Below are 57,671 nucleotides of genomic sequence, written 5' to 3'. Positions count from 1 at the left end.
ATAGGGCTTTGGCTGATTTTTCGGTGTTGCATTGCCCTGCAAGCCTGCTGTTCCGGCAACTTTTTTTGTAGAATCGGCAGGTGCAGGTGAATCTTGTGCAAAACTTACCTCTGCTGCAAGTAAGAAACATAAAAGGTAATAAATACGTCTTTTCATAAATATCTATAGGCTCAGATTATTTGTTAATATAATAAAAACCTCCGGTATTGATTATGCAGATTTAAAATCGGAGAGTAGCGTGAACGAAGTTTAGCCCTGTAAGACTTCAGGACCTCTCCAGATTGCAAGACGATTTTCTTTAGTAATTGGGAACAAGTTCAAAATGGATCTTTTATGAATTTATTTAAGATCTGAATGACGTAAAATCATAAGTTCACCCCTGTCATGTCGCCGCTTTCTGCCACATTTATATCCGATGAACTTTTAATCCAGTCTGAACTTTGGGTAGCAATAGCCGAATTTTGCAACTCCGCTAAAGTAGGTGGGTTTTCGTTTACCTGAGTGTTAACAACGACTGGTTTCACAAAACGGGTGGACTTTATTTTAAGTGGTGATAATTCAGGAGCGGCAGCCGCAGGAGCATTTTTCTCCTTCCTTTGTTCAAGCGGAGGCAGAGACACATCAATAATTTCATCATTAGTATGGTAGGGAACAGGTTGAGCTGCATCAGTAAGGACCCGCTTTTCTATTAAGGGATATAAAAACAGCATCAATATAGGTAAAGATGAAAGCAAAAGTGCCCGTCCTAACCGCCTGTTATAATTTAACCGCAGTTCATAAGCCCCATACGATTTATTTCTGTTGGCAAATACCAAATCGAGCCATTCGGTTTGATAGATCATTGATTTAGTGTTAAACATATAGCTGATTTTTTATTTATTGATGAGGTGTTTAAACATTTTCCATAAAAATTATTTCAGTTAAAGAAAATATTATGACCATTCATTATTTTTTTTTAAACATTAATTGGTGGTATGCTATAAATTGCAAATCTTTGAACCTCAATTCCATAGTTTATAAATTATTTAAAAACACGAGTACAAATCATGCCGAGTCTTAGATTTCAAGCACTAAATGCCGTATTAACCAGGAATATACCGGAAGTAAAGCTTCCACCCAGGCTTTCAGAAATATATGCCTGCAATGTTTTTGATAAGAAAAAAATGAAGGAGTTTCTTTCCGAAGAAGCTATGGAGAGTGTAAACGATTCTATAGTTCATGGAGCTTCTATTGAAAGGGATATTGCCGAACAGGTAGCTGCTGCTATGAAATCATGGGCAATTGGTTTGGGTGCTACTCATTACACACACTGGTTTCAGCCCTTAACAGGTTCAACTGCAGAAAAACATGATTCATTTTTTGAGCCAAATGGCGATGGCAATGCTATGGAGAAATTTTCCGGCGATGCACTAGCACAGCAAGAGCCTGATGCTTCAAGCTTTCCTAACGGTGGAATCCGAAGCACCTTTGAAGCTCGTGGTTACACCGCTTGGGACCCATCTTCCCCTGCCTTTATTATTGGCAGCACTCTTTGTATTCCAACTGTTTTTATCGCCTATACTGGCGAAGCCCTCGACTATAAAGCGCCTTTATTAAAAGCATTATTAGCTTTAGATAAAGCTGCAGTAGGTGTAGCTCAATATTTTGACAAAGCAGTCGAAAAAGTAAATGCCTCTTTAGGTATTGAACAGGAGTATTTCCTTGTAGACCTTTCTTTATTCAATGCCCGCCCCGATTTATATTTAACCGGCAGAACTTTATTCGGGCATATGTCTGCTAAGAACCAGCAGCTGGAAGACCATTATTTCGGTTCCATCCCCGGGCGTGTTCTGGCCTTTATGCAGGAACTGGAAGTTGAGTCGATCAAATTGGGGATACCTTTAAAAACGCGACATAACGAAGTTGCCCCATCACAATTTGAGTGTGCTCCCCTCTATGAAGAGATTAACTTAGCTATTGACCACAATCAATTGTTAATGGATATCATGGATAAAGTGGCCCGTCGTCATAACTTTAAAGTGTTATTACACGAGAAACCTTTCGCCGGAATAAATGGCTCAGGAAAGCATAATAACTGGTCGTTAATTACGAATACAGGTAAGAACTTGCTTTCTCCGGGTAAAACGCCAAAAAACAACCTGATGTTCCTTACTTTCTTCGTGAATACCATCAGGGCAGTATATGAGCATTCAGATTTATTAAGAGCATCTATCGCATCGGTTAATAACGACCATCGCTTAGGCGCCAATGAAGCTCCTCCGGCAATTATCTCAATTTTCCTTGGAAGCCAGTTAAGTAATGTACTGGATGAAATAGAATCTTCCCGGGTTACTTCGAAAATGAAGCAGGAGAATGCTTTATGGACCAATATCCCTAAAGTACCTCAGATTTTATTAGATAATACAGATCGTAACCGTACCTCACCTTTTGCCTTTACTGGTAATAAATTTGAATTACGTGCCGTTGGTTCATCTGCCAACTCTGCCGATCCAATGACTGTTTTAAATACTATTGTCGCCGATCAGTTAAACAAGTTCAAATTTGAAGTCGATAAACTTCTGAAAAAGGGCGAGAAAAAGGATGTGGCCCTGATGACGGTAATTAAGCGCTATATCAAAGAATCCAAAGCAATTCGTTTTGAAGGAAATGGTTACAGCGAAGAATGGGCAAAAGAAGCTGAAGGAAGAGGGTTATCCAATATTAAAACTACTCCCAGAGCACTTGATGCACTATTATCTGATAAAACTCAAAAACTTTTCGAAGAAATGGCCGTGTACAGCAAGCGCGAAGCGCATGCCCGTCACGACATTCTTTTAGAAAATTATTACAAAAAACTTCAGATCGAAGCCCGCGTAATGGGCGAAATGGTTAATAACGTAATCATTCCTGCAGCTATTTCGTATCAAACAGACTTAATTGAAAATGTTAAAGGCTTAAAAGAGATCGGCTTAGGCAAAGAAACTTATGCAGCACAGCTGGAATTTATTACCAAAATTTCAGAACACGTCAACAGCATAAATACTGATGTAAGATCGATGGTTGAAGAGCGTAAAAAAGCTAATATTATTGAAGATAACAGGGAAAAAGCGATTGCCTATGATGAAAAGGTTAAATCACATTTTGAGCAGATCCGCTACCATGTGGATAAACTTGAACAGGTTGTCGCTGATAATAAATGGCCTCTGCCAAAATTTAGAGAGCTATTGTTTATTAAGTAAAATGGAGTCGAGATTTAGACATTAGGCTTGGAAAAGTTCCGCATTATGCGGAACTTTTGTCGTTTAAGGGGCTCTCTTAAAATAAATGAGTAACAACACACCTCATTAAACCTGGTGAATTATTAATGATTTCTACATCCTTTCGCAAGAGGGGAATCTCGATTTACTGATTTGTTATTTTTTTGCTCTTTTATCTAATAATCCATTAATCTTACTGCAAAATTTCACGCCAGCCTAAAGCACTATAATTCCCCTCTCGAGAGGGGTTAGGGATGTGTTTGTATCTTTCGCAAATCCTCCCTTACTTTATGTCTAACATCTAAAATCTTACATCTCCTCTGATATCTCACATCTAACTCTTACTTTTGCCCTTAATGTCAGATCTTAAATACAATCAGCGCGGTGTATCGGCCGGAAAAGAGGATGTTCATAACGCTATAAAGAATATTGATAAAGGCTTATTTCCAAAAGCATTTTGTAAAATAATTCCGGATATTTTGGGAGGCGATCCTCAATGGTGCAATATTATGCATGCTGACGGGGCCGGCACAAAATCATCACTGGCATATATCTACTGGAAAGAAACAGGGGATAAATCGGTTTGGAAAGGTATTGCACAGGATGCAATTATCATGAATCTGGATGACCTTTTATGTGTTGGTGCTACGGATAATATTTTACTTTCATCCACCATCGGACGAAATAAAAACCTGATTCCCGGCGAAGTTATTGCCGAAATCATCAATGGCACAGAAGAAATACTTTCGGAGCTACGCGAACTTGGAATTGGCATTTACTCCACAGGCGGTGAAACCGCCGACGTGGGTGATTTGGTAAGAACAATAATTGTTGATTCTACAGTTACCTGCCGGATGAAACGCGATGAAGTGATTTCTAACGACAGGATAAAGGCGGGCGATGTTATTGTGGGCTTAAGCTCTTACGGACAAACATCCTATGAGCAAGAGTATAACGGAGGCATGGGTTCTAACGGGCTTACATCTGCCCGTCACGATGTGTTTCATAAATATATAGCGGAAAAATATCCTGAAAGTTATGATCCGGCAGTACCTTATGAACTGGTATTTGCAGGAAATAAGAAATTAACTGATCTGATTGACGTGGGCGGTGATGAAAATGTTACAGCAGGTAAATTGGTTCTCTCTCCAACCCGAACGTATGCCCCTATAATTAAAAGCATTCTCGATAAGTATCGCTCTCAGATTAACGGGATGGTACATTGCAGTGGAGGCGCTCAAACCAAAGTTCTGCACTTTATAGAAAATTTACATATTATAAAAGACAACCTGTTCCCTATCCCTCCTCTTTTCAAGCTAATCCAGGAACAATCCGGGACGAGCTGGGAAGAAATGTACAAAGTATTTAACATGGGCCATCGAATGGAAATATATGTTTCTGAAGAAATCGCCCGGGACATTATCAATTTGTCGGAAAGTTTTAATATCGATGCGCAGATAGTTGGAAGAGTTGAAAAAGCGGAGACGAAACAGGTCACTGTGAAATCGGAATTTGGAACTTTTATCTATCATTAAATAAGCCAGATAACAAATTGGAATGCTATAGGGAGTTTTATTATCTAAAATGTACGATACAATAGAATTTATACCCGAAAAAGCTACACAATTTGTAGATTTGGCCCGGTCAAAATAAATATAATTAGAATTCTCATGAATTACGACTTAATCGTTATTGGAAGCGGTCCTGGAGGGTATGTTGCAGCAATCAGAGCTTCTCAGCTTGGATTGAAGACAGCCATCGTAGAACGCGAATCTCTTGGTGGTATCTGCCTTAACTGGGGATGTATTCCTACAAAAGCTTTGTTAAAAAGTGCTCAGGTATTTGAATATATCAATCATGCAGCCGACTATGGAATTAAAGTTCAGGGCGGAGAAGCTGATTTTGGTGCTGTAATCAAACGCAGCAGAGGTGTTGCAGACGGGATGAGTAAAGGCATCCAGTTTTTGATGAAGAAAAACAAAATCGATGTAATCATGGGTACTGCCAAAATTAAAAAAGGCGGTAAAATTGATATCAAAGCAGCCGATGGGTCATCTAAGGAATATAGCGCTAAACACACTATTCTTGCAACAGGAGCCCGTTCAAGAGAATTACCAAATCTGAAACAGGATGGTAAAAAAATAATAGGTTACCGCCAGGCAATGAATTTGCCAGAACAGCCTAAAAGTCTGATCGTTGTTGGTTCTGGAGCTATAGGTATTGAGTTTGCGTACTTTTATAGTGCCCTTGGCACTAAAGTTACAGTAGTAGAATTCATGGATCGTATTGTTCCGGTTGAAGATGAAGAAATTTCAAAACAGCTTGAACGCAGCCTGAAAAAAGCCGGGATAACAATTCTAACCAGCGCGAACGTTGAATCTGTAGACACTTCAGGAAACGGATGTAAAGCAAAGGTTAAAACTGCAACAGGCGTTGAAACACTGGAAGCTGAAATTGTTCTTTCTGCTGTGGGTATCACCCCAAACACTGAAAATTTAGGACTGGAAGAAGTTGGTGTAAAAACCGATCGCGGTCGTGTGCTTGTTGACGGATTTTATAAAACCAATATTGAAGGCGTTTATGCTATCGGTGATATTGTAGGCGGTCAGGCCCTGGCTCACGTTGCATCTGCTGAAGGAATTATTTGTGTAGAAAAAATCGCCGGACATCATCCCGAGCCTTTAAATTATAATAATATTCCGGGATGTACCTACTGCTCTCCGGAAATAGCTTCTGTTGGTTACACTGAAAAAGCTGCTAAAGAAGCGGGCTACGAAGTAAAAGTGGGTAAGTTCCCATTCTCAGCTTCAGGAAAAGCAAGCGCAGCCGGAACTAAAGACGGATTTGTAAAAGTTATTTTCGACGCCAAATACGGCGAGTTTCTTGGAGCTCACCTAATCGGGGCAAATGTGACAGAAATGATCGCCGAAATCGTTGTTGCACGGAAACTTGAAACAACCGGTATGGATATCGTAAAAACAGTACACCCTCACCCAACCATGAGCGAAGCTATTATGGAAGCTGCCGCTGATGCATACGGAGAAGTGATACATTTGTAAAACAAGCAAAATGCTGAAAGGCATTGCTACCAATATACTATAACCTGCCAAACGGCAGGTTTTTTTTATTAATCCCTTGGTTTTACGTTTAATTCGTAAATCAAAAATTGTAAATCCCTATGGCTTGGTTCTTCCTCATTCTTGGTGGTTTGTTTGAAATTGGTTTTACTACCTGCTTAAAATTATCAAATAATTTCAGCCGGCCCGGCTGGAGCATAGGCTTCTTTATTTGTATAAGCCTTAGCTTTATTTTACTCAATAAAGCCATTCAAACCTTGCCCATGGGAACTGCATATGCAGTATGGACAGGCATTGGAGCAGCTGGATCTGTATTGGTCGGCATATTTTTATTTAAAGAGTCGTCTGACTTCTGGAGATTATTTTTTTTATTTCTACTGATAGCTTCTATTTTAGGATTAAAAGTAGTTACTAAAAGTTAATTTGACCTTGAAGGAATAATTACAAAGATGCTTCCAGATTTTACCCTTATCCTCATAATATGAATCTCTACTCGATAGAAACCGGACTCTTTAAGTTAGACGGGGGTGCGATGTTTGGCGTGGTTCCTAAAACCATTTGGAGTAAAACTAATCCTGCCGACGAAAAGAACCTTTGCACATTTGCTATGCGTTCTCTGCTTATTGAAGACGGAAACAGGCTCATATTAGTAGATACGGGTATAGGAAATAAACAAAGCGAAAAGTTCTTAAGTTATTACTCTTTGCATGGAGATGACTCGCTGGAAAAGTCTCTGGCAACATGCGGATTTTCCAAAGATGATATAACTGATGTGTTCCTTACACACCTGCATCTGGACCACGTCGGCGGAGCGATTGAAAGAAATGGAGAAAACTTAGTTCCTGCATTTAAAAACGCTACTTACTGGAGCAATGAGAAACACTGGAACTGGGCCCTTTATCCAAACGAAAGAGAAAAAGCTTCCTTTTTAAAAGAGAACATCTTACCAATTCAGGAAAGCGGACAGCTTAAATTTATAGATCCCGAACACCCGGAATTTAGCAATGACATTAAAGTCCGCTTTACTTTTGGACATACAGATGCCATGATGCTGCCGGAAATACATTATAAAGGCAAAACTATACTCTATACTGCAGATTTAATTCCTACAAGCGGCCATATACCAATCCCGTATGTAGCTGGCTATGATGTATTTCCTTTGAAATCTATGGAAGAAAAAAAGGAAATTTTAAACGAGGCCTTTGAAAGGGAGTACATTCTTTTCATGGAGCACGACGCAGTAAATGAGTGCTGCACACTAATTAACACTGAAAGAGGAATACGATTGGGCGAAACGTTCAGTCTAAAAAATATTTAAAGAAATACCTATTCATATTTATAAACGTTATTGAGTATCAGAAGTGCGGCTTAAATATTTCTTATGACGAAAGAAAATACCGCTCATTTTTTTTTATCCATATTCATATTTTTCATTTTCCCCTCATAAAAATCACCCTAAAATATCAACTGGAACGATTTTTGTTAACAAAAGCTTTGAATTTATAATAAATTTTATTACAACTTTTCTCCTTTTTTAGCGTTAAATCCTTATAAAAGTTTTTAACTTTGCAAACGCTTTAACAAAGGGGTATCGTACTTTAAATGAGACAACTCAAAATAACACAATCCATTACCAATCGTGAGTCACAATCTCTCGACAAATATTTACACGAAATTGGTAAAGTAGACTTAATCACTGCTGAAGAAGAAGTAATTCTTGCTCAAAAAATTCGCGAAGGTGATCAGGCCGCTTTAGAACGCTTAACCAAGACAAATTTACGTTTCGTAGTTTCTGTTGCAAAACAGTATCAAAACCAGGGTCTTACCTTAGGTGACCTTATTAATGAAGGAAATCTTGGCTTAATTAAGGCCGCAAAACGTTTTGATGAAACTAAAGGTTTCAAATTCATTTCATATGCTGTATGGTGGATTCGCCAGTCAATTTTACAGGCCATTGCAGAGCAATCCCGTATTGTTCGTTTACCTTTAAACCAGGTAGGTTCACTAAGTAAAATAAGTAAGGCCTTTTCAAGGCTCGAACAAGAATACGAACGCGAGCCTTCTCCGGAAGAACTGGCAGATACTTTAGAAACCACCGTTGACAAAATATCTGATACATTAAGTAACTCGGGTCGCCATGTTTCTATGGATGCACCATTTGTTCAAGGTGAAGAAAATACATTGTTGGATGTATTGGAGAACGGAGAACAAAGCACAGATAGTAACTTAATTGACGAATCATTATCTGAAGAAATCAAACGTTCATTACAAACCTTAACCGAACGCGAGCGTGAAATTATCGTTCTTTTCTTTGGCCTAGGCAGTAATCATCCTTTATCTCTTGAAGAAATCGGAGAGAAATTCAATCTTACCCGCGAACGCGTAAGACAAATTAAGGATAAAGCTTTACAGCGCCTGCGTCATACCTCAAGAAGTAAAATTTTAAAATCTTATCTGGGATAAATTTTGACTAAATACTAAAGAAAGGCTTACAGAAATGTAGGCCTTTTTTTTTTGGAATAAAATCTGGATTGCAAAGGAAATTAATACTGCGGCCTGTTTAAAACGGCCTCCTTAATAATAGCATCTCTGAAATCAAAATCAGAAGACAGGTCCACTTCCTCCTGACTTGCTACAAACTTGTGTCTATGAGGCGCATGTATTTCGCGGTTTTTTACCACCTCTTCGGCGGGTTCCTCCGGATTAAATAGTTCAACGACGCTTGGTATTGTTGCTTTGGCTTCTTTCCTAACCGGCTCACGGTAGGGAGTTTCAATCATACGCTCATATTTGGGCTCATGATATTTTTCGGGCGGAACCTCTTTATCAAGAATAGATTTAGTGGGAACATAAATATCCTCTCCCTTCCACTCCTGATAGGTTTCTTCTTCAACATCTGAATACGGCTGAGAAGGATTACGTTTTCTGGCTTCTTCCTGACCTTTTTGGTAATTCTCATAGATTTTATAAGCCATATATGCCAGACCCGCAAGAAAAGGTAAAAGGTTTTCCATACAAGCAAAGTACAATAAATTAAGATTTTAACATAAAAAATATACTATAAACTGCATAAAATCTATAAATTGCTAATCCATTTTTTGTGAGGTGTTTTAGGCTTTTGCCTTTTTAAAAAAGATGCAATTAAACCGGCTGGAAATAAAGGGCTTTAAAAGCTTTGGTGATAAAATTACGATTAACTTCAACGAAGGCGTTACTGCGATCGTCGGGCCAAATGGCTGCGGAAAATCGAACGTGGTAGATGCCATCCGCTGGGTTTTGGGTGAACAAAGCACACGTATGCTCCGATCAGAAAAGATGGAGAATATCATCTTCAACGGGACAAAATCACGTAAACCCTCACAGCTTGCAGAAGTATCTTTGACCTTCGATAACACAAAAAACATCCTTCCCACCGATTATTCTCAGGTAACAATCACCCGTAAACTATACCGGAGTGGCGAGAGTGAATACCGCCTGAATGATGTGCAATGCCGATTAAAAGATATAACCGACCTGTTTCTTGATACCGGAATAGGCGCCGACTCCTACTCTATCATTGAGCTGAAAATGATTGATGAAATTATCGCCAATAAAGAAGGGTCGCGACGTGCACTGTTTGAGGAAGCATCAGGGATATCTAAATACAAGCTGCGCAAAAAACAAACATTAAATAAGCTTAAGGAAACAGAAGCGGATTTGAGCCGGGTTGAAGATCTCCTATTCGAAATAGAAAAAAACCTCAAAACATTAGAAAACCAGGCAAAAAAAGCCGAAAGGTATTATAAATTAAAGGAGCAGTACAAAGCCATGAGTATTACGCTGGCCTCTTTTAAAATTGTCGGCTACAGAGAATCGCTGGAAAAACTTGATGAGCAGCAATTAAACAATTCTGTTGATATAACAGAAATAACCACACAAATAGACAAACTCGAGGCAGCTCTGCAACAGCAAAAGAGTGAAGCTCTGACTAAAGAAAAAAATCTTTCTGCGCAGCAAAAGGCAACGAATGAATTCACCTCTAAAATCAGGGCTTACGAAAGTGAGAAAAAGATAAAGAACGAGCAGTTACGTTATTTACAGGAAAAAGAAAAACGGGTAAGCGAAGAACTTGAAAAAGACAAGAATCAACTCAATCATGTGTTATACAACGTTAAAAGGCTCCATGAAGAGCATATGCTTGAGACTGAACATCTCAATTCTATAAAAAGCAACCTCAGCGATAAAAAAGAAGAACTTGATGAATTAAGGGTTCAGCAGCAATCGTCTAAAGCAGGATTAGATGCCCTGGTAAAAGACAATAGCAACCTTCAAAATCAAGTATACAACTCTGAGAAAGAACTTACTGTATTAAACATTCAGAAAGATGCGCTTAAACAGGAGATCAGCAGAAATTCAAGTGACGCTGAATCGAAAGAGGCAGAACTAAATGAGTTTAACAAAGCCATCTTTGAAGTTGAGCAAAAATTAGCCATTAAGAGTAAAGAATCAGCTGATCTGGTCGAGCATGAAGAAGCACTTCAACTACAAATCAGCAATACTGAAGAGCAGATCCATCTGCATAAGGACAAATTATCCGGCGAAAGCCGAAGACTGGATTCCAAACAAAACGAATACAATTTAATCAAATCGTTAGTTGATAATCTGGAAGGATTTCCTGAGTCGATACGATTCTTGAAAAAAAACACCGGCTGGGCAAAACAGGCGCCACTTTTTTCCGACGTACTTTTTTGTAAAGAAGATTACCGGATTGCTATTGAGAATTATCTGGAGCCGGTAATGAATCACTACGTGGTAGAAACTCAGGCTGAGGCGATACAGGCAATCAGACTATTGAGCGATTCGGCAAAAGGAAGGGCAAATTTCTTCATACTCGAGGCCCTGGAGAAAAATCCGGAACCAGAAGAGCTTGTTATTGCGAGCAGCAATTTTATTTCCGCTTTAAGTATCATCGATGTGGATGATAAATATGGACGTTTGTGCAGACATCTCCTAAAAAATGTTTACCTCTCAACCGGCGATGAGGAAGAACTGGGGAACGCGCTCCCGGAAAATAGCCTGGTAATTCTCAGCAGCAGCGGAAAATTCACAAAGAACCGGATAAGTATGACCGGCGGATCGGTAGGATTGTTTGAAGGAAAACGCATCGGCAGAGCTAAAAATCTTGAAAACTTAGCGAAAGAGATCCGCTCGCTGGAAAATTCGATAAGTACACTAAAAACCTTTATTGAGCAGGAAGGACATAAAGTTGCAGACCTGAAAACATCCTTAAAAAAACAGGAAATCCTCATATTACAGCAAGAAATAAACCGCTTAAACAACGATCTCATCTCATTAAGCACCAGGCAGGAGCAGTATGCTGCTTTCATTCAAAACAGCCAGAATCGCCAGAAAGATATTGAACAGAAGATAAAATCTATTGAAGAGGATTTTCAGAAAGCAGAGCCCAGGCTTATTGAATTGAAAACACAAAAATATGAGGCCGGCAATTTGCTTATTGAGAAGCAACAGGCATTTCAGGAACTTTCTGATTTGGTTACAGAAAAATCGACATCCTTCAACCAGGAAAACATTCGATTTCATCAGCAGCAGAACAAAGTATCGGGTATTGAAAAAGATTTAGAATACCGTGATAGTCAGCAAAGAACACTTGAGAATAAAATAGAATTGAATTCTGCCGAACTAAATAAAACCCGGGCAGACATCACTGATACCTTACAACATGTAGATCATTCGGATGAGGACCTGATCAGTATGTATGTTCAAAAAGAAGAGTTTGAAAAAGGAGTTTCTGAATCGGAACAGAAGTACTATGAAGCAAAGGGGCTTATCGCTGAAATCGAGAATTCAATCTCAACCCTAAGGAAAACCAAAGAGCAGGCAGATGTAATTTTCAATGAGATCAAGGATAAAAAAACAAGCCTGAAGCTCGAGCTGAATGCTTTAAAAGAACGCCTTTCGATTGAATTTTCAATTGACATCAACGATCTGCTTGATGCTGGTGAAACTGATGATTCAGTACAAAATCAGGAAAAAGAAAGTGAATCTGTTTTGAAAGAAAAAACCGAACGATTAAAACAGCAACTTGACGACTTTGGCGGCATCAACCCTATGGCAATGGAGGCTTATCGTGAAATGAATGAACGGTTTACATTTATTCAAACCCAAAAGAAAGATTTGCTTACTGCTAAATCTTCATTACTCGAAACCATAAAAGAAATAGACGAAACGGCTAAGGATAAATTTATGGCCGCATTTACTCACGTCAGAGAGGATTTTATCCGGGTATTCCGGTCACTTTTTAATGAAGAAGATAATTGCGATTTAATTTTAAATAATCCTGAAAATCCCCTTGAATCAGACATTGATATTATTGCCCGGCCAAAAGGAAAAAGACCTCTATCCATTAACCAGTTGTCGGGTGGTGAGAAAACACTTACAGCCACCGCCCTGCTCTTCTCACTATATCTGCTTAAACCCGCACCTTTTTGTATTTTTGATGAAGTAGATGCCCCTCTTGATGACACGAATATTGATAAGTTCAACAATATCATCCGGAAATTCTCAAATCAGTCACAGTTCATTATAGTTTCGCATAACAAGAGAACTATAGCCAGCACCGACATTATTTACGGAGTTACAATGGTAGAACAGGGAATTTCAAGAGTTGTGGCTGTAGATTTGAGAGAAGTTGCTTAAATATCCCAACTTATCGAACAAAACTTATCACAATCCGCCACGCGAAAAATATTTATAATACCAGGGGTCTTTAAGATTACTTACAATAACCCCTTTACTGGTAGAAACATGTACAAATCGATTATTTTGAAGATAAATGCCAACATGATTGAATTTCTGCCCGTTAAAATTAAAAAACACAAGGTCACCTTCTTTTAATTCATCCTCGTACTTTCTTTTTATACTTTCAGCCATTTGTGATGCAGTTCGGGGTAGCTGACGATTATAAATCTCTTTTTGAAGTAAAACGGTAAAGCCTGAACAATCTGCTCCTTTTTTATCCATCCTGCCGGGAACATTTGGAACTCCCATCCAATCGTCTATGAAACGGTAAAGCTTTTCATTTCTGATATCTTTTTCATCAACATTCATCAAAGCGGCATAGCGCTCCTGAACATTCCCCTTAAAATCTTTGTTTCTGGCAGTTGAAGCATCGGTAAGAATTTTTGAGCTTTTACAAGATGTAAAAACAAGAGCTCCAATAAATAGGATGGATAAAAAATTTAATTTTCTCTTGTATAAAATCATCATAGGACCCAATATCTTAAAAATTGATTCGGACAGGCTAATGAAGTTCTTAACAGAGGTTGATAACATCCACAACGTGATGTATAAACGTAAGAATATCAAAAATTTATTATGCCTTTAAAACCCGCTGAATCTCATCAAGCTTCATCAATGCTTCGACCGGAGTGAGGGTATTAACATCCAGATTATTAAGTAAATCGCGAATTTTAACTAAAACAGGATCATCAATTGAGAACATCTGTAATTGATAAGCTTGCTGCTGAACCTTTTTTATACTGTCTTTAATGTGCTCTCCGCCTGTGCGCTCCTGTTCTAAGCGCCTTAAAATTTCGTTAGCACGATTAATTAATTTGGGTGGCATACCTGCCATTTTTGCCACGTGAATACCAAAACTATGCTCGCTGCCACCTGGAACCAGCTTGCGGAGAAAAATAACTTTATTTCCAACTTCCTTTATCGATATATTGAAGTTTTTTATCCGGTTAAATGTGTTGGAAAGTTCATTTAGCTCATGGTAATGCGTTGCAAAAAGGGTTTTTGATTTCGCGACAGGGTTAGTATGCAGAAATTCTGCAATGGCCCAGGCAATTGAAATTCCGTCGTATGTTGAAGTACCCCGGCCAATTTCGTCGAGCAGAATTAAACTTTTATCAGAAAGATTATTCAGAATACTAGCTGTCTCATTCATCTCAACCATAAAAGTTGATTCCCCCGATGATAAATTATCTGAAGCACCCACTCGTGTAAATATTTTATCCACCACCCCAATTTTAGCTTCCTTGGCGGGAACAAAAGATCCCATTTGAGCCATTAGTACTATTAAGCCGGTTTGCCGCAGTAAAGCCGATTTACCGGCCATATTGGGCCCGGTTATAATGATAATCTGCTGGGTTTCGCTGTCGAGAAATACATCATTTGTTATATAAGTCTCACCTACCGGAAGCCGCTTCTCTATTACAGGATGGCGCCCCCCTTTAATATCCAATACATTGCTGGTATCAATCTGCGGTTTAACATAATAGTTCTTAATTGCCAGGGTTGCAAAACACAGTAACACATCTAACTGAGCGATCAGCTGCGCATTTAGCTGTATGGGCTTAATATACTCGGAAAGAGCCAGCACAAGCTCATTATAGAGCCTGTTCTCAATCACGTGAATCTTTTCCTCAGCGCCTAAAATCTGTTCTTCATATTCCTTTAATTCAGGCGTTATATATCTTTCTGCATTTACCAGAGTTTGTTTCCTGATCCATTCTGAAGGCACTTTATCTTTATGGGAATTGGTAACTTCCAGGTAATAACCAAAGACATTATTAAAAGCAACTTTTAGTGAGGGAATTCCGGTTACTTCCGCTTCCCGTTTTTGAATTTCTACCAAATATCCCTTTCCACCAAAAGCTATTTTACGTAATCTGTCAAGCTCCTCATCTATACCTTCTCCTATCACCCCTCCTTTTATAACTAAGACTGGAGGTTCCGGATTCAATTCACGATCAATTTTTTCCCGTATCAATGCACATGGATTCAATTGTTCCGCTATAGTTTTTAAAGCAAGATTATCGGTTTGTTCACAAAGCTCTTTAATTGATTCTGTTGCAAACAAGGCACGTTTTAACTGACACACCTCGCGTGGATTGGCTTTAAGCAAGCCAATTTTGGAGATAAGACGCTCCAGGTCGCCGATCTGTTTAATTTCATGCAGTAAAGATTCGCGGATCTCTTCATCCCGGATAAGAAAATCTACTACATTTAACCTGGCCTCAATGGGTTTCTTTTCCTTTAAAGGCATTACGATCCACCGTCTCAGCATTCTTGCTCCCATCGGCGAGCAGGTCTGGTCTAAAACATCGACTAAAGTCACTGCATTTTCGTTGGCAGAGCCAATAAGTTCGAGATTGCGGATAGTAAAACGATCGAGCCACATATATCGTTCTTCTTCAATCCTGGAGATAGATGAAATATGCTGAAGATTACGATGCTCAGTTTCATTCAGATAATGAAGTGCAACCCCGGCAGCTATAATAGCAACCGGCAATCGCTCAATACCAAATCCTTTTAGAGATTTAACATCAAAGTGCTTTAAAAGCGATTCATTCGCATAATCGCCGGTGTATGGCCATTCATCTAAAGTATATGTGTAAAAACGATCGCCAAAAGTTTCCACAAAATCCCGCTTTCGGTTTTTTGGAAAGATGACTTCAGTTGGCTTGAAGGTTTGAAGCAATTTATCAATATAATCACTATTACCCTGGGCTACTAAAAACTCCCCTGTAGAAATATCTAAAAAGGCTATACCCAGTGTACTTTTTTCAAAATATATGGAAGCAAGGTAATTATTAGACTTTTGCTGCAGGATATTATCGCTATACGAAACTCCAGGAGTTACCAGTTCGGTAACTCCCCTCTTCACTATAGTCTTTGTTGTCTTAGGGTCCTCCAGCTGATCGCAGATTGCAACCCGCTGTCCTGCACGTACCAGCTTTGGCAAATACGTTTCCAGAGAATGGTGAGGAAATCCGGCAAGTTCTATATGAGAAGCAGAACCATTTGCCCTCTTAGTCAGAACAATTCCAAGAATGGACGAAGCTTTGATTGCGTCTTCTCCAAAGGTTTCATAAAAATCACCCACTCTGAACAGCAATAAGGCACCAGGATATTTAATCTTAATGCTGTTATACTGCTGCATTAAGGGAGTTTCTTTAACTTCGGTCTTAGCCAAGGGAATTAAATTATTAACCAGCTAAATTATGTTATTAAGAAGGATATTACAGGATTGTGGAAAAATCAACTTTTGTGAATTAATCCATTCCAAATTATTCTAAAATAACAAAAGGAAAGTTTCCTTTCCTTTTGATTATTTTATGTTTTATGGACGTTGATCTTCAAGGTTTTCAGGGTAGATGTAGGGCCTTCAATCATAAGATGTTAAGTTTAACATCCTTTCCATGTATGCAAGGTGTTTAATAAATTACACATTTTTAAATTTATTACACGAACCACCCAGTTGCCGTGACGAAATGCCATTCTGCGTACACGAAATGATTTTCGAAAAATCAGAATTTTAACTCTCCGGTGTTTTTCCGCGAAAATTTCTACTTAATCTGTTAAATCATCTTTCAGCTTCTTGTCCAAATTAATCTGCTGTTCGGTCTTATCCAGATTTTCGCGGAAGCCCTCTATTAAATTTTCTTCGTCGTATTTAAACTGTGCAGCGCTGGCATCGCCTACATTCCCCGATTCGAAAGACGCGCTTTCACTTCCGGGAGGATTATCGCCTAAAAGATTCCTTGTTAAAGGCCTATCATCATCCGGAAATAAATTATCGTCAGGAATTTCGTTCGTTCTTTCGAAAAAACTACTCATTGCCTCTTCGCCTGGAGTCATCTGCTCAGGAGTTTCCTCATTAAGCTCATTGCCGGGTTCATTCTCCTCTTCAATACGCTGTGACAAATTTTCGGAGTTTAGCTGTTCCTGCTCCTCCAGACTTTTTGAGTCTTCATTATCTGATTGATCTTCGCCCGAATTATTAAATTCATCACAGGCTTCACTTGGTTCGATAATCATAGCTATGTTTTACAGATAACTTAAAAACATGCATTTTTTATTTTTGTTCTTGCTGTTTTAAAATGACAGGCCTTGTCTCTGACGGCTTAGTCGATATTTAAACCCAGGCCCTCATCAGGCAAATCGTTTAATGGTTTATCAAACCTGCGTTTGGAAGTAATCAGTTTAGGGTGAACTTTACTTAACAAACCTTTTTTATAAGAACCGCTATATAGAATTGTATACATATCTTCTAAACAGATTTTATTCCCGTCAATGGAAGTAATTTTTTGTTCATTTATAAGATATGATTTATGAACCCTGACGAATTTATCAGAAGGCAAAAAGTCTTCAAGCTCTTTCATCGTCAAATAAATAAGATGACTTTTATTTGTCAGGTGGATATTAACATAATTCTGAGACGCTTCGATGTAAATAATATCGTCATATTTAATCCTGATAACTTTATTTCCTCTGGATTCATTTTTAACGAAAAAATAATCGTTTCCCCGGCTCTTATCCTTCAATATTTCGGCATTAGCTTCCACTTTCTTTTGAATAACTTTCTCTATACACTTTGAAAATCGTTCCAGGGTAAAGGGCTTCATTAAATAATCCACCGCGTTGTTTTCAAAAGCTTCAGCAGCAAAATGAGGAGCATCGGCAGTGTAGATAAAAGCAGTTACAAAATCCAGTTTGTCCAGATTCAGTTTCGGTAAAGAACTATTTATAAAAACAATATCTGGTTGCAAAGTCATAATTTCATTATAAGCAACCAGAGTACTGCCAGAACTACCGACGATTTTTAGTTCTTTATAATTTGATATATACTTCGAAATGATTTTAATACTTGTATAATCATCAAGAATGTAGCATTTCATAGATTGAATATAGGCTTTCATACAGTAGAAACTCAGTATAATGGATAACCCTTTTGAATTCAGGCCTCTTCCTTTATACATGAAGTAACGAGTTGTAAAAATACAACTTTGAGTGTTTACACGTATACTTAAACAACATTAAAATAAAACTAAATAAAAAGTTTTAGTAGTTACAAAAACAACTTTAAGCAGAAAAATATAAACATGTTGTTTCGTAACCAGAAATTTTCAATTCTAAGATGAAATTCTCTTACAATAGTTAAGGTATTTTAAATCGGTGTTTTTTTTACATAGATTAGGGAATATATTTGCCCAAAAAACAAATCAAAGTGTCCAAATTCCAAACATTTAGCTGGCGTAATTTATATTTAAGTTTAAAGCTTATCACTAAATGGATGCATCAATCTTTTAGCGAATTAAAAAAAAATGATCCTCTGCGTCTGGCTGGTGCGACGGCTTTTTTTTCCACTTTCGCCTTACCTCCCATACTTATTATCCTTACCCAGCTATTCGGTCTGTTTCTTAACAGAAACGAGTTGAGCTCGCAACTAATTAGCCGTCTGGCAAACCTAATGGGTAAAACCAGTGCATTACAGGTTCAACAGGTATTAAGAAACTTCAATTCCTTATCCCAAAATCTATTCGCCCTTTCTGTAGGCTTCATTTTTCTGCTTTTTGTAGCTACAACTTTATTTTCTGTAATAAAGAACTCACTTGATCAAATTTGGAAAATCCGGGTTAAGGCACATCCAGGGCTGTGGTTCTACCTTAAGCTTCGGGGCCGTTCCTTAATGGCAATTCTACTTGGAGGCTTGCTGTTTCTAATTCTGATATTTATCGAAAGTATGCAGGTTATTTTAGGGGAATACTTTAATTATTTGGGTCCGAGAGCGGGTAATTTTTTAAACGGATTGGTGAATGAGCTCCTGTTTGTGGCAACTGTAACTACATGGTTCTCGATAATTTTTCGCTTTTTAACCGATGGTCGCCCTAAATGGATCGCTGCACTTGCAGGTGGTTTTTTCACCGGGGTATTATTTTCATTTGGAAAAGTGCTCCTCAAATGGTTATTGTCATTAAGTAATATCAGCAATATTTATGGCGCATCAGGTTCTATTGTTCTGATTTTACTATTTGTCTTTTATTCTTCCCTCATTTTCTATTATGGAGGTTGTTTTATAAAAGCAATGAGTGACGACTTAAACCTTCCTATAACACCTGTAAAAGAGGCCTTCAAATATCAGGTAATGGAAGTATTTGCCGATGATGAATCTAAATAGATAAATGCGGCAAGCAGATCACTTAGCCTCGTCCACGGCCCAGCATTTTTTCTTTTCTGTACTTTGCAAGGTTAATCATCAACACGCTTAATAAAATTACGGCCAGTCCGGTAATTTGCATGGCCGAGATTTTCTCTCCGGCAAATAGCACCCCAAGTAAAACAGCCACAACTGGGTTTACATAGGCATAGGTGCTTACCTGAGTTGCCGACCGCACTTTCAACAACCACACATATGCACTGAATCCGGCGATCGAACCAAAGATAACCAGATAGATTACTGCCCACCATGATTCGGCAGTTACAGAAGCAATTTCAAAACCATTCTGTTCTCCTCTTAAAAAACCACCAATGGCAAAGGCCAAAGCTGCTGCCAGCATTTGCCATGTTGAATTTACTATTGCAGGACTTCCTGCGCTATTATATTTTGAATAAAGAGATCCTCCAGCCCATGAAATAGCTGCTATGGTTACAAGCAGCATCCCTCCCGCTTCGATGGTTGCATCTCCGGAAAGACCAGCCTCTATACTTTTATAAAACAAAAGCACGACACCCATAAAACCTATTATAATACCCAAAACTGTCGATTTACTACTCAAGTTCTGCGACCACTTAGGTTTATCGAGTAAAACGAACCATAGAGGAGATGAAGACACCATTATAGCCACAACAGCGCTGGGCATGTATTGCTCTACCCATATAACCGCTCCGTTTCCAACAAACAATAAAAGTAAGCCACCTATTACAGCATGCAATATTTGCTTGGCAACAAATACTTTTTCCTTTTTGTAAACACACCAAATAAGCATAATCAGAGCAGCCGCAGAAAACCGCAATGCCCCAAGCATAAAAGGCGGAAAACTATGAATAGCCTTCTGAATAAAAAAGTAAGTAGAGCCCCAAACTATATAAACTGTGGCAAAAGCAATTATTACGTTAACCGATGATGCCGGCTTCTCCTCTTCACCCGATTCTATCATTTTATTTAGTTCTTAGGCTTTGAAGCTGCAAAAATAAATGCCTCCCGACTGGGGTTTAACAAATAAGTGTCAATTTAATAGTGTAGTCGGTGAACATAAGAAATTTAAAGAAATTATGACCTTTACTTATAGGAAAAGGCGATCAGTTTCAGAAGTACTTTTACATTAATTTATCAATGTCTTTCAACAGTACTTCATCGCGCATTCTATAACAATTCATAGCTGTAATCCCCAGTTTGGCAATCAATTTATAATTCGCTATGGCTCCAACTGCTGCACCAATTACAGGTATTAACTGTGCCATTTTAGCAAGATCTATATAATCTCTATATTCTTGCTGAAACGTTCGCCAATCAAATTGCTCCACATCTGCAGGTAATGATTTCCGGTAAGAGCTCCATTTCAATAAATATTCAAAAATCTCTTTCTGCCTTTTCCTGCTTGAGAATGCTAATTGAAAAACATATAGGATATACAAACGCTCTCGATAATCTTTCACGTTGTAGCCATATAATGAAGCAATTTCAAACAATAACTTCAGCTTGATCCCCAATAAAACTGGAAAATCAACCATGCCTAATAATATGCCACCAGCACCCGTAATACCTCCTTCTGCGGAAGCAGTTTTTTTATACATTTCAATCTGTCTCTTTACAAATGCCTCCCTGTACTGTAAAGAAGCATTTTCTAAAGGTTTGGATGTACTATATGCAGATCCAAATAGTACCACCTGCACCATTTTCTGAATAGTAAGGGTAATGGCCTGGTGCACTTTATCGGGTATAACATTATTAATTTTAGTCTGGATTTTCTTTGAAAGTATATCTGTAAAAGAGGGGTCTCTAAGTATTCCTTTTTTCCAGATCTCTAATTCAAATAAGGCCTGTTTTTCATAAAGATCCATTGGATGTGCTTTTAAAATATTCTTTGAAATAAACCCCTTACAATACTAAAATGTTATATATATTGTTATTAAATTAGTAACCCATCTTTTAATTTAGCGGACGGATTAAACCCATGAAAAGAATATTTTTTCTCCTGTTATTTTTCACCATTTCCTTCTCCGGCTTTGCGCAATATGGAAAATTGGAACCATTAAAAGAAGGAGATTCTACATATGTGGTTTTGAGAACGCCTAAAGAAACGTTAAAGAAATTTTTAGAAAGTCCGGATAAAAATGAGCGCAAACTGGGCGCGCAAATTGAAAGTGTTGAAAGGCAATTAGAAACCTTACGATCTATTTATTTATCAAATCGCATTCAGAGCCCTGACATACGAATTTTTATAAATAATATTAAATCCTTAGAGTCTAAAGGAGTAAATGTAAATTACTATGTTCAGGAGATGTTAATTTACAGCCCCAAGAACGGCTTATAAATAGGGCATAAAAAAACCGGCTTGAGCCGGTTTTATATATTATCGGTTATAACTTCCAGTTGCTTTATTGTTGCGGTTAAAACCTCCGCCACCACCGCCTCCAGGACGATTATTACCAAAGCCTGGATCCTCTTTCGCCTCAGAGACAAGAATTCTTTGACCATAGTAATCACCACCATTCATGTTTGCAATAGCATCCTTTGCTTCTGCATCATTTGGCATTTCCACAAAACCAAAACCACGGCTTTCGCCAGTTTCGCGGTCTTTGATAATTCTCAATGATTTTACATAACCAAAATCACCAAAAACCTCTTTTAATTCTGACTCTTCCACTTTTACAGGGAGCCCTTTGATAAATATCTTCATTAATGTTATAAAATTTCTATAAAGGTACGATTAAGCCACTTAGAAAATGTAATACGAATGTTAGCTTATTTTTTTTACTTCTTCTTAACCCTTATTCCACCTGGCTTTTGCCTCATCCCGATCCAAAATACGACTTCTGTAATTTGAACTTTGATTACTAAAACTATCTTTAATACTTAAAGCCCCATGCTTATCAAGAATTCGGGCAGCTTTCTCGGCTTCTTCAATCGAAGAGGTCTGGACGGTTATTACACAGCCTGTTTTAGCTGCCTCAGTATAGGCCCTGGCATCATCATCATTACCAAAAACAGATTTAAACCAGTTTGTGACACCGTTATCATGATTCTCGGTTTCACCATCCTGATTTTCAGTCCTCCTGCCAGAAACCTCGATTTCGTTTCGGTGAAAATTATTTTCTAATAAATGTTCAATAGCAACCTGCCCCTGGGTGGTGTGTTCAAATACACCTATTACCGTTTGTGGTCTCAGACTTGCAGTATCCCGCTGAGAAGATAAAGTATCTGAGGGTTCATAATAAGCTTCTTTCCCACTTTGAGATTTATCGGAAACCTGGTCACCCGTATTAGCGAACGCATGCTGAACAACATCTTCAACCCTGGTGCTAACTTTACCTTTTTCATAGGTTGGTAACTCAGTTAGCTCGTTGGCCATAACTCCCGGAAAAACTACATTCTGGTAGGCCTCATGCACCTCAGCTATACCGATGGGCACGAGAACTTTTCTGTCGCGAAGGTGCATCTCATTACCTTCCAGATCCAGAACCAGATAAAGAACCTTATTTGACTCTATATCGAAAAGCAGATCATTTACTTTTCCGAGAATTCTTCCCTTCCCATTTTTAACTGTCCAGTCTCGAATATCAGATTCATGCTTAGCAACTTCATATTTGCTGCTGCCTAGCTCCTTAATACGTATATATTCAGGGTTATTTTTATTGTTACTCATGGTATTATTTTTAGAAATGAAAACTTATCATAAATTATATCCAAAGAAATAATTCACTGTTTTGGCTCAGACCAGTTATAGTGTTACTACCCTGATAATAATTTATATACAGATAATATAAAACAGCGGCAAGGATTAAAATAATGATCAGCCAAAGCCACCAGGAAGTTTTCCTTTTTCGTTGCACATGAAGTTCTGCCATAACAAATATTTTTAATAGATTTTATTCATAACAAGTATGTTTATTTTAAGTTTGATTTTATAGTTATCAGAAACCCAACTTAGTGGATTTGATGCAAAATCTTGAAACCCAAACCCTCAGTTAATTGTATTTGATATATGATTACTAAAGAATATGAAATGTTTTACTTTGACGATAAAACATTTATAACCTTGTGCAAACAAATCGAAAGAGAGATTAAAGCAATGCCTGGGCATACCAATGATAATATAAACGATCTGCGCCTTGCCTATCAAAAGTTTGAGCTTTTCTTAACAGTTTACTATCAAAGCTGTAAGAGAGAGGATATTGACTATAAGACAGATTTACGATTAGAAATTGTGTCTGACATTAATCAGATGTCTGAGCAAGATGAAACAGGAGAAATTACTAAAGACTTTTATACAGAACACTTTTTAAACGCCAAAGATAAACTGGGACGTGTTATAGAAGATATAATTTATCAGATAACCATTCATAACCTGGCAAGAAAACCCGCTGATTAAAGAAGATTAAAAAATCAAGCCACGATCTACCACAGCTGATTCACAAATATAAGTCGGTACAATTCCGGTAGTTCTCATTTTAATTTCCGCATCAGCTGGCAGGGTGTTCCCCGAGAAAACCAGAACTGTATCCAGACCGAATTTATTTCCGCCTAAAATATCTGTATATAGGGTATCTCCTACCATCACGATCTCCTTTTTCGTAATGTGCCTATACTCCCTTATTAAGTCATAAGCAAACATAAACATCTGCGAATCAGGCTTACCAAATCGAATAAAATCGCGTTCAATTATATTCTCAACCATTTTTGCGATGCCACCTATGGCAATTGCAACTTCGTGTTTGTTAACGGGATAAGCATAATCGGTATTGGCAACAATTACCGGAATTGGTCTTTTCCTAAGCAAGTTCACCACCGTATTTAAATCTCTTGCCCAATCAAAGCCTTCATCGTCAAGAAAAACAAGCGCGTTGACTCTTTCAATATTGGTATCATTAATTTCATTTATTGGCAAGGTATACAGACCCGAACTATCTAAATAATGAGCCGAGTTTTCTGTACCCATATAGGCTACGATACCTTCGTGGACTTTTAAATCGAGATATTCTTTGGCCAGCATACCCGAGGAAATAATTCGATCTGCAGAAATAGCCTCAAGCCCCATACGATGGTACGAATCGGCCAATTGCGCAGGACTCCGGGATGCATCATTAGTGACAATGTAATACTCCTTATTCTGGGATTCAATATAGGCGAAAGTGTTTTCTATTCCTGGTAAAAGTCCTTTATAATTTTTCAAAACGCCAAATGCATCGAAAAAAATCACCTCATATTTATCAACAATAGATTTAAAATTATCAATTTTTAACATTCGGGTTATTTAAAATCTAATTTAAAGTTTTTTAACAATGAAAGGCCTGAAAGCATAAAGTTTCCTGAGATATACAACGATAATTTTATACATAACCGGGCTTTATTTAATTTTTAAAGCATCCAGAATTTTCTGAGCATCAAAATCTCTGTCTACCGAAGGTAAATAAATATCAAAGGCCTCCGACTGAAGTTTTCCGGCATATTGCTCGCTAAAAAAATAATTCCCGTCTTTCATTACATAATTGAGAATAAAAAAACGGTAAGCCTCCCGCATGAATCGCACCTCATCAGCACTTAAGGGATTAATTTTATGGTACTCTTCTAAAAAGATTAAAAAACGATCTTCATTTAAGGTATCAATCACATAACTAAACACTGTACGATCGCCAACATCCGACACTACCCTGCTAAAGAAGTAGAAGTCCATAACTCGTGAACTCATTCTGAACCAATCATAATCCCATCGCGAGTACAATTCAAAATCTTTGGTAATGGAAAAATTCCCAATGTTCCAATCGATGAATACCGGGATATTTTCAAAGGAGCCCGCATTCAACTTCAGGCGATTTTTTAAAAATAACTCGCAATGATATTTTAAATAATCGGCCTGTAAACGAGTGCCAAACAATTTTTCATTTAGCCCAATCTGGCTGATCAGTTTTTGAACATCTGTGCGTAAAGTTTTAGAAGATTTCGGCAGCACATTTTTCAACCTGGAGCAGGCCTTATGAAATTTGCCGATCTGCTGGCCGAATTTTCTGATATGGGCTTCATCCAGCCTTCGTGGAAAACGTTCTAATACCCTTGAAGGATTATAAAAAACAACCCAGGCATCCGTTTTACCCTGCCTGTAGCGGTATGTATATACTCTGTTATTTTTTAGTAAGGATTTGGCAAGTAAATTTTCAAAGGGATAAAGCAGGTTGTTTGATAAAGAATGTATAATGCGATGATCCTCTCGAAAGTGCTCAAACTTACCAAAGTTCGAAAGTTTTGCAATTATAATATCTTCATCCTCAAAGGTTATACGATAAACATGGTTAGTAGAAACCAGTGCGCTAATGTCTTCGATATTACTAATTACCTTAGAAACATCATACCCGTCCCACGCTTTCTTTATTATTCTGAAAAAATCCATTGCTTGGTAAATTAAAGCGCAAAGATGTATGCAATTATTAATAATCTGGTTTAAAAGATTTAAATAATTTCAAAATATCTTTTAAGTTCCCAATCACTTACTTGCTTAGAAAACTGCCTCCATTCCCATAAACGGGTTTGCGTAAAATGTTCAACAAAATCGTCCCCGAACAGATCTGTAGCTATAGCAGAATCTTTCATAGCGAGGCTGGCCTCAAAAAGATTAGAGGGTAACTGAGTATGCAGAGCATCTGCATAAGCATTACCAACAGTACCAGGATTCTCCAGCGAAAGTTTATTCTTTATTCCATATAATCCTGATGCAAGTGCGGCTGCCATCGCTAAATAAGGATTGGCGTCTGACCCGGGCACCCTGGTTTCAATTCTGGTATATTTAGCGCTGGAGTTAATTACCCGAATTGCGGTAGTCCTGTTTTCTACCCCCCATGTTATTGTTGTGGGAGCCCACGCGCCTTCAACCAAACGCTTATAACTGTTAACCGTTGGAGCATACATTGGCAAAATATGGGGAAGGCAATACAATTGACCCGCCAGATACTGCTTCATTAAATCGCTCATTTTATTGGGATCTCCTGCATTGAAAAATAAATTTTCAGAATTCTCCATGTTCCATAAGCTTTGATGAATATGGCCGCTGCATCCGGGAAGGTTCATATTCCATTTCGCCATGAAGGAGGCCATAATACCATGCCGGTATGCGATCTCTTTGACGGACGTTTTTAACAGGGCAGCTTTATCAGCAGATTTTAGGATTTCATCATAAATAATCGCGGCTTCATACGCTCCCGGGCCGGTCTCTGTGTGCAGGCCCTCCAAAGGAATGTCAAACTTTCCTAACAGAGTAAATAAATCATTGTTATAATCTGCATACAGGGAAGGTCTTATGATGGAATAGCCAAACATTCCGGGGGTTATGGGCTGTATTTTAGTAAATTCTTTGTCTTGTAATGATTGGGGTGTTTCTTTGAAATTAAACCATTCAAATTCCTGGGCAAAAGCCGGAATAAAGCCCATGTCTGCACATTCTTGTGCAATTTTTTTAAGGAGAGACCGGGGACAAGCTGACAAGCCCGAATCTTCCTTCTTACTAAAATCGGCCATAAAAAACGGGATATTATCCTGCCATGGAATGGTACGGAAAGTAGAAAGATCTATCCTGCAAGTTTGATCAGGATAGCCAGAATGCCAGCCCGTCACCCTCACATTATCATACAGAACATCAGCACTATCCCATCCAAATACTACATCACAAAATCCATAACCGTTCTCGATGCCTTCGAGGAATTTCTTGCGATGTATCACTTTTCCGCGTAACACACCATCAATGTCAGCAAAAGCGAATTTTATTCTTTCAATTTTATTATCATCCAAATATTTAATAATCTGAACTTTATCCATGTAATTAAGAAGGAATATTTAAGTATTAATAAAAACTAAACTTAGTCATAAAAAACTGTTCTGTAATAAGAGCAACATCTATTTAAAGGTTTTTTTATATTGTAAAATCTCAATATTAAAACATGGATTTATTGTTTGTTTACGGAACATTGCTGCATTCAGCTAATTTCTTTGGATCCTATTTGCAAAACAATAGCCGACACATAAATAAGGGTAAATTCAAAGGTACTCTTTATGATATAGGTGAGTACCCCGGTGCAGTTTACGATAAAAATATCAGCACCTATGTTTATGGTGATCTGGTTTCAGTATTCAACAGGGAAGAAACTTTTAAAATTCTTGACGAATATGAGGGATATGGCAATGATGAGATCCAGCCGAATGAATTTATACGGAAAATAATTGAAGTCGAGATAGAATCAAATAATATACAGTGCTGGACCTATTTATATAATCTTCCTGTTAATCAATTTCTCCGAATTGACTCCGGCAATTATAAAGATTATCTTTCAAAGAGGATTTAAAATATGTGCTACCTAGAAATCTTAAAGCAAAAAATCCCCTGAATATTATTCAGAGGATTTAAGATTTAAAATCTTTTATAAATTATAATACAGATTTAACAGTTTTAATAATCCGTGCCGCGACTTTATATGGATCTGCAGCAGAATTTGGACGACGATCTTCTAAATAACCTTTCCAACCGTGCTCTAAAGTATAAAGAGGTATACGAATTGAAGCACCACGATCTGATACACCATAACTGAAATCATCGATTGATGCAGTTTCGTGTTTACCAGTTAAACGCAGGTGATTATCAGCTCCGTAAACTTCAATATGTTCTTTAATTACAGGACGGAAAGCTTCGCAAATTTTGTCGTAAGTTTCTTTACTTCCGCAAGTACGCAATACTGAGTTTGAGAAGTTGGCGTGCATTCCGGAACCATTCCAGTCTAATGTACCAAGAGGTTTGCAATGCCAGTTAATTGATACTCCATGCTCTTCTCCGATTCTTTCAAGCAAATAACGGCCGATCCAGATTTGATCTCCGGCTTCTTTTGCTCCTTTAGCGAAAATCTGGAATTCCCATTGTCCAGCAGCAACTTCTGCATTAATGCCTTCAACGTTTAAGCCAGCTTCAAGACATACATCTAAATGCTCTTCAACGATTTCTCTTCCAAAAGCATTTTTAGCACCTACTGAACAGTAGTAAGGACCTTGTGGTGCCGGGTAGCCGTTTGACGGGAAACCTAAAGGCTTGTTAGTTTCATCATCCCAAAGGAAATATTCCTGCTCAAAACCAAACCAAAAATCATTATCATCATCTTCAATTAGGGCACGGCCATTAGACTCATGAGCTTGTCCCTTTGAATCCAAGACTTCACACATTACTAAATAACCATCTTTTCTCTGAGGATCAGGGCAAATGAATACTGGTTTAAGAACACAGTCTGAAGAACCACCCGGTGCTTGCTCTGTTGATGAACCATCGAAGCTCCATAAAGGACAATCTTCTAATTTTCCACTGAAATCTTTTTCAATTTTTGTTTTGCTACGAAGGCTTTGAGTTGGTTTGTAACCATCCAGCCAAATGTACTCTAGTTTTGCTGCCATTATTTATTTGTTTGGGTAATCAGGTTGCAAATTTGCATTAAAGAAATAAATATTTCTCAATAATTGCACGAAATTATAACAATCTTTGAATTATTTAAAAAATTTTGCAATTATTTTTTAAATATTCTTGACAAGAGTCAAAGATTAACAAATCAGGCGCAAATCTATGCCTCATAACCCAGGCTTTGAATAATAATAGCAAAGGAACATTAAGGATTCCGAAAGTTTTTCACACGAAAAAAGATAATTAAGATTTTTTCCGGTAGCCGTTCAGAGAAAGGATAACTTAGAATAAGTTTTTGCTACTTACTTCTTTGTCAATAGTGATATATCCGGGATACTTTATTTCTCTATTTCCAAAATCTAAAGTAGGCTTTATTTTTATGGTAACTATTCCTTTCTTTTCCTTTGAGGCATCTTCTGATCCGATAACAAAATCGGCAATCGCATCCATCGCTTTATCATCCGATAAAACCTGATAAACATTTGAATTAATCTGTATAGGGACTGTAACATTGCCACCGTGAGGATTAACCGCTATCTTTTGATTTACAAACCCGCCTGCAATCTCCTGGTTCTTAACCAGAACCTTATACTCAAACTGATTAACAGCGGCAAGCTGACTTGAAGGGTTTGTGATTGAAAGATTTACCCGGCCTCTTAAAGGGACATTCTGCCTTAAAAGTGCTAAGGCAACTCTTGGCATCTTTGCCAAATCAAATTTTTCTTTACCGATTAAATCTTTAACGTTTACATTCGCAACAGAAATACTATCTATCGAACTTATTTCATATTTACAATCTTCAAGGGCTTTAATTTGATTTACTTGTTTATTTAAGCCGGTACAGCCAAAAATAAAAAGCAGTGCTAAACTAATAAGAAATACAATTTTCATAGTTTTAATTATTAATAATCATTTAAACCTTAATAACGCTGTATTTCTTAAAGACGTGCATTTATACAATTGTTTTTAGATCAATCTATAATAATTCTAACCTTCACCAATAAAATACGAACGCCCCATCAGTAAATCAATTAGTTTGAAATCGGCTGCAGACAATTTTATGGTAAAGGCTATTGGCAAACGGAATAAGCATCTTTGGAAGCAAAAAATATTTTCACGATATATATATATTATCGTTACTGGCTTTTAGGCCATTGGGGCCTGGATTAATTATACTACTAGCATCCCAAAATCTGTCATTAATAATATCAGTGGTTTGTATAGTCGTTTTGTTTTTTTACTACTGTTTAGATATAAGAACAAACACCCTGTAAAACATAGTTTTCTATTGCGTATTAAGCAATCTTATCTTATCAATAAATTACCAATATATTCGGGGTATAGAGGGAAATATTTTCTCTAAATTTAAGTCTGGCTATAGCACACACAAGAAAAAAGCTGTAGGTTTAGGTTTGGTACCCTTCAAAATTCATGGAACTGCAACATGCAAAAATATGATTTGAAAGCAGCCCCGAAAAGGGAATTACTTTTTTTATTCGCTTTAAACCCATTTTCGGAAAAAATCTCCGAAAATATTTGTTAATGTATAATTATTGTAAGAAATTGATTTTTTGCAACATTATGTATATTTTAACGTACAAAGATAATCAACTAAAATACCATGCCAGAAAATAAAATCACTATACTTTATGTGGACGACGAAGAGAATAACCTTATTTCTTTTAAAGCCAACTTTAGAATAAAGTATAATGTGTTTGTTGCTATCAGTGGTGATGATGCAATGAAAATCATTGAAAACAAACATGTTGACATAATTATAACAGATCAACGGATGCCCAATATGACAGGCGTAGAATTTCTTGAAAAGGTACTGGAAATAAAACCTGATCCGATGCGAATTCTATTGACTGGCTATGCGGATATGAGTGCCGTGGTTGATGCTGTAAACAAGGGAAAAATATTCCACTATTTATCAAAGCCATGGAACGAAGAAGAGCTTGACATGACCATAAACAGAGCATACGAAGTGTATTTAGAAAAGCTCCGGATTAAAGAAATGAATGAAAAACTTGCAGTTTCAAATGATCAGTTTGAGTTTCTTTTAAGACAAAAGCTGTTATCCTAAGATATTAAATCAAAATCCCGCAATAGTGGTGTCAGGTCTTCTGGGCTTAAGGGTTTATCAAAAAGATATTTAACGGTTTTAAAACTCTTCATGCGGTTCATATCTTTCTTATTCATAGAAGATGTAAATGCCACAATCACAAACTTTTCTTGTATTTCTAGGGGTAGATTTTCGAATTCCTCAACAAACTCGATACCATTCATAATCGGCATTAAAATATCCACCAAAATAACATTTACAGAGTCTACGTCTGAATGAGGCAGATTTTTTATATATTCCAGAGCCTGAGGAGCCTGAAGAAAGCTTTTTATTGTATTACTAATACCTGAATGTTTTATCAATTTTTCTGCGATAAAGCAATCCAATTCACTATCATCAACAATTATAAAATTTGCAGTTTTAGCTTTATTACTCATCATTTATTAGGAATTGTTACTTTAAATATTGCGCCTTCACCAAGAACAGAACTTACTTTAATACCCCCATTAAGCTTTAATAAAGCATCTTTTACATTATATAATCCAAATCCCGATCCTGCATCCTGGGTACTGGCCCTAAAAAAGAGATTAAATATCTCGCTCAGGTAATTTTCCGGAATGCCTATACCATTATCTTTAACATATATAGTTGCAAGTCCTTTTCCAACTTCAATATTCAACTCAATCTGTTTATGATCATTATCCCGTTTCTGATATTTAATTGCATTGGACAAAAGATTATTCAGGACAATTTTTAAGGTTATCTCATCGCACCAGAAAGGCTCCTGCTGATTGATATTTGCAATAAAATGAACGTTATTAGTTGATATATGTCCCTGATGAATATCAGTCAGATCTGCCACTACCTGTTCTAAATTGACCTCTTTAATTCGAAGCTCACCTCTTTGCACAGTATAATAGTCGTGCATACTTAAAATAAAAGTATCCAGCTTTTTAACCGAATTTTCCATTAAGGATAACATCTCTTTAATTTCTCCGATATTATCCAAGTGCCTGACTACTTTTATTGCTCCCATAACTCCTGATAAGGGTCCGCGTATGTCATGGCTCACACTGTAGGCAAATTTATCCAGTTCATTATAAGCTTTCTGAAGCTCTTCATTCTTTATTGCCAGCAAAGAGTTGGCCGTGTAAAACTTATGTGATTCTTCTATCGCCGAAATAATATCAGAATCTGTCCATGGCTTTTTTACATATCTAAAAATATGGCCCCTGTTTATTGCGTCGATTACTGCTTCTACATCGGTATAACCGGTAATTAGTATGCGAATTGGATGCGGGAACCAACTTCTGATCTCCTCAAAAAACTCAACACCTGTTTTATCAGGCATCCTTTGATCGCAAAAAATTATTCGGATATCAGAATGCTTAGTAAGAATTTCAACAGCCTCCGATGTGTTTACAGCTACTAAAACATTATAATCCAATCTGAATGAAGCCTTAAAACCAACAAGGTTATTAAGTTCATCATCTATATAAAGGATTTTGATTTTTTCTGACATGTTTAACTGAACTAATAATGGCGAAACTAAAATTAGTTATTATTTTTTCGGTGTAAGCAATAAATTTTTCATGGCAATCAGGCAGGTATGTGCAGTAATTATACAGGTAGTGCCAATATTAAGTTTCACTTATTTAGTAATTATTGGTAAATCTATAATAAATTTTGTTCCCAAGCCTTTTTCAGATTTAAGAATGATCTGTCCGTTATGCTTTTTAATAGTATTATATGCTATAGACATTCCTAAACCCGTGCCCTCTCCTACATCTTTAGTTGTAAAAAAAGGTTCGAAAACTTTTTTCACAGCATACTCATCCATACCGGTACCGTTATCTGAAATTTCAATGATCACATGATTAGCATTACAGCTGGTACTTATAATAAGTTCTCCTGCTTCAGTGTTCGTATACTTTTTATTAATAGCATGTGCTGCATTAGAAATTATATTGAGAAAAACCTGATTGAGCTTTCCGGGATAACATTCAATTGATGGCAGATCTTCAAAACGCTTTGTTACTTTAATTCCAGTCAGGAGGTTATTTGCGATTACCAGCGTAGACTCGAGACATTCGTGTATGTTAGCGAGCTTTAAATCATCTTCATCTAAACGTGAAAAGACCCGGAGTCCTTTTACAATATCGGCTGTTCGTGATGCGCCCTCATTGATTCCTTTTAAAAGATGGGAAATTTCAATTTTTAAATAATCATAGTCTATTTCCTCTTTGTAATCCTCTATTTGTTTCTTCTTCTCATCAATAGTCGAGTCAGAAAAATTCAAATTTTCCATGGTACTGATAGCTTCCATTAATATATTAACATCGCGTTGTAAGGGAGCAACATTTGAGGTAACAAAATTTATGGGATTATTAATTTCATGAGCAATACCGGCAGTTAACTGACCCAAAGAAGCCATTTTTTCGGATTCAACAAGCTGCATTTGTGCCTGCTTTAAATCATCAAGTGTAACGTTTAATTCAGAATTTGAATTTTCCAATGCGACAGTACGTTCTTTTACCTTAGCCTCTAGAACTACATTTTGCTCGCGAATAATTCGTTCAGTCTCTTTTAATGCTTTTAACGTTTCTATTTGTGATTGTTCTTTTTCCGCTTTGAAAATATTTATTTTATCAGCAAGTGCAAAAGAAAGAAGTATTGCTTCTACAGCCGAGCCAATAGTCATACTATAATTGGTAAAAGTATTATATGGCAGAATATTAAAATCTCCAAGAAACCAGATGATAATACTCAATATTAATGGTATCCACGCAAGTAAAAAAAATTTTGCCGGCCTGTATCCCTGTTTTACGATAATAATAGAAACAGTTAATATGTATAATGACATTAAGCCACCAAATGCTTGTATAATTTGATAACTGATGAAAAAATCACCTCTTAAAATAAAGATAATATCAAGAATATACACTGTATACAAAGCATAGGAAACTTTATCTAGACGTGGAATAAAGTTTTGTGTATTCAGGAATTTCCGTACAAACTCTAAACCAACTATATTTACAAGTGCAGTTAAAACGAAGAATGATCTTATAGCGACAAAACCATTGTTTGGCCATAAAAATTGAAAACTATAACCTTCATAGGTGGTCTGTACTAAGCCAACAATAATAATGTAGGCCACATAATATAAATAAATAAGCTCTTTTAAAACGAAGTAGATAAATAGGTTATAAAAGAACATTACTAGAATGATACCGAAGAAAAGCCCGAACCAGATATTTTTGGTAAGGTTACTCTCTACGATACTATCTTTTTTACCCAAAGAAATGGGCATCCGCATTTTTAGAATAGACTTTATACGAAAATAATAAGTAATGGTAGAGTCTTTTGGGATATTAAGACTATAGACAAATTTGTGATAATTTATCATTCTTGAGTCAAACGGGTACACTTCACCGCTCATATTAACTTTGTATTTACCCTGCTCTAAATAATAAAAGTCTATGTTTTGCAAAAAGGATTGCTCAAATTGGATCATCAAATTTTGCGTATTGCTTTTATTGGTTATTTCTACTTTTAACCACATTGGTACTTTACGCAAGCCAAAATCAGGAACTGTTTCTTTAGAAAGTATAAAGTTCTTTTGATGTTGTATACTTTTTATGTTTTCTGAGGAAGATGAATCTATATAATATCTGATTTTACTCCCAACAGAAAGTATATCTTTTTCCCCATTATACACTATCTGTGATTTGATAGTTAAAGTAGAAAGGAAGATTAAAGATAAAGACAACAAAAACTTCTTATTAAGAGCAAATATCTTCATATTATTAAACTTATAAAGAGTATGTTAAAAGTTTGGTAAATAAGTAAATGATGATTCAATTGGCCTTCTTAGAGATCTTACTTTAGGTGGTCCGGCTTTAGCCAGCCTGAACATAAATACAGGTTGCTTATTAGTTAATTGTGGCAACAAGCTATTGAAAGCTTTTTCCAACTTTCCCAGTTCTATTTTATAGTAATCATCGATTGTTTCGTTTCCATGTTTTAATCTCGCCAGTAAAAACACAAGTTGAGAAATTGGCTGAAAAGATACTCCAGCTAAGTTTGCTTCTATCCAAATACGCTCAACAGCGCGCCCGCCTTGTACGAAATCAAGTTCAGAATATGTCGGCATTGTGATAATTCCCAATGACGATGAAACAGCTACAGATTTGTTTACCATTTTGGTAAATGCCATACCGCCATTAAGTTGCCTTACCAAGGCTATGACATGAGTATCTGCTGCTAATTTAAAGCCGGCTAACTCAGACTGTGTGGCACCTAATGAGTTTATATCCAGGCCATCTCTTTTAAGTTCCACCTCCTCTTGTGTCCACCTTAATTCATTAGTGAAAGTATCGTAATGCCCTCTTGGATGTAAAATTCTTAACATTTCTGCTTTTGAAAGCACCTCCCCTAAATCCTTCATTAAAGATTCATCATCCACAATGTATAGCTCTGCACCTTGGTAAGATTCAATAGAAGATTTCAGATAGTCGTAAAAATCATTAGGGAATATCTCTTTAGCCGCCAAATCTCTATTAGTCACTCTTATAGTAACTCCCGGCTCAAGATAATTCTTAACTGCCGAATCTTCTCCCTTTTTAAACACTATATGCGCCACTATTTTCTTGTTGCCTGTGACAGGAAAATAGTCAGATATAATGCTGTATCCGAAAACTGAAGCTTTAATGCTTATATTTTCAATTACTGCTCCGATGCCAACATATGAACCAAGGTTATTAAAATCAAGTAATGAATGCGAAAAATGTGCGTCATGAAATATAAATAATCCTTTAGCAGTATATATTAATTTCCATGGTTGAGCATTGCCTCCCGATGGAGCCAGGATACCGGCTTCAACTATTTCAGTAATAGTTTCCTCAGCTAAGGCTGTATTTTCTGTTCGGGGTATAAAGTTTTGAAGATCCTGAAGCATTTCATCTCTAGTCAATTCAGGCGGCCCAATATATGTTTCAGGTAAAGGTTGAACAGCTTCATCTTTTTTATCCTTTATAAGCTCCTCCATATCTATATAATACCTTCCTGATTCATGATACTGGTCAAGTAAAATACGCCTCGAAACATCTGTTGTAAGCGCGCCACCCAAGGTAACGGATGATGCTAGCTGGGGCCAGGTATTTATAGACTGCTCTACTTCTAGCATAGACACCTTTAACCTGGTAGATATGGCTTCTGCACCAATCATTCTTAATATATAAGGTATTTTTTCTTCATTTGATAGACCTTTAATATTATTAGGACTGAGTCCTTCGGCTAAGCCATGTAAAATTGGCCTATCTGACTCAAGATCAAATCGTTCGACATCCAGCATCCCGCGGTCGTTAGTATCCATAATAACTGGCACTTTTAACTCCTTAGCTTTATAACGCCCAGCTATTTTTACATCAAGCCCGTCACAAACCTCAACAAACAGGTCTAATTTCCCTCCATCAAGAAAAAATTCGTTTATGTTCTCGGTATTTAGACCGTCATTAAATAATTTCACTTTAAAAAAAGGATCTATTTCTGCTATCTCTCTTGCAGCAATAACGGTTTTTCTTATTCCGAGATTGAAAACACCAGTACGAATACGATTTAAGTTACTTAATTCTGCGGTATCAAAATCCGCTAGTCGCAGTTCGCCGCAACTCCGTTCCATGGCCATAGTTAAAGCTATTGACTGACCAACAGATAATCCCGCAATGCCGATCTTTTTAGTTTGAAGAATGTTTTGTTCTTCTTTAGTGATCTTATACCGATTTCTATTAGTCCTTACTTCAATAAATTCAGTTTCATCGAGCAAATGAACCAAACGTTGATTCCATGGGTAATAAACCCACACGCCATAATGAGTAATGTCCTTACCGCCTATTTTTTTATCAATGAGTTCACGGTACTCATTATGATTCAGTTTTAGAGAGGGATTAAGACATTTGATTAATTCTTTTAATTGACTAAAAATATTATCATTAATATATGAAACTCTATTATTTTCAAATAGCGATTCAAAAGTCTCCTTATCTTTTTCGTTATCTAACCTAAGTAATATGGGAGAATAAATCGAGTTCATATACGCGGTACTTTCCAGCAGACCTGCAATACTTTCCATGTGGTTTCTTGATAAAGTTCGATTTACGAAGATGATAAAAGTTTGTTACGATTAAAGATTAAAAAAACTCCAGGTTATTCTCATCAATTTTGGTGGCCAAGACCCTTCCTTTTTGAGTATTCGCTATTATTTCATTTAAATCCCATTCGTTTAGATTAGGAATATCAGTTTCATAGTGAATTGTGATCTCTTTCTTTCTAAGTTCTTCCACACGAATAACGTTCGGGTGTTCCCTTATTTTAAGAATTGCATCTTTGTCTTCCGGCTGGGCCGTATACAAAGTATCCACATCCTTTAAAATCATGGTGGTTGCAAGGAGATCCAATTTTGGATAATAAAAGGTTCCTTTATTTCCTATACTGGTTTCTAATACCATCCCACAATGTTCCACAGGCTTTATGGTATAGGGAGCACACAAGGCAAAAAGAGATTGCAAGCCGATTTGGTGTGATATTGCAACAGCCGCACGAATCAAAAAAATGCTTCCGATTCCATAACCCGCTATCTCTCTTGAATTCCATAATCCACAGAGCTCTCCGGTTCCATACTGGGCGTATCTCCAAACCAAATCAAAAATACCTACGTCTAAAGCGCCTGTTGCCTCTTCGATTGGTAATGGCTGACTCCCTCCCGAAACATGAACTCTGGCGCCTCCGTAAACTCTCTGCCCGTCAAGAGATTCTACTATCAGCACAAATGCCGCTGGATTAGTTGTCCACTCATTTTTGGAAGAAGTAACTTTAGTGACACCAATACTGGTTAAAACATGCGCATGACCTTCTAAAAATAATCTGCAGGCTTCGGGATCATCAATTGCACGAAATGCTCTTAATCTAACAACAGGTCTTTCCTTATTTAGGCTTGGCTCCATTAAAATGTATTTCCAAATTAAAGCAACTAAACGGTTGATTATTTCCTTAATTAATAATTAATAAATTCTTAAATATCCCAAAATATCGATTTTAGAGACTGATAATGAGTGTGTTAAAATAATATATTTTAAACAAGTATTTACAGGCCTGAGACATTTTGACAAAATACCTCTCAAAATGGCCCACATTTTTTTTACCACTTGAATCTTCCGTAAAACAAATTCCCGATACAGAAGTATAGTAAAAAAACAATATGAGCGTTAAAATACGTTATTATTAAATACCTCATCTATAATTTTATGAAAAAGGCAATTTTAACAGTGTTTTCACTCTGTATTATATCCACTTTAGCATTCGCTCAATCGGGTGATGATATTCTGGGAAAGTGGAAAAGCGGGCATGGCAACGGACAAATTCAAATTTTTAAACGTGGTGATAACTATTTTGGCAAATTAATTTGGTTGAAAGAACCCAATGATCCATCAGGAAAACCTAAACTGGATATTCACAACCCTTCGAAGGAGTTACAGACACAACCTGTTCTTGGACTGGAAGTTCTTAAAGATTTCACATATAAAGGAAATGGCTCTTATTCGAACGGCAAGATCTATGACCCCAAGTCTGGTAACACATACAATTGCATGATGAGTATTCATGACAGAGACAAACTAAATATTCGTGCTTATTTTGGTTTAAGCATCTTAGGTAAGACAGAAACCTGGAACAGAGTTCAATAAGCCTGCTTAAGAGCCTCCAAATTTTCTGAGTCTAAGGTTGAAGGAGAGTAAAAAATAGCGCGCCAATCGATTGGTTTGCCTGTCAACAATCTCATTGTCAAACACATCCCTAGATATTCCTGTATTTTCATTAAACAAATCAAAACCCTGCAGTCTTAAACTGCCCATATTTCCTTTAAGAAAGCGGTATTCAGCCATCAAATTTAATATCATGGGATTGGGGTTGCCCGAGTTAACAAAACCCTGGTTAATGTTTTTTGAGAAATCGTATCCAAAAGTAAGATCTTTAAAAAAATAATTCCGGCCACTTAGACCCAAAATAATTTTATTGGTCTGCCTGTCAGTGGATGACTCAAGTGAATATTTTGTTTTATTTATGGAATAAGACGTATTTATCTCAGCGTCCATAATATCCTTAAAATCAACCCTGAATTTTAGGCCTTGTTCTAAAACCAGATTCCGTCCTATATTTCTCTGGCTATTAGCGAAAGCTATGTAGTTATTATAATATGCTCCTCCGTTAAAAGTCAATGTGTATTTACGTTCATTAAAGGGTTTCACATAGGTATAATTACCTCTAAGGTTATAAAAACCGTCAGTGTTAATATAACTGGTACGCTGGCGGATATTTGACATATCATGGATAGTATCTCTCGTGGTTACAATTTTATCATTGGTCTGGTTAAAGGAGATAGTGGAGAATAATGTATATCCTGCATTCCAGTCTGATTGATTGTATTCGAGATTCATTCCATGATTAAATTCAGGTTTGAGATCAGGATTACCCACAATTGTATTTTGCAGATTTGAATTATCTGTTAACGGTTGTAATTGTGTGAAACCGGGCTGATTACTTCGTCCGTAATAATTAGCGGTAAGAGCTTTTTGCTTAGAAAAATAATAAACCAGGCGTGCTGAAGGGATCCAATTGAAGGTCTTTTTATTTGTCGTGATAGAACGGGTCAGATCCAAGCCTTCTAAAAAAGCCGGTTGTGCGCTCATCCCTAAAGTGTAATTGTATTTCGGGCTTATAAACTTGTAATTCAATCCCAATCTCTGGGTAGTAAAATTATATTCATATAAATTACTGAGTGCAGGATTTATTGTTTCTTGTCCGAGATTGTCAACTTCCCTCGTATCTCTGCTTGTTGAGTTATTTGTCCGGCTATGGTTATAACTAAGCTCAAGGAAAGAAGTTTTACTAAGAGGTTCCGTATATGATAAATTCAAAACCGTCCGCAAGCTATTGTTCAGGTTATCTGTAAGTTGGTTCTGATTAATTTCGGTGACCGCACCGGTAGAATCGGTGTTTATATAATCGTTCTGAGAGTCGGCATCACTTTCTCCTTTTGAATAACCGATGCTCGACCAAATACTAAAATTCCTGCCTGCTTTTAAAAACTTATGGTTAAAAAACAAATTGGTACCAGCGTTAGCCGATAAAGAATTGCCAGTTGAACGATTGTCTCTTAACGACGATATCGTTTGCTGAATTGTGTTAGTTAATCCAAAATTTTGATCTGTCGAATTGTTAAAGGAAAAGTTGGGCGAAAGCTTTATATAATTTAGAGTATCGAATTTGTATTCAATATTGCCCCAAAAATTGTGACTGTTATTCTGGTTTTTACTGGTATTATTCTGGTTATCAAAACGGCTAAAGGATGAATAAATAGTTTGACGATACATTGTACCTGTTGTACTATTATCGCGGTTGTTAAAACCATACCCCCCGTCAGCTGAAAGCTTGTTCCATTCATTTCGGTAATTCAGATTCAGGCCTTTTGAATTTGTAATTCCGTCACCTGCTCCGCCTCTGATATTGGTGTTATTCATAGTGGCATTGAACGCAAACTGACGGTTATCTTTAAATGTATTTGCTCTTATATTAGCAAGATAGCGATCCTCATTGCCCATTCCTCCGGTTCCTCGGGCGTAGTAACCCTTCTTTTTATCTTCCTCTATATTGATATTCAGTATTTTTTCCGGCTCCCCGGATTTGATTCCTGTGAGCCTTGCCTGATCGCCATAATCGTCTATAACCTGCAGATTCTTAACAATATCTGCAGGAAGATTCTGAATAGCCGTAGCTACATCCGTACCAAAAAAATCTTTCCCGTTAACCCGTATTTTAGTGATAGGTTTTCCCTGTGTGGTTACATTTCCATCCTTATCTACCGTGACGCCAGGTAGTTTTTTCAATACTTCTTCAACAGCATCCCCTTCTCTAACCGCGTACGATTTCGCATTAAACTCTAAAGTATCTTCTTTAACCTTTACAGGAAGAACAGCAGTCACTACTACTTCCGAAAGATTACTGCTGCTTGATCCCAGCTTAATTACAGGTAAGATAATTTCGTTCTTCGCAATTTCAAATTTATAATGCTTCACAAATGTTTGAAATCCCAAAAAAGCAGCACTTAAAGTAAAATCTGATCCTTTCAGGTTTTTAAATACAAAAGATCCGTTGATATCAGCAGTTCCGGCAATGCTGTCTAAAGGAGATTTCAATCTTATAATTGCTCCGGTTAAAGGTAATCCGCTAGAATCCTGAACAGTTCCTTTAACAAAAAACTGAGCACTTACAGACAGAGCTTGAAAAATTGTAATTATTAAAATAATGGAAATCTTTTTCATTAAGGCAACATTCATTGTGCCGCAAAACTACCTCATTGAAAGTAAAGATATCTGAGGGTAATTAAGATGTTACAGCTTAGCTAATAAGCAAAAACTTTTAAGTGCAGTTACAAAAATCTGGGGGCCTATTTTATCAACCGGGCCACAAACATGGTATCAGATTTTCTGTTATATCCACTCAATACCTTCTGAAATTCAAGTTTCAGGCCTAATTCTTTAACCAGAAAATCTACTACTTCTTCATTCTCTTCTTTAAACACAGAACACGTAATGTAAATAAGCGGTTTGCCGGGCTTTAGATACTTCAATATATTTTTTGCAATATTTTGCTGTAAGTTCTGAAATGCCTTAATCCTGTATTCCTGAAACTGATTGATCATTTCGGGTGATCTGCCCCAGGTTCCCGAGCCTGTACATGGAGCATCGTAGATAATCCCATCAAACTCAAAACTATGTATGAAAGGTTGCGGGTCTTTTGTAAGATCTAAAATTTTCTTTTGGTATTTAAGTAAGCCAGCGTTTTTAAAACGTTCGTCTAAGTTTTCTAACACGCTTTCGCGGATGTCGGAAACCAAGAGCTTAATTTCGCGCTGCTGATGAAAGAGATTTATCGATTTTCCTCCGGAGGCAGCACAGCAATCCCACCAGTAATCGTATTTCTGAGGTTTAAAAAATGTACAGGCTTCCTGTGAAGACAGATCCTGAACCTCAAAGTATTTATTATCGGGGAAAAGCTGATCCAATTTAGTGCCGTTTGGTAAGCGCAATGAACGCTCTCCTTCTTCCTTATAACTTACACCTGCATCTTCAAGCTTGGCACTAATCCAGGCCGATTTTTCGGGATATATATGGATAAAAAGATCGGGCTGAATAAAGAAGGACTTTAAAAATTCAGTTTTATCAATACCTTTTGAAAAATGATTGTAAAAAGGGAAGACATCGTTTAATGAAAATCCTATAGCCTGTGATTCAAGAAATTCTATTTTCTCATCTAAAGAGATAGCTATTTTCTCATTTAAACCAGGCTTAAAATTCTGTAAAAAAAGATTTGAACTATTTGAAACCAGGAATTCGGCGATAAACAACCGCTCTTCGGCTGGCAAATTTGGACAAGCTCTGCCTAAACGAAAATAATTGTATAATAAACCACTCGCAATTCTACGGTCGGTAGATCCCATTTGCTTGTTTTTACGAAAAAAATCAGGCAGAAACTTGGTTAAGGGTTTATCTTCCTGATAGGATTCTATTATTCGTAAAAAAGTTTTGAGTTGCTGCTCAAAGCGGTTAGACTGAGGGTTTTGACTCTCCAAGATATTTGAATTAAATTAAAATATAACCGCACCCGCCCAATCACCTGGCCTGCACACCCTTTCCTAAAAGAAAAAGACTTTGGGTGATTATTACGGCAGGAAAATCTTCACTAAGTCCTCTCCAGGGAGAGGACTCGGTGAGCCTTCTATTCCCACTCGATAGTAGCAGGTGGCTTAGAACTGATATCGTAAACCACGCGGTTAATTCCTTTTACATTATTTATGATTTCGTTAGAAATCTTAGCCAAAAGCTCGTAAGGTAAATGACTCCAATCAGCAGTCATACCGTCTACAGAACCAACTGCGCGTAAACAGATAACATTTTCATAGGTCCGTTCATCTCCCATCACTCCTACAGATTGTACCGGAAGAAAAATTGCACCTGCCTGCCATACTTTATCGTACCAGCCTGAAGATTTTAAATTACTGATATAAATAGAGTCCGCTTCCTGCAAAATGGCCACTTTCTCGGCAGTAATATCACCTAAAATTCTTATCGCTAAACCAGGACCCGGGAACGGATGGCGACCAAGAATAATATCATCGATTCCTAAGGCTTTTCCAACCCGGCGAACTTCATCTTTAAACAAGGTATTTAAAGGCTCAACTACCTTTAACTTCATAAAATCGGGCAATCCGCCCACATTATGATGCGACTTAATAGTGGCTGAAGGGCCGTTTACAGATATAGACTCGATAACGTCGGGATAGATTGTTCCCTGTCCAAGCCATGATACATCCTGAACTTCATGTGCCGCATCATCAAACACTTCGATAAATACCCGGCCGATTATTTTACGTTTCTGTTCAGGATCCTTTACGCCGGCAAGCTGACTCAGAAAACGATCTTTAGAATCTATACCGCGAACATTCAGGCCCATATGCTGGTAAGAATCAAGTACCTGATCGTATTCATCTTTACGTAACAAACCATTATCAACAAAAATGCAATGAAGGTTTTTACCTATAGCATTATGCAGAAGTACTGCAGCTACCGATGAATCTACACCGCCGGAAAGACCAAGAACTACTTTATCGTTTCCGATCTTTTCTTTTAACGATGCAATAGTAGTTTCAATAAAAGAGTCAGGAGTCCAGTCTTGCGAGCAGCCGCAAATGTCAACCAGGAAATTTTCTAACAACTGCTTTCCGTCTGTACTGTGCGTTACCTCGGGATGAAACTGAATACCATAGGTTTTACTACCGTTTATCTGATAAGCAGCAACACGCACTGTATCTGTACTGGCAATTACTTCAAATTCTTCGGGAATTTCCGCAATGGTATCACCATGCGACATCCATACCTGCGAATCTTTTGGAATATGTTTAAGCAATGGATGCTCTTCGTTTATATATTGCAGGTTGGCACGGCCGTATTCACGAATGGTAGAAGGAATGACTTGTCCTCCGGAATACTGAGCCAAATACTGGGCTCCGTAACAAACTCCTAATAAAGGATATTTATTATGAAATAATTTAAAATCTATTTGCGGCGCATTCTCCTGACGAACGGAATACGGACTCCCTGAAAAGATCACTCCTTTTACAGTATTATCAAACTCCGGAAGGTGATTAAAGGGGTGTATTTCGCAATATACGTTGAGTTCTCTTACTCTCCGGGCAATCAGTTGGGTGTATTGAGAGCCGAAGTCAAGAATGATGATTTTTTCTTGCATGGGCAAAGATAGAAATTTTGAGTTCCAGTCAATATGTTTTTTTGAATTTTAAGCTTTAGGTAAAAAAAAATATAGAAAATCAGAGCTAAGCATTTTTTATTTAATGTTAACAAACCGCGACCAAATCAATTGAAAAAAAGAACTTACATTTATTGCCAAACCTTTATCAATGCGACTATCGTTTCTATTTATCTGTTTAATAGGCTCATGCCTTATATGTTTTGGACAGTTTGGCCCTATCCCAAGAATTAGCCAAAACGATCCAACCTATTCCAACCCATTTGAGCAAAAAATTAAAAAGCACGGGAAGTATAAAAGAAATGTCTGGAAGTATATTTATGAAGTAGAAATGAAAGATGGTTCCAATGTACAAGCCAACTCCGACATTTTAAAGGACAGCATCTCTGGAAAACACTTCCTTTATTCCTCAAATTCAAATTCCTTAAAGCAGATTTTTGCAGGGGAAACGTCCAAAATTACCCGGCCGGATCCTTATAATATGAAACAAACAATTGAGGGTTTACCGAATGGTGATAAATGGAGATTTGCAGTAATAAAAGGAAAAATAAATGCTTTTTGCTTTTTCGTAAAAGGCAATGAGATAAATGAAATTCAGTTAAACGGGGCAGATATAATTCCTTTTAATACGGAACACTTAAAATCTTTGATCAAAAATTCAGCTAAAGCGTTAAAAGCATTTGATCAAAAAGATTATTATACCGCGATAAATATTTTCAATCGCCAGAATATTGATTAAAAGACTTGTTATTTCTTCATCAACCTGGCGACATACTTCCCAATAATATCAAACTCAAGATTAACTACATCACCAGGTTTCACTTGCTGAAGATTAGTATTCTCAAAAGTATAAGGAATAATAGCAACCGAGAAACTGTCGTCTTTGGAATTTACTACTGTTAAACTTATTCCGTTTACACAGATTGAACCTTTTTCTACCGTTACATTTCCCAGTGAAGGATCGTATTTAAAAGTATATTCCCAGCTTCCATCCCGTTCAAGCAGATCAATACATTCGGCAGTCTGATCCACATGCCCCTGAACGATATGCCCGTCCAGCCTGCCATTCATTTGCATACAGCGTTCCAGATTTGTTAAACTTCCTACTTCCAGTTGTCTCAGACTGGTTTTAGAAAGTGTTTCCTCAATAGCCGTTACGGTGTGTGTATTACCATCCAAAGCAATTACTGTAAGGCATACTCCATTATGGGCCACCGACTGATCAATCTTTAACTCAGATGAAATGCCTGATTCAATAGATATATGAAGATTTCCCTGATCTTGCTGCAGCTTTTTAACCACTCCAAGGGTTTCTATAATTCCTGTAAACATTGGCCGAAGATATTATGGCTTAACGGATAATCAAAATTAATACTCTTTACGATTTCTTTTCCAGACATCTAAGCCCGTTGAATTGGTAATCACCACATCCGAGCCGCTTTCTTTGAAAATTTTTAACCCCACTAAAGCAGCGATAAATGCTTCTTCCTCAGAATCTTCTGTTAATGCTTCTACATCAAAATAATTATTTACAAAATGAGTATCGAAATTGCCTGATGAAAATGACTCGTGCTCCATTACAAACCGCCCGAAAGATAAAGTATTCCTCACTCCCGTGATTTGATACTCATCTATTGCACGAATCATCCTTTTTATTGCTTCAGTTCGATTTGCGCCCCAGACAATCAGCTTTGCAATCATAGGATCGTAGTAAATAGGTATTTCCATTCCCTGTTCAAAACCATCATCAACTCTCACACCGGGCCCCTGGGGGATTTTGTAACGGCTAAGCGTTCCGATATTGGGAAGGAAATCATTTGAGGGGTCTTCAGCATACACCCTTAACTCAATGGCGTGACCCTGTATTTGTAAGTCCTCCTGTTTGAAGCTTACCTTCTCTCCCCTGGCAATTTTTATTTGTTCTTTAACCAGATCGATACCAGTTATCATTTCCGTTACCGGATGTTCAACCTGGAGCCTGGTATTCATCTCAAGAAAGAAAAAATCAAGGTTTTCATCCAGAATAAACTCCACTGTTCCGGCGCTGGTATAGTTGCATGCCCTGGCCGCATCAACGGCACATTTACCCATTTTCTCCCGAATTTCAGGTGTTAACACGGAAGATGGCGCTTCCTCAACCACCTTTTGGTGCCTGCGTTGTATGGAACACTCACGCTCAAAAAGATGAATAATATTTCCGTGAGAATCTCCTAAAACCTGGATTTCTATGTGCCGAGGTGAACTAACATAGCGTTCAATAAAAACCGAGCCATCGCCAAATGCAGAAACGGCTTCGGAAACAGCTCTTTGCATTTGCGCTTCAAAATGTTCTACCTTTTCTACAATCCGCATCCCCTTACCTCCGCCACCCGCCGCAGCCTTAATCAAAATCGGAAAACCTATATCTTCAGCCCGGATCTTTGCTTCGGCAATATCCGTTATGGCGGTATCTGTACCGGGCACTAAAGGAATATTATAAGAAAGGGCGGCGGCTTTCGCCGATAATTTATTTCCCATTATTTCCATCGCTTCGGCGGAAGGACCGATAAGTATGATTCCGGCTGCTGCAACAGCTTTCGCGAAAACCGGGTTTTCTGATAAAAATCCATATCCGGGATGTATCGCATCAGCCTTAGTTCGCTTGCAGGCCTCAATAATATTCTCAATCACCAGATATGATTTGCTGGAGGGCGCAGGACCAATACAAACCGCTTCATCAGCATATTGAACATGCAGAGAATTTCTATCCGCTTCAGAGAATACGGCTACTGTTTTAATGCCCATTTCGCGGGCAGACCGCATTATCCGTAAAGCAATCTCACCACGATTGGCAATTAATATTTTATTTATTGAGGTTTGAGACATCTGAGAAATTAAAAAGCCAAAATTAAAAATATAACAATCTCAAAATTAACAGGATACCTTAAATAAATATCTGCACATCTTAGCTAACATAACTTGCCAGCTTCAGAATTTACACACGCGATAATCTCATAAGCCTGATTTATTTCTTCCTGAGAATTCATTACAAAAGGTCCCTGAGCAACAACCGGCTCTTTTATAGGTTTGGAATGACCCAACAATAAGGTGCTATCTTCTAAAGCCTCAATAGTTAAATCGGAACCATTATTATTAAATTCAACTAAATGTAAGGCATTTGCTTCAGAATCGCTCCTGGTTTTTCTCTCATTCTAAATCATGGCCGCAAAAATATCCTGCTCAAAAAGCCGGTTTACCATTTGTCCTCACCCCTCATCGAATCTTTTCAACAGTTCTCATATTTACTAAATTAAGCAGTTTTAAAATTGTTTTGAGCGCATTAAATAAAGCTTTTTCGATAAAATAATCGTCTATAAATGAATAGAATAGGAAAACGAGGCGTTTTTCCAAAAAAATAATAAAATCTTTTAGACCAAAAAAGCGTTACCCTCGTAGCTTTTTTAAGCAGAAAGGCTAATATTCCCCCTTTTAATAATGTTATTTAGTAATTTTGGGGCTCTTGATATATGCTAAGACAAAACTTACAACAGAAATTACTTCAAAAGCTATCTCCTCAGCAGATACAGTTTATCAAATTACTTCAGATTCCCACTGTAGGCTTAGATGCCAGGATAAAAGAAGAGCTTGAAGAGAACCCGGCACTTGAAGATCTTAGTTTGGTAAACTTGAATGATCCGGTAGAGGAATATCCTGATAAGGACCCTGATAGCGGAGATTATGATGGTGAAGAAAAAAGCGGCGATGAGTTTGATGAGTTCAATGTTGAAGATTATATTCAGGAAGATAATTTAAACGATTATAGTTCAAAATACGACCAAAATGGAGAAGATGAAGAAGAGCGAAAGGAAATGCCCATTGCTGTTCAGTCTTCCTTTTATGAAACCCTTCATCAGCAGCTCGATTTAGCCCCGATCTCTGATAAGAATTTTTTAATTGGCCAGCAGATAATTGGTAGCCTGGACGATGATGGCTATTTAAGGCGCTCTGTCCCCTCCCTACTGGATGATCTGGCTTTTTCTCAGAATGTTATGGCCGAAGAAGATGAAGTTGAGGATATGCTTAAACTCATTCAATCTTTTGAACCAGCTGGAGTTGCTGCGCGCGATTTAAGAGAATGTTTACTTATACAACTAAGAAAAAAAGAACAAAGCCCGGTTGTACAAAAAGCAATTAAAGTTGTTGAAAATCATCTGGATGAATTTACCCGCAAGCATTATGATAAGCTTGAGCGTTCTTTAAATATGGATTCTGTAGAACTCAGAGAGGTTATTTCTGAAATTCTAAAACTGAATCCTAAACCCGGTGATGCAGGCGAAACGAATAACAAACAGTTACAGGTTATCCCTGATTTTCATATTGCTAATAATGAAGGAACGCTCATCTTAACGCTAAACTCTCAAAACGCGCCCGAACTGCGTGTCAGCCGTTCTTACAAAGAAATGTTTGAGCATTACGATAAAGCTTCGCAAAAAGATAAAAAGCTTAAGGAAGCCGTTCAGTTTGTAAAACAGAAACTGGATTCGGCCCGATGGTTTATTGATGCCATCAAACAAAGACAGCAAACATTGCTTAAAACGATGAATGCAATTATGCAGTATCAATACGAGTATTTCCTCACCGGTGATGAACGTAATTTAAGGCCCATGATTTTAAAAGATATTGCGGATAAAATCGGAATGGATATTTCAACAGTGTCTCGTGTGGCCAACTCAAAATATGTGCAGACAGAATTCGGAACATTTCTTTTAAAATCATTCTTTTCTGAAGCAATCCAGATGGAAAGCGGTGAAGAGGTTTCTAACAAAGAAGTAAAGAAAATTTTGGAAGAATGTATCGGCAATGAAGATAAACAACACCCGCTTGCTGATGAAAAGCTTACCGAAATTCTCAAAGAAAAAGGCTACAATATTGCCCGAAGAACCGTTGCAAAATATAGGGAAGCAATGAATATTCCGGTAGCACGATTAAGACGGGAATTATAAGAGTTCAACTATTTTCCTTTTGCAAATAGCTGAATTTTATCTCAAAAGCGTAATAGATCCTTTAACAACCTTTCTGCCGTTTTGAGGATTTATGACATAATAATATGTTCCGACAGGCAGATCAGTCCCGTTTGATTTGCCATCCCATACTTGTGAATATCCAAGGGTACTGAAAACCTTCGTTCCGTACCGATTAAAAATATCGACGGTACAACCCGGATAATTTTCTAAATATTTTATATTCCAGACATCATTTACACCGTCCGAATTGGGAGTAAATGTATTAGGGATTTCCAGCGGTTTTAAAACCTTAATAAATACCTCGTCAGAAACGCTGCAACCTTCACTTGTTGTAACAGTTAGTGTATATGTGACATCGTCTGAGGGTGAAGCAACCGGATTTGCAATATCGGTTCTGCTTAAGCCAATAGCTGGCGACCAGATGTAGCTGAGATTAACACCCGTTGCATAAGCATTTACCTGTACCCCGCTACCCTGTAATACTCTTAAATCTTCGCCCGCATTAACCGTGGGGGCCTCAAAAACAGTTATCGTTTGAGTTTTTGTATCAGTACAATTATTAGATGCGCTAAAAGAATAGTTAATGATGTGGGTACCTTTGCCCGCCAGCCGTGGATTAAATAAACCCGTTGCAGACACTGCATTGCCAGAATATACTCCAATTCCAGTAAAACCATGTAACTCGTCTGTTTCGATGATCTGATAAGGCGAAGCGTTTTCACAGAGAGCAGTGATGGGCTTAAAAACAACTTCGGGTACAGCTTTTAAGGTTATCTGCTTTTTAATTTCTGCTACACAGGTTGTTCCTGAATAGGCTAGCATTTTAATTTCAACCAGTTGAGTAGCGGGAGAATGAAATATAGGATACTGAAAAACATACTTCTTCATGGGGCCGTTTCGAATATTCGGGCTATTATCTATCAAAGAAAATTGAGGATCGTTGGGATGATTATTGGCATCAAATTGCCATTCAATTTTCGTAACCTCTCCAAAAGCAAGTGTGGTCTGATCTTCGAATGTAACCGGCTCCGAACTGCAAATGGTATTGCCGTTCAGAACATTAAAATCGGCTACTGGCATGCTTCCTAGAATTTCAACAGTTTTTTTAATAGTATCCGCACAACCTTCTTCACCGAAAGTAATTAACGTAACCAGATAGATTCCCGCCTGACTATATTGATGCCGGGGATTTTGCTGAGCCGAAGTATTGGATGTTTGAGAATTAGAGTTTTGATCGCCAAAATCCCATTTATAACTTAAATTGCCTGATGCTTTGAGTGATTTATCTAAAAAAGTGGCAACACCATCTGGCAGGCATTGCTCCTTCAGTTCAAAGTCAGCACGCGGAACTGCTTTTAACGTGATGACTTTATCTAAACTATCAACGCATGATCCTCCCGAATATGCCTTCATTCGAATCGTTTTATTTATGTTTACGGGACTATTAAAAGAAGGGTATAAATAAGTATACAACTTTGATTGTGAGCTTCGGAGATTTGGGGAATTGTCCACTAGCTTGGTATTCGGATCCGTTGAATTGACATCAAAATCCCATTCTATCCTGGTAATCTGGCCAAAATCAACCGATGCCTTGTCTTCAAACACCACAGCCTGATTGCTGCATAAATTATTTTCATTCGGAACTATAAAATCAGCTTTCGGAATACTTCCATTTACTGTAAAAGGCTTTACCAGCGTCGTGTCACATCCCGAATTAGAGGTAACAGTCAGGGAGACAAGATAATCTCCCGATGATTGATATATGTGAGAACCATTTTTGTTGATTGAAGTATTTGCTGTACCTGAAACAGGTTCACCAAAATTCCATTTATAACTAAACTGACTTTCTGTGCCGTCAGCGATAGTTGAAGTATTTGTAAAATTCGCGACCGCATCATTTAAGCAAAAATCAGGAATATTAAAATCAACCAGTGGTTTAGGCCTAATCAAAATGGCATATTCTTTCCAATCGCTTACGCATCCAAGATCTGTACTTACCTGTAATCTCAGCTTTTTAGTCCCTACACTATTAAATACATATTGAAAGGCATTTGCTGAAGTTCTGGACTGTATTACTCCATCAAAATCCCATGTCCATTTAATGATATTTCCTTCAGCAGACAAAGACTTATCAGTAAAAGTAACCGGTTGATTCTCGCAGAATATATTCGAAAAAATAAAGTCAGCAGATGGATTCTGAGAAATATGAACATCCTGTGAAAAAACGAGGGATGAACAATTCATATCAGATTCTACGACCAACTTTACGCCATAATCACCTGCATTAGTATATACATGAGTAAATGGAACAGAAGTTAGCCTGCTTTCTGTAATTCCATCACCAAAATCCCAATTCCACTTTTTAATACCACTTCCGGTACTGTTATCATTTAATGTTATGGCTGTTCCCAAACAAACGGTGGGCTTATCCATAGAAAATTGCGCTATAGGAAGATCATAAATGTCCAGAAAAAGCTTTATGGTTTCTGTGGCATCACAGCCCGCCGGAGCTGGATTTATGGATGTTGTGGATAAAGTTTTTTTTCCTGAACTTGTATATACAGCTTCTGCCGTCTCCGGATACTGATAACTATATGCCTGCACTCCATTTGAAGTTACCGTTGTATAAGCAGGGTTTGTATATGAGCGGGATATTCCATTGCCTAAATCCCAGGATAAAGAATTTGTGATATAAGGTAGAACCAAACTCACATTATAAGGTTGGTTAACGCAGCCATTGCTAAGAAGTTGCTGGGTAACGGGATTTTCTACCTGAATAAATTGATTAAGGTTTTTTAAATCAGATCCTGCTAAATAGGCATAAGATTCTACATTTCCATATCCATAAGCAATGGCAACAAATCCTCCGCCTGCTGTTACACGATGGGTGGGATTTATAAGAGAGCTTGCTGTAACATCATGAATAAGATAACTGTATTCTGAGTTAACAGGGACGAATTGAGATAAAGGGAAGGTCATGCCGTCAATCTTCAATGTAGGTGCATCGGCAGTTTTAATGATAATATTAATATAATGTTTTGTAATGTTGGTCGGCGCAGCTGTAGTAGAGACAGCCGAATATAAAATAACATCTGTCAATGTTTGTTCAATAGGATTAAGTACAGTCATTTCCGGGTCTCCAGGATATGTGGGACTGTTGCCTACATTATTTAAATTACATGCCTGAGTGGTTTGAAATTGCGTTAAGCTAATAGGGTTATCGGCCTCAACAACGTTTGAGGAATTGCTGAAAAATGTTACAATACTTCCTTTTGCATATGGATTGGATAAAGGAGTGCCATTAGCACTGGTTGTCGAGTTATTTACCTTTATAGTTGTATTGTCTTTAGAAACAATTATCCGATAAATGTCGGTATTCCCATTAACTGTATTATAAAACGGGGCCGAGACAAACTTCTTTCCCCATGCAGAAATGGGCAATAATTGTTGGTAAAGATTATCACCGCTACCGGGATTTCTTGTACTGTTATCTTCACAAAACGCGGTAAAGCTACTTCCCGAGAATACCGCAAGGGGTCTGCAACCATTTAATGTTCGAATTAGTGAACCTGTTAAATCTGTTGAAGATTGATACTGATAAACATCGCCTTTGTTTAAGGTTATCTGAAAAGGAACGTCAGCCGGGCGGACATTTCCGACATTTGCTTGTTTTGGTGTAATTTCTATCTGAGTATTATCTTCTACCCCTACTAATGTAAATTCTGAAAAATTGCCGTTGCTCTGATTATAGTTTATGGAATAATATTCATTACCGAGAGCTTTAGTCGGGAAAATCAAAGTAGCAGCGGATCGTGCATTTCGCGAAATATGAGAATAAACAACGATAGGATTATCTGATGAAACATGAATTCCCTTATTTGCTTCTATTACGTTATTACTTCCTATATAAATATTGGTGTAAATAGAAGGATCTAACACGATTGCCTGAGCCTGATTAGCTAATAAACTAATTGGTGTAAGTTGCACTCCGCCGGCATTAATGTTTACAATTGCGTTAGTTTCGGAGGTAATAAAAAGTGTTAATCGCGACCTATTTGCACCTGTACCACCATCAATATGTCCCGTATAAGTGACCCAGAAATCAGTTCCCTTATTTGAATTGCTTTGAGAAAAAGCAAATTGGTTTAAACTGCTTAGAAAAAAAAAGAAAAATAACAGTGTTAATTGCCTTCTAAGAAACATCTCTATTGTTCAAAAACATCTTAAATTAAAAAAAACAGCATTATGAACTATTGGTTAGGTACTATCTGGTCTAGCTCATCAATAAACCGATGAAAAAATACAAGTGTTAAGTTAAAATAAATTCAAAATTTATCACCAGTTTCTCTGCGGACAAGTAACTCTATACCGATTGTTTAAAAGAAGTCCGAGTACAATTTCATGGGTACCGTTACTTACATTTCCTAAATCTGATGTCGTAAAATCGTATGAATAACTAAGATTAAATAAATAGCTCACATTGAAGCCGGCTAAAGCCGAAAAAGAATCATTATGGCGATAACTGCCACCTAACCAAAATTTATCACGGAAAGCCAGCTTCAGGTTAGCGTCATAGCTATTTGGTGCTGGAGACACTCTTTTTATCATTATTGAAGGCACTGCTGCAATATCCTCTGCTATAAATACTTTGTATCCAGCCGTGAAAAAATAATGAGGAACAGCTTTGCCCTGGTTATACCTATTATCATTTGTAAAACTCAGGCTTTGACCCAATAATTGCTGCGCACTAAAGCCGACAAAATATCGGGGGCCATAGATCCAAATCCCTGCGCCAAGATCAGGTTTTAAACTTTCAGTTTCGGAAGCTACAATTGCCGGATCTATATTATTTTCCAGCAATATTTTAGAGAAGTCCAGATTCACTTTTGAAACTCCCACCGCAAGCCCGACGGCTATATTTAGTTTATCGGTCAAACCTAAATGATAAGCATAAGTAGCATTTATATCCAGGCGGTTTATAGGACCAGCTTTATCAATCACAGCGTGCATTCCAATCCCATGATGCGGCTCTGCAGCCATGTAATTTTGAAGATAGCTCCGGCTCATCGGATTATCTTCCTGTCCGCCAAAAGAATTTGCATCACCAGTTAAAAAATTCTTTCCTAAAGGAGCATTTATAGAAATATAATTGGTGACAGGTGCTCCCTCCAAACCTGTCCATTGCGTACGGTATCCGGCCTTTAGATCAATGTAATTTTCAATGCCTGTTATTGCAGGATTTATGAGATAATTATTGAATATATATTGGGTATACTGCGGCCTCTGCTGAGAGTAACCCGCATGACTTACTAAAAGAAAAAAAATAAAATATAAATTCTTCAATTGGTTTAAAATAGATTTATAACAAGATGCAGAGTTGAAAATTATTTTATTTTAGTAAACGTTTATTAATGTTAGTAATGTTGATATAAACTCCTTAATATTTGAGCCTATTTAAATTCTATAACCAGTTTATAATTAAAATAGATTTAAAAAAACATGATGAAAAGCTAAGATTAACCTGGGAAAACCACGACTTCAGCGATTAAATCTTTGCATTAAATATATAAAAAAAACGGAAACAATCGGATTCTAAATAGAGATTTATTACCGACTCAAGGTTTACAGAAAGCAATTTGATTGGAAGGTAGGATCAACATGAAGTCACTACTAACGCGTTTGCTCTGTTACGCGCTTTAATAATTTCGCCACCCGCTAAACCTATTCAATAGTAAGAATGGCTATAAAATATATCTTTGTTTAAAAATTAAATAATGAAATTAAAATGGGGAATTATAGGATGCGGCGACGTAACTGAAATTAAAAGCGGTCCGGCATTTAATAAAATAGCTGATTCAACCCTGGTGGCTGTTATGAGACGTGATGCAGCAAAAGCTCAGGATTATGCAAAGCGCCATAATGTGCCAAAATTCTATTCGAATGCTGAAGATTTAATTAATGATGCTGATGTGAACGCTATCTATATAGCCACCCCTCCTGCTTTTCACGAGGAATATACATTAGCATCGTTAAGGGCCGGAAAACCTGTTTATGTAGAAAAGCCAATGGCACTTTCTGAAAATGGGTGTTTAAGTATGATCGAGGCTTCCGAAAAAAACGATGCAAAACTTACAGTTGCGCATTATAGAAGGGCTTTACCTATGTTTCAAAAAGTAAAAGAGCTGATTTCAGAAATAGGCGATGTCCGTTTTGTGCAGATACAGTTTTTACAACCGGCACAATCAAACTTAGTAGCAAATTCTGAAGTAAATTGGCGAACAGATCCATCAGTCTCTGGTGGTGGTCTGTTTCACGACATGGCCCCCCACCATATCGATTTAATGCTTTATTTCTTCGGTGATCCTGTACAAGTTTCCGGGTATTCTGCAAATCAGGCAAAACATAGTCAGGCCGATGATATTGTGTCGGGCGAACTGACTTTTAAAAACAATATTATTTGTAAAGGGCTCTGGTGCTTTAATGTCCCTCATTCTGAAACTAAAGATCTTTGCGAAATTGTGGGTTCAAAAGGCAAAGTAGTATTTCCCTTTCACGGAAATTTCTGCCAATTCATCAAAGACGGAGAAGCGAAAACATTTGACTTTATACATCCGCAGCATATCCAGCAACCCATGATCGAAGAGGTTGTAAAATATTTTTGCGGAGAAACCGATTTAAATCCATGTGATCCAGGAGAAGGCGCTAAAGTTACACGCATTATGGACATATTCACAAAGAGGTAAACTAAAAACAAGAAAAGGCTCTATAAAAAATTACAGAGCCTTTTCTCATAAAAGTATTTGATTATCTTTCAGACTCTACCTCAACAGGCAGATATTTCACTTCCTTTTTGGAGCTGAATATCTTCTTAAACCAGCCTTTGGTACGTTTTGAATTAATATCTGCCAGTAAATACATACATGGAACCAAAATCAATGTCAGGAATGTAGCGAATGCTAATCCAAATATCATTGTCCATGAAAGCGGCCCCCAGAAAGCCACGTTGTCCCCTCCAAAATAAAGATGGGGATTGCCCTCATTTAAAAGCTTGGCAAAATCAATATTTAATCCTACAGCCAGTGGAATTAAACCCAGCATTGTAGCAGTTGCGGTAAGAAGTACAGGAGTCATCCGGGTTCTTCCGGCCTCAATGACCGATTCGCGAACAGTCATTCCCTGTTCGATCATTAACTCAGTGAACTCTACCAGCAATATCCCGTTTCGGACCACAATTCCCGCAAGGGCAACTATACCGATACCAGACATAACGATAGACATTTCCATTCTAAAAAGTGTAATCCCTAACAGAACACCGATAATACTGAATAAGATTTCGCTCAATATAATTAAGGGTTTACTCACCGAATTAAATTGAGTTACTAAAATAATCATGATTAAGCCCAGGGCGGAAAGCAATGCACCTCCTAAAAATGCAGCTGTTTCCATTTGCTCTTCCTGCTCACCGGTCATTTTTATACTTATACCATCAGGCGTTTTAAACTGATCGATTTCAGACTGAATACTGGCCACTACTTCATTAGGATTGTATTCGCCCAAAACATTGGATGACAAAATGATTATCCGTTTCTCCTGTTTACGCTTAATGCCACCATAAGTATTTACATAATCGATTTTAGCAAAAGATGACAATGGCACCTGACGGATAATACCACCCATGGCCATGTCACGGTAGGTAACCTTCATGTTTCTTATAGCCTCCAGGTTATTTCGCTGATCTTCCTGCGCCCTAACGTTAATTTCATAATCCTCATTAGCATCGCGAAACTTGGAAACCTCTTTTCCGAATATTGCTGTCCGGAGATCCCCGCCTATCTGGCCCGTCGAAATTCCTTCACGATTAGCACGTTCTCTGTCAACATCAAATATAATTTCAGGCTTATTGTTCTGGAAGTCGGATTTAAGCTCTTCGATTCCTGCAATTTGTTTAGACTCAATATATTTCTTCAAATGCTCTGAAGCTCTTATCAATGAATCTAAATTGTCGCCTGTAATTTCGATGCTGATAGGTTTTGCTGTTGGAGGGCCCCCTTGCTCCTGCGCAACAGAAATCTCTGCTCCGGGTATTCCTTTTACTGCTTTACGAATTTTATCGAGGTAGTTTACCGTTGGCTCTCCCACTCTTTTACCAAATTCAACAAAAGCTACGGTTACTTTTCCTTTATTTGGATAATTTCCCTGATCCTCATCCTGCGGATCTGTTACGCCAATTGTCACATTGGATATAATAGATGAAACATCCGGATTACTTTTGCCACCTACGGCTTTCGTAACCTGTTCTTCAACTTTTTTCACTACTTCATTTGTATATTCCTGATCAGTACCAATAGGCAGTGCGACATATACAAAGGCAAAATTCGGATCGGCTGTCGGAAAAAAAACCACTTTCGGAGGTACCACGAACATTAGCCCGATTGTAAAAAAGAGTAACCCGACTGTCCATAAAAGCATTGCTCTTGGTCTGT

General features: G+C 37.5%; 46 protein-coding genes (2 of these 46 cut by a window edge). 16 read left to right on the top strand and 30 right to left on the bottom strand.

Annotation, left to right across the window (positions count from 1 at the left end; translation table 11 throughout):
• A protein-coding gene (locus tag WG906_RS18065) for a zinc-dependent metalloprotease (protein WP_339994274.1) crosses the window boundary here: on the bottom strand, positions 1–156 show its beginning. 2,370 nt of this gene lie to the left of the window's left edge; only the first 156 of its 2,526 coding nucleotides appear in the window; it begins with the start codon at positions 154–156; its stop codon lies beyond the left edge, outside the window.
• 209 nt (positions 157–365) lie between these two features.
• Positions 366–860 carry a hypothetical protein gene (locus tag WG906_RS18060; RefSeq protein WP_339994273.1) on the bottom strand — a complete coding sequence of 165 codons (495 nt, stop codon included), beginning with the start codon at positions 858–860 and terminating at the stop codon, positions 366–368.
• Between the two features lie 186 nt (positions 861–1,046).
• Here WG906_RS18060 and WG906_RS18055 point away from each other — a divergent pair, with 186 nt between their 5' ends.
• The 6 genes from WG906_RS18055 to WG906_RS18030 all read left to right on the top strand — a co-directional run bounded on the left by WG906_RS18055 (position 1,047) and on the right by WG906_RS18030 (position 8,776).
• Positions 1,047–3,218 (top strand): glutamine synthetase III family protein, encoded by a 2,172-nt coding sequence (locus WG906_RS18055; RefSeq protein WP_339994272.1) that lies wholly within the window; start codon positions 1,047–1,049, stop codon positions 3,216–3,218.
• Between the two features lie 374 nt (positions 3,219–3,592).
• Positions 3,593–4,771, top strand: a complete 1,179-nt coding sequence (locus WG906_RS18050; protein WP_339994270.1) for an AIR synthase related protein — start codon at positions 3,593–3,595, stop codon at positions 4,769–4,771.
• 135 nt (positions 4,772–4,906) lie between these two features.
• Complete coding sequence (gene lpdA, locus WG906_RS18045) at positions 4,907–6,295, top strand: dihydrolipoyl dehydrogenase (protein ID WP_339994268.1); 1,389 nt, start codon at positions 4,907–4,909, stop codon at positions 6,293–6,295.
• A gap of 119 nt (positions 6,296–6,414) precedes the next feature.
• Positions 6,415–6,735 (top strand): DMT family transporter, encoded by a 321-nt coding sequence (locus WG906_RS18040; RefSeq protein WP_339994267.1) that lies wholly within the window; start codon positions 6,415–6,417, stop codon positions 6,733–6,735.
• A 59-nt stretch (positions 6,736–6,794) separates the two neighbouring features.
• Complete coding sequence (locus WG906_RS18035; RefSeq protein ID WP_339994266.1) at positions 6,795–7,631, top strand: MBL fold metallo-hydrolase; 837 nt, start codon at positions 6,795–6,797, stop codon at positions 7,629–7,631.
• Between the two features lie 284 nt (positions 7,632–7,915).
• Positions 7,916–8,776, top strand: coding sequence for a sigma-70 family RNA polymerase sigma factor (locus tag WG906_RS18030; RefSeq protein WP_339994264.1), 861 nt, complete (start codon positions 7,916–7,918; stop codon positions 8,774–8,776).
• An 80-nt stretch (positions 8,777–8,856) separates the two neighbouring features.
• On the opposite strand, the gene WG906_RS18025 is transcribed toward WG906_RS18030, so the two are convergent.
• Positions 8,857–9,327 (bottom strand): tellurite resistance TerB family protein, encoded by a 471-nt coding sequence (locus tag WG906_RS18025; RefSeq protein ID WP_339994263.1) that lies wholly within the window; start codon positions 9,325–9,327, stop codon positions 8,857–8,859.
• Between the two features lie 121 nt (positions 9,328–9,448).
• On the opposite strand from WG906_RS18025, the gene smc reads away from it, so the two are divergent.
• Positions 9,449–13,009 carry a chromosome segregation protein SMC gene (gene smc, locus WG906_RS18020; protein WP_339994261.1) on the top strand — a complete coding sequence of 1,187 codons (3,561 nt, stop codon included), beginning with the start codon at positions 9,449–9,451 and terminating at the stop codon, positions 13,007–13,009.
• A gap of 27 nt (positions 13,010–13,036) precedes the next feature.
• Here smc and WG906_RS18015 read toward each other — a convergent pair whose 3' ends face one another.
• From WG906_RS18015 to WG906_RS18000, 4 genes are all read right to left on the bottom strand, one after another.
• On the bottom strand, positions 13,037–13,579 hold the full coding sequence (locus tag WG906_RS18015; protein ID WP_339994260.1) for a C40 family peptidase: 543 nt from the start codon (positions 13,577–13,579) through the stop codon (positions 13,037–13,039).
• Positions 13,580–13,685: 106 nt separating this feature from the next.
• The gene (gene mutS, locus WG906_RS18010) at positions 13,686–16,295 is read right to left on the bottom strand and encodes a DNA mismatch repair protein MutS (protein WP_339994259.1); all 2,610 of its coding nucleotides are present in this window, start codon (positions 16,293–16,295) and stop codon (positions 13,686–13,688) included.
• Between the two features lie 377 nt (positions 16,296–16,672).
• Entirely contained in the window at positions 16,673–17,140 is a 468-nt protein-coding gene (locus WG906_RS18005; RefSeq protein ID WP_339994258.1) for a hypothetical protein, read from the bottom strand.
• A gap of 86 nt (positions 17,141–17,226) precedes the next feature.
• Complete coding sequence (locus tag WG906_RS18000) at positions 17,227–18,000, bottom strand: LytR/AlgR family response regulator transcription factor (protein WP_339994257.1); 774 nt, start codon at positions 17,998–18,000, stop codon at positions 17,227–17,229.
• A gap of 329 nt (positions 18,001–18,329) precedes the next feature.
• On the opposite strand from WG906_RS18000, the gene WG906_RS17995 reads away from it, so the two are divergent.
• Positions 18,330–19,280, top strand: a complete 951-nt coding sequence (locus tag WG906_RS17995) for a YihY/virulence factor BrkB family protein (protein WP_339994256.1) — start codon at positions 18,330–18,332, stop codon at positions 19,278–19,280.
• Between the two features lie 22 nt (positions 19,281–19,302).
• Here WG906_RS17995 and WG906_RS17990 read toward each other — a convergent pair whose 3' ends face one another.
• Both WG906_RS17990 and WG906_RS17985 read right to left on the bottom strand, forming a co-directional pair.
• Positions 19,303–20,259 carry an EamA family transporter gene (locus WG906_RS17990; RefSeq protein WP_339994255.1) on the bottom strand — a complete coding sequence of 319 codons (957 nt, stop codon included), beginning with the start codon at positions 20,257–20,259 and terminating at the stop codon, positions 19,303–19,305.
• 160 nt (positions 20,260–20,419) lie between these two features.
• On the bottom strand, positions 20,420–21,163 hold the full coding sequence (locus WG906_RS17985; protein WP_339994254.1) for an EcsC family protein: 744 nt from the start codon (positions 21,161–21,163) through the stop codon (positions 20,420–20,422).
• A 113-nt stretch (positions 21,164–21,276) separates the two neighbouring features.
• Between WG906_RS17985 and WG906_RS17980 the strand changes: the two genes are divergently transcribed.
• Entirely contained in the window at positions 21,277–21,636 is a 360-nt protein-coding gene (locus WG906_RS17980; protein WP_339994252.1) for a hypothetical protein, read from the top strand.
• Positions 21,637–21,675: 39 nt separating this feature from the next.
• On the opposite strand, the gene WG906_RS17975 is transcribed toward WG906_RS17980, so the two are convergent.
• Both WG906_RS17975 and WG906_RS17970 read right to left on the bottom strand, forming a co-directional pair.
• Complete coding sequence (locus WG906_RS17975) at positions 21,676–22,002, bottom strand: RNA recognition motif domain-containing protein (RefSeq protein WP_339994251.1); 327 nt, start codon at positions 22,000–22,002, stop codon at positions 21,676–21,678.
• 84 nt (positions 22,003–22,086) lie between these two features.
• The gene (locus WG906_RS17970) at positions 22,087–22,968 is read right to left on the bottom strand and encodes a PRC-barrel domain-containing protein (RefSeq protein ID WP_339994249.1); all 882 of its coding nucleotides are present in this window, start codon (positions 22,966–22,968) and stop codon (positions 22,087–22,089) included.
• Between the two features lie 339 nt (positions 22,969–23,307).
• Between WG906_RS17970 and WG906_RS17965 the strand changes: the two genes are divergently transcribed.
• Positions 23,308–23,694, top strand: coding sequence for a hypothetical protein (locus WG906_RS17965; protein ID WP_339994248.1), 387 nt, complete (start codon positions 23,308–23,310; stop codon positions 23,692–23,694).
• Between the two features lie 6 nt (positions 23,695–23,700).
• Here the strand turns inward: WG906_RS17965 and WG906_RS17960 are convergent, their stop codons facing one another.
• From WG906_RS17960 to WG906_RS17950, 3 genes are all read right to left on the bottom strand, one after another.
• The gene (locus tag WG906_RS17960; protein WP_339994247.1) at positions 23,701–24,567 is read right to left on the bottom strand and encodes an HAD-IIA family hydrolase; all 867 of its coding nucleotides are present in this window, start codon (positions 24,565–24,567) and stop codon (positions 23,701–23,703) included.
• Between the two features lie 102 nt (positions 24,568–24,669).
• A complete protein-coding gene (locus tag WG906_RS17955; protein WP_339994246.1) occupies positions 24,670–25,707 on the bottom strand; it encodes a hypothetical protein in 1,038 nt (345 codons plus the stop codon).
• Between the two features lie 59 nt (positions 25,708–25,766).
• Complete coding sequence (locus WG906_RS17950) at positions 25,767–27,125, bottom strand: glutamine synthetase family protein (RefSeq protein WP_339994245.1); 1,359 nt, start codon at positions 27,123–27,125, stop codon at positions 25,767–25,769.
• A gap of 122 nt (positions 27,126–27,247) precedes the next feature.
• Here WG906_RS17950 and WG906_RS17945 point away from each other — a divergent pair, with 122 nt between their 5' ends.
• Complete coding sequence (locus tag WG906_RS17945; protein ID WP_339994244.1) at positions 27,248–27,649, top strand: gamma-glutamylcyclotransferase family protein; 402 nt, start codon at positions 27,248–27,250, stop codon at positions 27,647–27,649.
• An 82-nt stretch (positions 27,650–27,731) separates the two neighbouring features.
• Here the strand turns inward: WG906_RS17945 and WG906_RS17940 are convergent, their stop codons facing one another.
• The gene (locus WG906_RS17940) at positions 27,732–28,739 is read right to left on the bottom strand and encodes a glutamine synthetase beta-grasp domain-containing protein (protein ID WP_339994243.1); all 1,008 of its coding nucleotides are present in this window, start codon (positions 28,737–28,739) and stop codon (positions 27,732–27,734) included.
• 286 nt (positions 28,740–29,025) lie between these two features.
• The gene (locus WG906_RS17935; RefSeq protein ID WP_339994242.1) at positions 29,026–29,634 is read right to left on the bottom strand and encodes a hypothetical protein; all 609 of its coding nucleotides are present in this window, start codon (positions 29,632–29,634) and stop codon (positions 29,026–29,028) included.
• 730 nt (positions 29,635–30,364) lie between these two features.
• Here WG906_RS17935 and WG906_RS17930 point away from each other — a divergent pair.
• The gene (locus tag WG906_RS17930) at positions 30,365–30,829 is read left to right on the top strand and encodes a response regulator (RefSeq protein WP_339994240.1); all 465 of its coding nucleotides are present in this window, start codon (positions 30,365–30,367) and stop codon (positions 30,827–30,829) included.
• Here the strand turns inward: WG906_RS17930 and WG906_RS17925 are convergent.
• The 5 genes from WG906_RS17925 to WG906_RS17905 form a co-directional block, all read right to left on the bottom strand.
• Complete coding sequence (locus WG906_RS17925) at positions 30,826–31,248, bottom strand: response regulator (RefSeq protein ID WP_339994238.1); 423 nt, start codon at positions 31,246–31,248, stop codon at positions 30,826–30,828. The two genes, WG906_RS17930 and WG906_RS17925, sit on opposite strands and share 4 nt — an antisense overlap.
• On the bottom strand, positions 31,245–32,330 hold the full coding sequence (locus tag WG906_RS17920; RefSeq protein WP_339994237.1) for a sensor histidine kinase: 1,086 nt from the start codon (positions 32,328–32,330) through the stop codon (positions 31,245–31,247). Before WG906_RS17920 ends, WG906_RS17925 begins: the two co-directional genes overlap by 4 nt.
• A 129-nt stretch (positions 32,331–32,459) precedes the next feature.
• Entirely contained in the window at positions 32,460–34,610 is a 2,151-nt protein-coding gene (locus WG906_RS17915; RefSeq protein ID WP_339994236.1) for a sensor histidine kinase, read from the bottom strand.
• Between the two features lie 24 nt (positions 34,611–34,634).
• Positions 34,635–36,938 (bottom strand): Rv1355c family protein, encoded by a 2,304-nt coding sequence (locus WG906_RS17910; protein WP_339994235.1) that lies wholly within the window; start codon positions 36,936–36,938, stop codon positions 34,635–34,637.
• Between the two features lie 58 nt (positions 36,939–36,996).
• Positions 36,997–37,809 carry a hypothetical protein gene (locus WG906_RS17905; protein WP_339994234.1) on the bottom strand — a complete coding sequence of 271 codons (813 nt, stop codon included), beginning with the start codon at positions 37,807–37,809 and terminating at the stop codon, positions 36,997–36,999.
• Positions 37,810–38,109: 300 nt separating this feature from the next.
• On the opposite strand from WG906_RS17905, the gene WG906_RS17900 reads away from it, so the two are divergent.
• Positions 38,110–38,547, top strand: a complete 438-nt coding sequence (locus WG906_RS17900) for a DUF2147 domain-containing protein (RefSeq protein WP_339994233.1) — start codon at positions 38,110–38,112, stop codon at positions 38,545–38,547.
• A gap of 6 nt (positions 38,548–38,553) precedes the next feature.
• Here WG906_RS17900 and WG906_RS17895 read toward each other — a convergent pair whose 3' ends face one another.
• From WG906_RS17895 to guaA, 3 genes are all read right to left on the bottom strand, one after another.
• On the bottom strand, positions 38,554–41,181 hold the full coding sequence (locus tag WG906_RS17895; RefSeq protein ID WP_339994232.1) for an outer membrane beta-barrel protein: 2,628 nt from the start codon (positions 41,179–41,181) through the stop codon (positions 38,554–38,556).
• A 125-nt stretch (positions 41,182–41,306) separates the two neighbouring features.
• Positions 41,307–42,491, bottom strand: a complete 1,185-nt coding sequence (locus tag WG906_RS17890) for an RsmB/NOP family class I SAM-dependent RNA methyltransferase (protein WP_339994231.1) — start codon at positions 42,489–42,491, stop codon at positions 41,307–41,309.
• Positions 42,492–42,637: 146 nt separating this feature from the next.
• Positions 42,638–44,167, bottom strand: a complete 1,530-nt coding sequence (gene guaA, locus WG906_RS17885) for a glutamine-hydrolyzing GMP synthase (RefSeq protein WP_339994230.1) — start codon at positions 44,165–44,167, stop codon at positions 42,638–42,640.
• A 169-nt stretch (positions 44,168–44,336) separates the two neighbouring features.
• On the opposite strand from guaA, the gene WG906_RS17880 reads away from it, so the two are divergent.
• Positions 44,337–44,924 carry a hypothetical protein gene (locus WG906_RS17880; RefSeq protein ID WP_339994229.1) on the top strand — a complete coding sequence of 196 codons (588 nt, stop codon included), beginning with the start codon at positions 44,337–44,339 and terminating at the stop codon, positions 44,922–44,924.
• An 8-nt stretch (positions 44,925–44,932) separates the two neighbouring features.
• Here the strand turns inward: WG906_RS17880 and WG906_RS17875 are convergent, their stop codons facing one another.
• From WG906_RS17875 to WG906_RS17865, 3 genes are all read right to left on the bottom strand, one after another.
• Complete coding sequence (locus WG906_RS17875) at positions 44,933–45,517, bottom strand: riboflavin synthase (protein WP_339994228.1); 585 nt, start codon at positions 45,515–45,517, stop codon at positions 44,933–44,935.
• Between the two features lie 36 nt (positions 45,518–45,553).
• Positions 45,554–47,050: an acetyl-CoA carboxylase biotin carboxylase subunit gene (accC, locus tag WG906_RS17870; RefSeq protein ID WP_339994227.1), complete on the bottom strand. Its 1,497-nt coding sequence runs from the start codon at positions 47,048–47,050 to the stop codon at positions 45,554–45,556.
• Between the two features lie 83 nt (positions 47,051–47,133).
• Positions 47,134–47,295 (bottom strand): pirin-like C-terminal cupin domain-containing protein, encoded by a 162-nt coding sequence (locus WG906_RS17865; RefSeq protein ID WP_339994277.1) that lies wholly within the window; start codon positions 47,293–47,295, stop codon positions 47,134–47,136.
• Positions 47,296–47,691: 396 nt separating this feature from the next.
• On the opposite strand from WG906_RS17865, the gene rpoN reads away from it, so the two are divergent.
• Positions 47,692–49,167 (top strand): RNA polymerase factor sigma-54, encoded by a 1,476-nt coding sequence (rpoN, locus tag WG906_RS17860; RefSeq protein ID WP_339994226.1) that lies wholly within the window; start codon positions 47,692–47,694, stop codon positions 49,165–49,167.
• A 36-nt stretch (positions 49,168–49,203) separates the two neighbouring features.
• Here rpoN and WG906_RS17855 read toward each other — a convergent pair whose 3' ends face one another.
• The gene (locus WG906_RS17855) at positions 49,204–53,391 is read right to left on the bottom strand and encodes a PKD domain-containing protein (protein WP_339994225.1); all 4,188 of its coding nucleotides are present in this window, start codon (positions 53,389–53,391) and stop codon (positions 49,204–49,206) included.
• Positions 53,392–53,523: 132 nt separating this feature from the next.
• Complete coding sequence (locus WG906_RS17850) at positions 53,524–54,531, bottom strand: PorP/SprF family type IX secretion system membrane protein (RefSeq protein WP_339994224.1); 1,008 nt, start codon at positions 54,529–54,531, stop codon at positions 53,524–53,526.
• A 431-nt stretch (positions 54,532–54,962) separates the two neighbouring features.
• On the opposite strand from WG906_RS17850, the gene WG906_RS17845 reads away from it, so the two are divergent.
• Complete coding sequence (locus WG906_RS17845) at positions 54,963–55,931, top strand: Gfo/Idh/MocA family protein (RefSeq protein ID WP_339994223.1); 969 nt, start codon at positions 54,963–54,965, stop codon at positions 55,929–55,931.
• A gap of 61 nt (positions 55,932–55,992) precedes the next feature.
• Here WG906_RS17845 and WG906_RS17840 read toward each other — a convergent pair whose 3' ends face one another.
• Positions 55,993–57,671: the 3' portion of an efflux RND transporter permease subunit gene (locus WG906_RS17840; RefSeq protein ID WP_339994222.1), read on the bottom strand. The gene runs 1,750 nt beyond the window's last position; 1,679 of the gene's 3,429 nt are visible here — the last part of the coding sequence; the start codon falls outside the window, past its right edge; the stop codon is at positions 55,993–55,995.

The organism is Pedobacter superstes (assembly GCF_037622515.1).
GTDB classification, from domain to species: Bacteria; Bacteroidota; Bacteroidia; order Sphingobacteriales; family Sphingobacteriaceae; genus Paradesertivirga; species Paradesertivirga superstes.
Note: the sequence above shows the minus strand (reverse complement) of the source record. Positions and strands in the feature narration are given on the sequence as shown.

What these genes read in the sequence shown, in the direction of transcription:
- WG906_RS18060 (WP_339994273.1), bottom strand. Translation starts at nt 860, where the DNA reads ATGTTTAACACTAAATCAATGATCTATCAAACCGAATGGCTCGATTTG.
- WG906_RS18055 (WP_339994272.1), top strand. Translation starts at nt 1,047, where the DNA reads ATGCCGAGTCTTAGATTTCAAGCACTAAATGCCGTATTAACCAGGAAT.
- WG906_RS18050 (WP_339994270.1), top strand. Translation starts at nt 3,593, where the DNA reads ATGTCAGATCTTAAATACAATCAGCGCGGTGTATCGGCCGGAAAAGAG.
- lpdA (WP_339994268.1), top strand. Translation starts at nt 4,907, where the DNA reads ATGAATTACGACTTAATCGTTATTGGAAGCGGTCCTGGAGGGTATGTT.
- WG906_RS18040 (WP_339994267.1), top strand. Translation starts at nt 6,415, where the DNA reads ATGGCTTGGTTCTTCCTCATTCTTGGTGGTTTGTTTGAAATTGGTTTT.
- WG906_RS18035 (WP_339994266.1), top strand. Translation starts at nt 6,795, where the DNA reads ATGAATCTCTACTCGATAGAAACCGGACTCTTTAAGTTAGACGGGGGT.
- WG906_RS18030 (WP_339994264.1), top strand. Translation starts at nt 7,916, where the DNA reads ATGAGACAACTCAAAATAACACAATCCATTACCAATCGTGAGTCACAA.
- WG906_RS18025 (WP_339994263.1), bottom strand. Translation starts at nt 9,327, where the DNA reads ATGGAAAACCTTTTACCTTTTCTTGCGGGTCTGGCATATATGGCTTAT.
- smc (WP_339994261.1), top strand. Translation starts at nt 9,449, where the DNA reads ATGCAATTAAACCGGCTGGAAATAAAGGGCTTTAAAAGCTTTGGTGAT.
- WG906_RS18015 (WP_339994260.1), bottom strand. Translation starts at nt 13,579, where the DNA reads ATGATGATTTTATACAAGAGAAAATTAAATTTTTTATCCATCCTATTT.
- WG906_RS18005 (WP_339994258.1), bottom strand. Translation starts at nt 17,140, where the DNA reads ATGATTATCGAACCAAGTGAAGCCTGTGATGAATTTAATAATTCGGGC.
- WG906_RS18000 (WP_339994257.1), bottom strand. Translation starts at nt 18,000, where the DNA reads ATGAAATGCTACATTCTTGATGATTATACAAGTATTAAAATCATTTCG.
- WG906_RS17990 (WP_339994255.1), bottom strand. Translation starts at nt 20,259, where the DNA reads ATGATAGAATCGGGTGAAGAGGAGAAGCCGGCATCATCGGTTAACGTA.
- WG906_RS17985 (WP_339994254.1), bottom strand. Translation starts at nt 21,163, where the DNA reads ATGGATCTTTATGAAAAACAGGCCTTATTTGAATTAGAGATCTGGAAA.
- WG906_RS17980 (WP_339994252.1), top strand. Translation starts at nt 21,277, where the DNA reads ATGAAAAGAATATTTTTTCTCCTGTTATTTTTCACCATTTCCTTCTCC.
- WG906_RS17975 (WP_339994251.1), bottom strand. Translation starts at nt 22,002, where the DNA reads ATGAAGATATTTATCAAAGGGCTCCCTGTAAAAGTGGAAGAGTCAGAA.
- WG906_RS17970 (WP_339994249.1), bottom strand. Translation starts at nt 22,968, where the DNA reads ATGAGTAACAATAAAAATAACCCTGAATATATACGTATTAAGGAGCTA.
- WG906_RS17965 (WP_339994248.1), top strand. Translation starts at nt 23,308, where the DNA reads ATGATTACTAAAGAATATGAAATGTTTTACTTTGACGATAAAACATTT.
- WG906_RS17960 (WP_339994247.1), bottom strand. Translation starts at nt 24,567, where the DNA reads ATGTTAAAAATTGATAATTTTAAATCTATTGTTGATAAATATGAGGTG.
- WG906_RS17955 (WP_339994246.1), bottom strand. Translation starts at nt 25,707, where the DNA reads ATGGATTTTTTCAGAATAATAAAGAAAGCGTGGGACGGGTATGATGTT.
- WG906_RS17950 (WP_339994245.1), bottom strand. Translation starts at nt 27,125, where the DNA reads ATGGATAAAGTTCAGATTATTAAATATTTGGATGATAATAAAATTGAA.
- WG906_RS17945 (WP_339994244.1), top strand. Translation starts at nt 27,248, where the DNA reads ATGGATTTATTGTTTGTTTACGGAACATTGCTGCATTCAGCTAATTTC.
- WG906_RS17940 (WP_339994243.1), bottom strand. Translation starts at nt 28,739, where the DNA reads ATGGCAGCAAAACTAGAGTACATTTGGCTGGATGGTTACAAACCAACT.
- WG906_RS17935 (WP_339994242.1), bottom strand. Translation starts at nt 29,634, where the DNA reads ATGAAAATTGTATTTCTTATTAGTTTAGCACTGCTTTTTATTTTTGGC.
- WG906_RS17930 (WP_339994240.1), top strand. Translation starts at nt 30,365, where the DNA reads ATGCCAGAAAATAAAATCACTATACTTTATGTGGACGACGAAGAGAAT.
- WG906_RS17925 (WP_339994238.1), bottom strand. Translation starts at nt 31,248, where the DNA reads ATGATGAGTAATAAAGCTAAAACTGCAAATTTTATAATTGTTGATGAT.
- WG906_RS17920 (WP_339994237.1), bottom strand. Translation starts at nt 32,330, where the DNA reads ATGTCAGAAAAAATCAAAATCCTTTATATAGATGATGAACTTAATAAC.
- WG906_RS17915 (WP_339994236.1), bottom strand. Translation starts at nt 34,610, where the DNA reads ATGAAGATATTTGCTCTTAATAAGAAGTTTTTGTTGTCTTTATCTTTA.
- WG906_RS17910 (WP_339994235.1), bottom strand. Translation starts at nt 36,938, where the DNA reads ATGGAAAGTATTGCAGGTCTGCTGGAAAGTACCGCGTATATGAACTCG.
- WG906_RS17905 (WP_339994234.1), bottom strand. Translation starts at nt 37,809, where the DNA reads ATGGAGCCAAGCCTAAATAAGGAAAGACCTGTTGTTAGATTAAGAGCA.
- WG906_RS17900 (WP_339994233.1), top strand. Translation starts at nt 38,110, where the DNA reads ATGAAAAAGGCAATTTTAACAGTGTTTTCACTCTGTATTATATCCACT.
- WG906_RS17895 (WP_339994232.1), bottom strand. Translation starts at nt 41,181, where the DNA reads ATGAAAAAGATTTCCATTATTTTAATAATTACAATTTTTCAAGCTCTG.
- guaA (WP_339994230.1), bottom strand. Translation starts at nt 44,167, where the DNA reads ATGCAAGAAAAAATCATCATTCTTGACTTCGGCTCTCAATACACCCAA.
- WG906_RS17880 (WP_339994229.1), top strand. Translation starts at nt 44,337, where the DNA reads ATGCGACTATCGTTTCTATTTATCTGTTTAATAGGCTCATGCCTTATA.
- WG906_RS17875 (WP_339994228.1), bottom strand. Translation starts at nt 45,517, where the DNA reads ATGTTTACAGGAATTATAGAAACCCTTGGAGTGGTTAAAAAGCTGCAG.
- accC (WP_339994227.1), bottom strand. Translation starts at nt 47,050, where the DNA reads ATGTCTCAAACCTCAATAAATAAAATATTAATTGCCAATCGTGGTGAG.
- rpoN (WP_339994226.1), top strand. Translation starts at nt 47,692, where the DNA reads ATGCTAAGACAAAACTTACAACAGAAATTACTTCAAAAGCTATCTCCT.
- WG906_RS17855 (WP_339994225.1), bottom strand. Translation starts at nt 53,391, where the DNA reads ATGTTTCTTAGAAGGCAATTAACACTGTTATTTTTCTTTTTTTTTCTA.
- WG906_RS17845 (WP_339994223.1), top strand. Translation starts at nt 54,963, where the DNA reads ATGAAATTAAAATGGGGAATTATAGGATGCGGCGACGTAACTGAAATT.